Source organism: Streptomyces sp. NPDC056734 (genome assembly GCF_042790455.1).
Taxonomy (GTDB): Bacteria; Actinomycetota; Actinomycetes; order Streptomycetales; family Streptomycetaceae; genus Streptomyces.
Map to the genome: position 1 here is coordinate 13,714 of NZ_JBHTZD010000026.1, position 57,068 is coordinate 70,781.

Sequence of the window (57,068 nt, forward strand, 5' to 3'; positions counted from 1 at the left end):
CGGTGCGCTGGTGACGGGAGGTCGTCTCCGGCGGCCCGTCCGGCGGCCGTGGCCCTTTTGAGGACCCGGCGTCGGCTTCATGGCGCAGCAGTCCGGGCCCTGGCCAGTGCGGAAGGGTTCCTTCTCTGCTCGGAGGGGCTGCCTGCCCCCGATGAGCGGGCGGTGCGCTGGTGACGGGAGGTCGTCTCCGGCGGCCCGTCCGGCGGCCGTGGCCCTTCCGGGAACCCGGCGTCGGCCCCGTGGCGCAGCCGTCCGGGCCCTGGCCCGTGCCGAAGGGTCCCTTCCGTGCCCGGAGAGGCTGCCCGGGCCCGCTGGTTGGGCGGTCTGACGGTGGCGCGAAAGTGCGCTCCGGCGGTCGCCGCCCTTGCCAGGACCCGGGCGCCGGCCCCGTAGCGCGGTCGTCCGGGGCGAGCCCCACGGGGCGTCGGCCGAGGGGCTTCCCCGCCAGGGGTGGCACGGGGGGCTTACGACACGCATCGTGCGCCTCCTGTGCGCCCTATGTCGCCCGGGAACCTTCCTTCGATAGGCTGTACTGAACCCGCCCGCCGCATATGCCGCGGTGCCGCGTCGTCTCCGCGGCCCGGCGCCCAGGCCGGCCGCCCGCCCATGGCGGTCAACGGCGGCCGAAGGGTTCGTCGTACGTCATCGAATGTCATCGAGTGTCTTCGACAATCACGCAGCTCAAGGAGAGTCATCGAGCGATGGCCGGTCCCGCATTCCGCGCCGCCGCCGTACGGGTGCGCGTCCCCGCCACCAGCGCCAACCTCGGTCCCGGCTTCGACGCCTTCGGACTGGCGCTGGGGCTCTACGACGACGTTGTCGTCCGGGTCGCCGACGCCGGGCTGCACGTCGATATCGCCGGCGAGGGCAGCGAGACCCTCCCGCGCGACGAGAGCCATCTGCTCGTACGGTCCCTGCGCACCGCCTTCGACGTACTGGGCGGACAGCCGCGCGGACTGGAGATCGTCTGCGCCAACCGCATCCCGCACGGCCGGGGGCTCGGCTCCTCCTCCGCCGCCATCTGCGCGGGCATCGTCGCCGCGCGCGCCGTGACCATAGGCGGCGAGTCCCGGCTCGACGACGCCGCGCTGCTGGAGCTGGCCACCGAGATCGAGGGCCACCCCGACAACGTCGCGGCGTGTCTGCTCGGCGGCTTCACCCTGTCCTGGCTGGAGGGCGGCGCCGCCCGCGCGATCAGGATGGAGCCCTCCGATTCCATCGTTCCGGTGGTTTTCGTGCCGGGTCGGCCGGTGCTCACCGAGACCGCCCGCGGACTCCTGCCACGCACCGTCCCGCACGTCGACGCCGCCACCAACGCGGGCCGGGCCGCCCTGCTCGTCGAGGCCCTCACCCGCCGCCCCGAACTGCTGCTGCCCGCCACCGAGGACCGGCTCCACCAGGAGTACCGAGCCCCGGCCATGCCCGAGAGCGCGGCGCTGGTCGAGCGGCTGCGGGCGGACGGCGTGCCCGCCGTCATCTCCGGCGCCGGACCCACCGTGATGGCGCTGGCCGGCCATGACACCGCCGACAAGGTCGAGGCCCTCGCCGGGGCCGACTGGGCCGCCAACCGGCTCAGCCTGGACCTGCAAGGAGCCTGTGTGCTGCCGCTCGCGACGACCGGCATCCCGGCGGCCGATCATGCCGCCGACACCGATTAGGGCCGATCAGAGCCGATCAGGCACGCGATTGCCGGATGTGGAGAGGGGGAATGTTTGTTGGATCCGGTAGTGTTAACCTCAAGTCTGCACCCGACCCCACCATGGCGAGGTGCCTCGTGTCCCCGTCCGGGACAGACATCCTTCCGGGAGCCCCCCAAGCCGCACTGTGTCTCGTACTTCGTATGCGGGCAGTACGCCGTACGCCGACACTGAGCGGGCCGGGCGGCACGCTCCGGAATTGGTGCGACCACGCCACGTGACACTGGATGCCACGGCCAGGGGAAGCGCCATCACCAGAAATCTCTTCCGCCTCTTTGGCGGACCACCGCCCCGGCGCGGTCCACTCGGAACGGACCGAAGCCGGACAGCACAACCGGTCGCCGAGCCAGACAGGCCGACGTCCGCTCCAGGGAAGGACCCTTCGTGAGCGACACCACCGATCTGATGGGCGCACGTGTCGAGGAGACCGCTGCCGCGCCCGCCACGGACGCCTCCGCGCCTGCCACCGGTGCCGGCTCCCGGCGGCGCCGTGGTACCGGCCTCGACGGCATGGTGCTGGCCGAGCTGCAACAGGTCGCATCCGGCCTCGGCATCAGGGGCACCGCGCGCATGCGCAAGAGCCAGCTGATCGAGGTCATCAAGGAGGCGCAGGCGTCCGGCGGGGCGGCCCCCAAGGCCGAGGCCACCGCCGAGACCAAGCCCAAGCGCCGCACCACCTCCAGGGCCCGTACGGGCGACCCCGCCGGCGAGGCCGACAAGCCCGCGGCGAAGAAGGCGGAGGCGAAGACCGAGGCCCCGGCCGAGCAGGCCGCGACCCAGCAGCAGATCGAGATCCCCGGCCAGCCCTCCAAGGCCGGCACCGAGCAGGGCGGCGCCGAGGAGGCCCCGGCCGAGCGCCGGCGCCGTCGGGCCACCGCCGAGGCGGGCAGCCCCGAGACGGTCACCGCCGAGGCCAGGACCGAGTCGCGGTCCGACACCGCGGCGACCCCCGTGACCCCGGTGAACGGCGCGCAGCAGCCGCAGGGCGACGCCGGTGACGGCGCCGAGGGCCGCCGCCGGGACCGCCGCGAGCGCGGCCGTGACCGCGACCGGGACCGGGACCGAAGTGACCGGGACCGCCGTAACAAGGGCGACGACCAGCAGGGCCAGGGCGGCCAGCAGCAGCGTCAGCAGGGCGGCGGCCAGAGTGGTCAGGGCGGCCAGGGTGGCCAGAGCAGCCAGGGTGGTCAGGGCGGGAACCGCCAGCAGCAGCAACAGCAGGACGACGACGACTTCGAGGGCGGCCGGCGTGGCCGCCGGGGCCGTTACCGGGACCGCCGGGGCCGGCGTGGCCGCGACGAGATCGGCGCGAGCAGCAACGAGCCGCAGATCGCCGACGACGACGTCCTGATCCCCGTCGCGGGCATCCTCGACATCCTCGACAACTACGCCTTCATCCGTACGTCGGGCTACCTGCCGGGGCCCAACGACGTGTACGTCTCCCTCGCCCAGGTCCGCAAGAACGGCCTGCGCAAGGGCGACCACGTCACCGGTGCCGTGCGCCAGCCCAAGGACGGCGAGCGGCGCGAGAAGTTCAACGCGCTGGTCCGGCTGGACTCGGTCAACGGCATGGCGCCCGAACACGGCCGCGGCCGACCGGAGTTCAACAAGCTGACCCCGCTGTACCCGCAGGACCGGCTGCGCCTGGAGACCGACCCGGGCGTGCTCACCACCCGGATCATCGACATGGTCTCGCCGATCGGCAAGGGCCAGCGCGGTCTGATCGTGGCCCCGCCGAAGACCGGCAAGACCATGATCATGCAGGCGGTCGCCAACGCGATCACGCACAACAACCCCGAGTGCCACCTGATGGTCGTCCTGGTCGACGAGCGTCCGGAAGAGGTCACCGACATGCAGCGGTCGGTCAAGGGCGAGGTCATCTCCTCGACCTTCGACCGCCCGGCCGAGGACCACACCACGGTCGCCGAGCTGGCCATCGAGCGGGCCAAGCGGCTGGTGGAGCTGGGGCACGACGTGGTCGTGCTGCTCGACTCCATCACGCGTCTGGGCCGTGCGTACAACCTCGCGGCGCCCGCCTCCGGCCGCATCCTCTCCGGTGGTGTCGACTCGACCGCGCTGTACCCGCCGAAGCGGTTCTTCGGTGCCGCCCGCAACATCGAGGACGGCGGCTCGCTGACCATCCTCGCCACCGCTCTGGTCGACACCGGGTCCCGCATGGACGAGGTGATCTTCGAGGAGTTCAAGGGCACCGGCAACATGGAGCTGAAGCTCGACCGGAAGCTCGCCGACAAGCGGATCTTCCCGGCGGTGGACGTCGACGCGTCCGGCACCCGTAAGGAAGAGATCCTGCTCGGCGGCGAGGAACTGGCCGTCGTATGGAAGCTGCGTCGGGTGCTGCACGCGCTGGACCAGCAGCAGGCGATCGAGCTGCTGCTGGACAAGATGAAGCAGACGAAGTCGAACATCGAGTTCCTGATGCAGATCCAGAAGACGACGCCGACGCCGGGGAACGGCGACTAGCCGCCCCCGCCCGCACGGCCCTGTGGTGGCCGCTCCCCTTCCCGGGAGCGGCCACCTTCTTTGTTATAAGATCTCCGCCTTCGAACTTCTTATCCCTAGGGGGGACTTGAGTGGATATGTCCATGTCTGCGGGGGGTGAAAAGCGGCACAGACGGCAGATACGGTTCGGCGTGTCCGCCATCGCCGCAGCGCTCGCCGCGGTGCTCGGGGCCGCGCTGCTGACCTCGTCCGCCGATGCCGCCACTCCGCTGCCGTCGCCCGGGGTGATACCCGGACCGACCACCGTGACGAGCGCGGAGCTGACCGACCGCGTCGCGGGCGCCCAGGCGGAGGACGACCTCGCCGGGCAGGGCAACAAGACGTCACTGAGCGGCGGCGTCACCGCCGGCAGCGCGGCCGGCGGCAAGGACGCGCAGATCATCGGTGGGGTCACCACCGGGATCACCTCCGCGCCCTGGATGGCACAGCTGTGGTACTTCGACGACCGCGGCACCACCGGCACCGCCGACGACATCGGCTTCTTCTGCGGCGGCGCGGTCGTCGCCCCCACGAAGATCCTCACCGCCGCGCACTGCGTCAAGGGCTACAACTGGTACGCGAACGGCGCCGTCGTCACCGGCACCGCCCGGCTGCCCTCCGACAACGGCTCCGGCGGCACCGACCTGCACGGCGGCACGGTCACCCTGCCGCTGCGCCAGTGGCAGCACCCCTCGTACAAGGCGACGACGCTCGACAACGACATCGCCGTCATCACCCTGGACGTCCCGGTCAAGGCCACGCCGATCAAGATGACGACGGCCGGGGACAGCGCCTCGTACGCCGCCGGGACCAGTGCCAAGGTGTACGGCTGGGGCCGGACCAGTTCCACCAGCGACGCGATCTCGCAGCAGCTGAGGACGGCGACCCTGCCGCTCCAGTCCGACACCACCTGCTCGCGCACCTACGGCTCGGAATTCGTCAAGGGGCACATGGTGTGCGCGGGCAAGCCCGCCACCGGCAGCAACAGCGGCACCACCACCGCCTGCAACGGCGACTCCGGCGGCCCGCTGGTGGTGAACAACCGGATCGTCGGTGTTGTCTCCTGGGGCGTGGAGGACTGCGTGACCAAGGGCGCCTACAGCGTCTTCTCCAAGGTCACCTCGTACGTCGGGGCGGTCTATCCGCGCATCGACGACACCAACATCAGCCGGGACAACCGGGCCGACATGTGGGTGCGCAAGTCGTCCAACAAGATCGGCTACGCCAAGGCATCCAAGGGCACCACCTTCGACGCGCGCGAGGAGTGGGGCAACTGGGACGGTGTGAACACGGTCCTCCAGACCGACCTCGACCGGGACGGCTTCCAGGACCTGGTCTACCGGCGTACCAGCGACGGCGATGTCTTCTGGACCCACTTCGTGCTCTCCACCGGCCAGTGGGCCACCAAGAAGCTCGCCGACAACTGGAAGACCCGCACCCAGATGGTCCTCCCCGGCGATGTCACCGGTGACTATCTGCCCGACCTGGTCTCGGTGGACTCCGCCGGCGTGCTGTGGATCTACCCCGGCAAGGGCAACGGCACCTTCGCCGCCCGGGTCAAGGTCGGCTCCGGCTGGAACCAGTACAACGTGGTCATCGGCCACGGCGACTTCACCGGCGACGGCCGCACCGACCTGATCGCCCGTGCCAGGACCGGCAGCGCCGTCTACCTCTACCAGGGCACCGGCAAGGCCGGCAGCGGGGCGTTCTCGGCGCGGGTGAAGGTGCGCACCTGGAGCGCCTTCAACGCCTTCGACGCGGTCGGTGACATCACCGGCGACGGCAAGGCCGACCTGCTGGCCCGCACTCCCGCCGGGAAGCTCTCCCTCTACAACGGCACCGGCAAGGCGACCAGCGAGATCTTCGCCACACCCATCGAGATCGGTACGGACTTCAAGCAGTACGACCTCTTCGGCTGAACCCGCAGGTGAGGGGGGTCACCCCCGCGCTACCTGGCGACACCCTGTGCCCATCGCCCCGGCGGTGGGCACAGCGCGTTGTGCAACCCTGTGCCGAGTTTCCCCGTCTGACCGTACGGAGCACGATGGATACGGGGTGAACCCGGCGCCGTCCGGGCCGCCCCACCAGCCCTGTCCGTCACCGCTGGGGGTACACCGACCGGACGAGAAGCCGAGGAGCACATGTCTGCCGAGAGCACGCCGGGCCCCGGCATACCGGGCCCATCCGGTTCCAGCGGTCCGCGTCACCGCGCCCGGGACAGCCGCCGCAAGAAGCGCGGCAAGCGCAGCAAGGGTGCGCTCGTCGCGGCCTGGACCGCGGTCGGGATCGTCCTTCTCGGCGGCGCCGGCGCGGGCTATGTCTTCCTCAAGCTCAACGGCAACCTCCAGAGCGTCGACATCGACCAGGCCCTCGGCTCCGACCGTCCCACCAAGGTCGACAACGGCTCGGAGAACATCCTGGTCCTCGGCTCGGACTCCCGCTCCGGCGACAACCAGGACCTGGGCGGCGGCGAGGACGACGGCAGCGCCCGCTCCGACACCGCGATGATCGTCCATGTGTACGAGGGCCATAAGACGGCCAGCGTGGTCTCCATCCCGCGCGACACCCTGATCGACCGCCCGGAGTGCACCGACACCGACGGCAACGCCTACCCGGCCGCGAGCGGCGTGATGTTCAATTCGGCGTACTCCACGGGCGGCGCCGCCTGCGCCGTGAAGACCGTCGAGACGCTGACCGGGATCCGGATGGACCACTATCTGGAGGTCGACTTCAGCGGCTTCGAGACGCTGATCGACGAACTCGGCGGGGTGGAGGTCACCACCACCGAGGCCATCAGCGACCCCGACAGCCATCTCGACCTCCCGGCCGGCACCCACCAGCTCACCGGCGAGCAGGCCCTCGCCCTGGTCCGCACCCGGCACGGCGTGGGCGACGGCTCCGACCTCGGCCGTATCCAGCTCCAGCAGGCGTTCATCAAGGCCCTGGTCGAGCAGGTCAAGAGCATCGGCCTGTTCACCAACCCCACGAAGCTCTACGCCCTCGCGGACACCGCCACCAAGTCGGTCACCACGGACTCCGACCTCGGTTCGGTGAACTCGCTGGTGGCCTGGGTCAACGGCCTCAAGTCCATCGACTCCTCCGGCATGGACATGGTCACCATGCCGGTCCAGTACGACCCGGCCAACCTCAACCGCGTCCTGCTCGACGAGACCAAGGCCGACCAGGTCTGGACCGCCCTCAAGGCGGACAAGCCGATCCCGAAGTCAGCAACAGAGGGCACGGCAACGGGCCAGGCAGACGGCGTGGTGACGTCGTAGCGCCGGGGACTGCCACGCCCCTAGGGGCGCGGGGCTGTATCGATGTGCGGCTCTGCCGCGTGGGCGCGACCAGCCACAACGCACCCGCACCCGCCCACGGCGATCCCCCCCCCACCCCCTCCCGCGCCCCCTCCCCACCCCCAGGAATAGAAGACACCAACCCCCGGTTTTGGGGGATGGCCCCAGTCCTGGCAGACTGGACCGTCGGCCCCGGTTCACGCTCCGCACTCCGCGGCAGCGACCCGGCGCCCTCCCGAAACTAGGAGACACCTTGAAGCGCGACATCCACCCCCAGTACGTCGAGACGCAGGTCAGCTGCACCTGTGGCGCGTCGTTCACCACCCGCAGCACCATCGAGTCCGGCACCGTCCGGGCCGAGGTCTGCTCCGAGTGCCACCCGTTCTACACGGGCAAGCAGAAGATCCTCGACACCGGTGGCCGTGTGGCCCGCTTCGAGGCCCGCTTCGGCAAGGCCGCCGGCTCCAAGAAGTAGCGAGCCCCACTTCGCCGGTCCACGGCCACGCCCCGACGAGGGCGTGCCGGGACCGGCGTTTTTGGTCGCCCCGCCCTTCACCGTCGTACCGCACACAGGAGCCAGAAGATGTTCGAGGCCGTCGAGGAGCTGGTCGGCGAGCACGCCGACCTGGAGACCAGGCTCGCGGACCCCTCGGTCCACGCCGACCAGGCCAACGCGCGCAAGCTGAACAAGCGCTACGCCGAGCTGACCCCGATCGTCGCCACGTACCGCTCCTGGAAGGCGTCCGGTGACGACATCGACACCGCGCGTGAGCTGGGTGCCGACGACCCCGACTTCGCCGCCGAGGTCAAGGAGCTGGAGAAGCAGCGCGAGGAGCTGACCGAGAAGCTGCGGCTGCTGCTGGTCCCGCGCGACCCCAGCGACGACAAGGACGTGATCCTGGAGGTCAAGGCGGGCGCCGGAGGCGACGAGTCCGCGCTGTTCGCCGGGGACCTGCTGCGGATGTATCTGCGCTACGCCGAGCGCGTCGGCTGGAAGACCGAGATCATCGACGCCACCGAGTCCGAGCTGGGCGGCTACAAGGACGTCCAGGTCGCGGTGAAGACCCGCGGGCAGACCGAATCCGGGCACGGCGTGTGGGCGCGGCTGAAGTACGAGGGCGGGGTGCACCGGGTGCAGCGGGTGCCGGCCACCGAGTCGCAGGGCCGCATCCACACCTCCGCCGCCGGTGTGCTGGTCACGCCGGAGGCCGAGGAGGTGGACGTGGAGATCAACCCGAGCGATCTGCGGATCGACGTCTACCGCTCCTCCGGGCCCGGCGGCCAGTCCGTCAACACCACCGACTCCGCCGTACGCATCACCCACGTCCCGACCGGAGTGGTCGCCTCCTGCCAGAACGAGAAGAGCCAGCTCCAGAACAAGGAGCAGGCGATGCGTATCCTGCGCTCCAGGCTGCTCGCCGCGGCACAGGAGGAGGCGGAGAAGGAGGCCGCCGACGCCCGCCGCAGCCAGGTCCGTACCGTCGACCGCTCCGAGAAGATCCGTACGTACAACTTCCCGGAGAACCGGCTCTCGGACCACCGCGTCGGCTTCAAGGCGTACAACCTGGACCAGGTGCTCGACGGTGATCTCGACGCGGTGATCCAGGCGTGCGTCGACGCGGACTCGGCGGCGAAACTGGCAGCCGCGTAAGGCACAGGCACGGACGACCCAGTACGACACGGAGGACTTGCGTGCAGCAGTCATTTGGGGGGCGACCCCCGAGCCCCCGCAGCTTGCTGCTCGCGGAGGTGGCCCAGGCCACCCAGCGGCTGGCCGACGCCGGCGTGCCCTCGCCCCGTACCGACGCGGAGGAGCTGGCCGCGTTCGTGCACGGGGTGAAACGGGGCGCGCTGCACTCCGTCCAGGACGCGGACTTCGACGCCCGCTACTGGGAGGTCATCGCGCGCCGCGAACAGCGCGAGCCGCTCCAGCACATCACCGGCCTCGCCTACTTCCGCTATCTGGAGCTCCAGGTGGGGCCCGGGGTCTTCGTGCCCCGCCCGGAGACCGAGTCGGTGGTCGGCTGGGCCATAGACGCCGTACGGGCCATGGACGTCGTGGAGCCCTGCATCGTCGATCTGTGCACCGGCTCCGGCGCCATCGCCCTCGCCCTGGCCCAGGAGGTGCCCCGCTCCCGGGTGCACGCCGTGGAGCTGTCCGAGGACGCCCTGGTGTGGACCCGCAGGAACGTGGAGGGCTCCCGGGTCGAGCTGCGGCAGGGCAACGCCCTGGACGCCTTCCCCGACCTCGACGGACAGGTCGACCTGGTCGTCTCCAACCCGCCCTACATCCCGCTCACCGAGTGGGAGTACGTCGCCCCCGAGGCGCGCGACTACGATCCCGACCTCGCCCTGTTCTCCGGCGAGGACGGCCTCGACCTGATCCGCGGCCTGGAGCGGACCGCGTACCGGCTGCTGCGGCCCGGCGGGGTCGTGGTGATCGAGCACGCCGACACCCAGGGCGGCCAGGTGCCGTGGATCTTCACCGAGGAGCGCGGCTGGGCCGACGCCGCCGACCACCCCGACCTCAACAACCGCCCGCGCTTCGCCACCGCCCGCAAGGCGCTGCCGTGAGCATCCGCCAGACTTCATCCCAGCAGTTCGCGTACCTCGTGTACGACCGGTTCGAGGAGGCCCGCTAGACATGGCACGGCGATACGACACCAATGACGCGACCGACCGCGTGACCGGTCTGCGCGAGGCCGCGTCCGCCGTCCGCCGTGGCGAGCTGGTGGTCCTCCCCACCGACACCGTGTACGGCATCGGCGCCGACGCCTTCACCTCCGAGGCCGTCGCCGATCTGCTGGACGCCAAGGGCCGGGGCCGCAACATGCCCACCCCCGTCCTGATCGGCTCCCCGAACACCCTGCACGGCCTCGTCACCGACTTCTCCGAGCTGGCCTGGGAGCTGGTCGACGCGTTCTGGCCGGGCGCGCTCACCCTGGTCGCCAGGCACCAGCCGTCCCTCCAGTGGGACCTCGGCGACACCCGGGGCACGGTCGCGGTACGGATGCCGCTGCACCCGGTCGCCATCGAACTGCTCACCGAGGTCGGCCCGATGGCCGTCTCCTCCGCCAATCTCACCGGCCACCCGGCGCCGGAGGACTGCGACGCGGCCCAGCAGATGCTCGGCGACTCGGTCTCCGTCTACCTCGACGGCGGCCCCACCCCCGGCAACGTCCCCTCCTCCATCGTGGACGTCACCCGCCCGGTGCCGGTGCTGCTGCGCGAGGGCGCGCTCTCGCCCGAGGAGCTGCGCAAGGTCGTACCCGACCTTGAGGTGGCCAATTGACAGCCCCTGACGCGGGGCGTGGCATAGGCAACGGGGAACGTGCGGCGGAGATCACCACCACCTTCGTGGGGCTGCCGCGTGACAGCTTCCGGATCCTCCACGTCAGCACCGGCAATGTGTGCCGCTCGCCCATCACCGAGCGGCTGACCCGGCATTACGTGTCCCAGCGGCTCGGCATCCTGGGCGGTGGGCTGATCGTGGAGAGCGCGGGGACCTGGGGTCATGAAGGGGCGCCCATGGAGGCCAACGCCGAGGCGGTGCTGGCCGACTTCGGCGCGGACGCCTCCGGCTTCACCGGGCGCGAACTCCTCGACGAGCACGTCATCATGGCCGACCTGGTGCTCACCGCGACCCGCGACCACCGGGCGCAGGTGATCTCCATGGGGCACTCGGCGGGGCTGCGTACCTTCACGCTGAAGGAGTTCACCCGGCTGGTGAAGGCCATCGACCCGGCGACCCTGCCGTCCCTGGAGGACGGGCTGGTGGTGCGGGCCCGCGCCCTGGTCCGGGCCGCCGCCGCGCTGCGCGGATGGCTGCTGGCGCCCACCGCCGAGGCGGACGAGGTGTACGACCCGTACGGGGCGCCGCTGCCGTTCTTCCGGTCCATCGGGGACGAGATACATCAGGCGCTGGATCCGGCGATCACGGCGCTGACGGGGGTGGCGGCGCGGATGTAGGGCGCCCCGGGGGCGTCACGTGGGGTCCGTTTTCGCAGGCGGTCCAACCCATCAAGCGCCCCCCGCCCGCCCGGCCTACATTGGACGTACGTCCGGTGTCGACGTGCGGAGTGGATCATGATGGTCACCCACACCTCAGCGGCCGATCTGCTGCGGCGGCAGGACCCCGAGCTGGCGGATGTGCTGCTCGGGGAACTGGTGCGCCAGTCGACCACGCTTCAGCTGAACGCGGCCGAGAACTTCACCTCACCCGCCGTGCTGGCGGCGCTGGGCTCACCGCTGGCCAACAAGTACGCGGAGGGCTACCCGGGCGCCCGCCACCACGGCGGCTGCGAGATCGTCGACGTCGCGGAGCGCCTCGCGGTGGCCCGCGCGTGCGCGCTGTTCGGCGCCGAACACGCCAACGTCCAGTCCCACTCGGGCTCTTCGGCGGTGCTCGCCGCCTACGCGGCCCTGCTGCGCCCCGGCGACACCGTGCTCGCCCTCGGGCTGCCGTACGGCGGTCATCTCACCCATGGTTCACCGGCCAATTTCTCCGGGCGCTGGTTCGACTTCGTCGGCTACACCGTGGACGCGGAAAGCGGGCTCGTCGACCACGAGCATGTCCGGGCGCTGGCCCGGCTGCGGCGGCCCAAGGCGATCGTCTGCGGCTCCATCTCCTATCCCCGCCACTTCGACTACGCCCTCTTTCGGGAGATCGCCGACGAGGTGGGCGCCTATCTGATCGCCGACGCGGCCCATCCGATGGGGCTGGTCGCCGGGGGAGCGGCGCCGAATCCGGTGCCGTACGCCGATGTGGTGTGCGCGACCACGCACAAGGTGCTGCGCGGGCCGCGCGGCGGGATGATCCTGTGCGGGGCGGGGCTGGCCGAGCGGGTGGACCGGGCCGTCTTCCCGTTCACGCAGGGCGGGGCGCAGATGCACACCATCGCCGCGAAGGCGGTCGCGTTCGGCGAGGCGTCGACCCCGGCCTTCGCCGCGTACGCCCATCAGGTCGTCGCCAACGCCCGGGTGCTGGCCGCCGGGCTGGCCGCCGAGGGCCTCGCGGTCACCACGGGCGGCACGGACACGCATCTGATCACCGTCGACCCGGCCCCGCTCGGCGTCGACGGCCGGACCGCCCGGGGCCGGCTGGCCGCCGCCGGGATGGTGCTGGACTGCTGTGTCCTGCCGCACGGCAGCGCGCGCGGGCTGCGGCTTGGCACGGCGGCCCTCACCACGCAGGGGATGGGCGAGGCGGAGATGGCGCGGATCGCGGGGATGCTGGCGGGCGTGGTGCGGGGGAGTGCCGGCGGGGCACGGGTGCGGGAGGAGGTGCGGGAGCTGACCGCCGCGTTCCCGCCGTACCCGGGGTGAGCGGGGGTGGCGGGCGTGGCGGAGAGGGAACGTACCGGCTGATGGGCGCGGTGCCGGACACCTTCCCGGGGGCTCGTCCGTTACCACCGTGCACAGCGCACGCGGCAAGGTGTGTGCGGTGTGCACAGTGAAAGGCGACAACCCTGCACAGCAATACGTGCAACCATCGTCGCTACCCGGATGTCCCCACTCATATGCGTCCCTCGCTAGGGTGTGGGGCCTATATGGCCAGCGAGACCTGTGGGGAAGCCCGTGCGTGAATACCTGCTGACGCTCTGCATCACGGCCGCGGTGACGTACCTGCTGACAGGGCCGGTACGGAAGTTCGCGATCGTGGCCGGAGCGATGCCGGAGATCCGGGCCCGGGACGTGCACCGGGAACCGACCCCGCGGCTCGGCGGTATCGCCATGTTCTTCGGCCTGTGCGCGGGCCTGCTGGTCGCCGACCATCTCACCAACCTCAACGAGGTCTTCGAGAAGTCGAACGAGCCACGGGCGCTGCTGTCCGGCGCCGCGCTGATCTGGCTGATCGGTGTGCTGGACGACAAGTTCGAGATCGACGCCCTGATCAAGCTGGGCGGCCAGATGATCGCCGCCGGCGTCATGGTCATGCAGGGTCTGACGATCCTGTGGCTGCCGATCCCGGGCGTGGGCACCGTCGCGCTCACCCAGTGGCAGGGCACCCTGCTGACCGTCGCCCTGGTCGTGATCACCATCAACGCCGTCAACTTCGTGGACGGTCTTGACGGCCTGGCCGCCGGCATGGTGTGCATCGCGGCGGCGGCGTTCTTCATGTACGCCTACCGGATCTGGTACTCGTACGGCATCGAGGCCGCCGCCCCGGCCACGCTGTTCGCGGCGGTGCTGATGGGCATGTGCCTGGGCTTTCTGCCGCACAACATGCATCCGGCGCGGATCTTCATGGGGGACTCCGGGTCGATGCTGATCGGCCTGGTGCTGGCGGCCAGCGCGATCTCGGTGACCGGGCAGGTCGACCCGGACGTGATGAACCTGTTCTCCGGCTCGGAGCGCAACACCGTGCACCAGACGGTGCCGGTCTACATCCCGCTGCTGCTGCCGCTGACCATCATCGCCATCCCGGCCGCCGACCTGATCCTGGCGATCGTGCGGCGGACCTGGCGCGGTCAGTCGCCGTTCGCCGCGGACCGGGGGCATCTGCACCACCGGCTGCTGGAGATCGGCCACTCGCACAGCCGGTCCGTGCTGATCATGTACTTCTGGTCGGCGCTGATCGCCTTCGGGGCCCTCACCTACTCCGTGAACTCCGCGTCCATGTGGATTGTGCTCGCCGTCGTGGTACTGAGCGCGCTCGGTCTGCTGCTGCTCCTGCTGCCCCGGTTCACCCCGCGTGCCCCGCGCTGGGCCGAGTCCTTCGTGCCGCCGCGCTACCGGCGCCGCCGCCGCCCGGAGCCGGCGCTCCAGGAGGCCGGGGCCGGTGCGTCGTACGGCGTCGGGGCGGCGGAGGCCACCGAGGAGGAGACCGGGCAACTGGCGCCGGTGGTGGCCGGGGTGTCCGGGGCGGGCGGCTCGGCCGGCACCAGCGCCCGGGCGTCCGGGGTCAACGGGTCAACGGCGATGGGTGCCCGCGCACGGCTCCTGGACCGGCGCAAGGCAGGGTCGTCGCGCTGACGCCGGAGCTGACGCCGAAGGTAAGAATCTGACTAGAGCATTGCCAATTCATGGGGGAACCGGGCAGTGACGAAGCGGCCCAATATCAGACAAGTCACCGCCCGACCTGCACAGACGTGCACTTTCACTCTCATGTGTGACCGCGGGCACACCGGGCAGGTAAAGACCTCATCAAATAGTTTGTGATACCGTTCACGAGAACCCGGGATAGGGCCGAAGGACCGTAGTGCGACGGTCCATTGGCGGGAGTTTCCCTCTCAAACCCGGGACTACGCTCGTCCATGACGACACCCCTGCCCCACTGTGAAAAAGCGGAGTTGCCGCCATGCCGTCCAATGACGCCCGGATGCTGATCCACGCTGCCGCGCCCACGGCCGCCGTGGGTGCCGTCGCCGCCGCGGTCAGCGGAGTGATCGCCGGTGGCAAGGGAGCGGTCGGGGCCGGAGTGGCCGCACTGGTGACCATCCTCTTCATGGGCATCGGACTGCTGGTGCTCCAGCGCACCGCGAGGTCGCTTCCGCACCTGTTCCAGGCCATGGGTCTGATGCTCTACACGACACAGATCCTGCTGCTCTTCGTCTTCCTCGCCGTGTTCAAGGACACCACGCTGTTCAATCCGCGCTCGTTCGCGATCACACTCGTCGCGACCACCCTGGCGTGGATCGGCGCACAGACCTACGTACACATGAAGGCCAAGATCCTCTACGTCGAACCCGAACCCTCGACGGCCCCCAAGGCCGAGAAGACGGGCCCCTCGTCGTGAGGGGTAGGGCCGGGATAAGGACGCGTTCGACAAGCTGCTATCGTCCGGTGCCAACTGCGGCACAGCGGGCGCGGGCATCCAAGCTGACGCCTGTTCCATCGCGAGGCTGGACGCCGGACCGCCGCCCCCACCCAAGTAACACCAGTCCCGTGCCGAACCGCGGCCCTGTGCCGCGCCGACACAACGAGGTTGCCGTACCCATGCGCCACGCTGAAGGAGCCCGCGGTGAGTGCTGACCCGACGCAGGTGCTCGCCTTCGAGACCGACTGCCACATCTTCGCGGACTGTGGTTTCCCGGCTCCCGGCCTGCACTCGTTCCTGTTCGAGCCCATCTGGGGCGACGCGAACAGCAACCTGTACTTCAACAAGCCGATGCTGCTGGCACTGCTCAGCACGATCGTCGTGCTCGGGTTCTTCTGGGCCTCCTTCCGCAAGCCGAAGGTCGTCCCGGGCAAGCTCCAGATGGTCGCCGAGGCGGGCTACGACTTCATCCGCCGCGGCGTGGTCTACGAGACCATCGGCAAGAAGGAAGGAGAGAAGTACGTACCGCTCATCGTCTCCCTCTTCTTCTTCATCTGGGTGATGAACATCTGGGCCATCGTCCCGGTCGCCCAGTTCCCGGTCACCTCGATCATCGCTTACCCCGCCGCACTGGCCCTGATCGTCTATGTCCTGTGGGTCTCCCTGACCTTCAAGCGCCACGGTTTCGTCGGGGCGTTCAAGAACTTCACGGGCTACAACAAGGACCTCGGCGCGGTCCTGCCGCTGGCGATGGGCATCGAGCTCTTCTCGAACCTGCTGGTCCGCCCCTTCACCCACGCGGTTCGACTCTTCGCGAACATGTTCGCCGGTCATACCCTGCTGCTGCTGTTCACGATCGCCACCTGGTACCTGCTCAACGGTATCGGCATCGCCTACGCGGGTGTCTCTTTCATCATGGTCCTGGTGATGACGGCCTTCGAGCTGTTCGTCCAGGCCCTTCAGGCCTATGTGTTCGTCCTCCTGACCTGCACCTTCATCCAGGGCGCGCTCGCCGAGCACCACTGAGCGCGCAGCCCGGCCCACCCCTACAAAACCCCCGAGGCGTCCGGTGGCCAACCCCCACCGGTCCGTAAAGAAGAAGGAAGAACTGGCATGTCCCAGACCCTTGCCGCTGTCTCCGGCTCGCTCGGCTCGATCGGCTACGGCCTCGCCGCGATCGGCCCCGGCGTCGGCGTCGGCATCATCTTCGGTAACGGCACCCAGGCCCTCGCTCGTCAGCCCGAGGCGGCCGGTCTGATCCGCGCCAACCAGATCCTCGGCTTCGCCTTCTGTGAGGCGCTCGCCCTCATCGGTCTGGTCATGCCGTTCGTCTACGGCATCTGATCGTTCCGGCAACGACCAGTCCACTAGACGAAAGGCAATGACATGAGCCAGCTGCTCATTCTGGCGGCCGAGGGGGAGACGCAAAGCCCTCTTATCCCGCCGATCCCTGAGCTTGTCGTCGGCCTGCTCGCCTTCGTCATCGTCTTCGGCCTCCTCGCCAAGAAGCTCCTCCCGAACATCAACAAGGTTCTGGAAGAGCGCCGCGAGGCCATCGAGGGCGGTATCGAGAAGGCCGAGGCCGCCCAGACCGAGGCCCAGAGCGTCCTGGAGCAGTACAAGGCCCAGCTCGCCGAGGCCCGGCACGAGGCCGCGCGACTGCGCCAGGAGGCGCAGGAGCAGGGTGCCACGCTGATCGCCGAAATGCGTGCGGAAGGCCAGCGGCAGCGCGAGGAGATCGTCGCCGCCGGTCACACGCAGATCGAGGCCGACCGCAAGGCCGCCTCGTCCGCGCTGCGCCAGGACGTCGGCAAGCTCGCCACCGACCTGGCCGGCAAGCTCGTCGGTGAGTCCCTCGACGATCACGCCCGGCAGAGCCGCGTCATCGACCGCTTCCTCGACGAGCTTGAGGAGAAGGCCGAGGCGGCTCGATGAACGGCGCGAGCCGCGACGCCCTGGCAGCCGCACGTGAGCGACTCGACGCGCTGACGGACTCCACGTCCGTGGACGCCGGCCGGCTCGGCGACGAGCTGGCCTCCGTCACCGCGCTGCTCGACCGCGAGGTGTCGCTGCGTCGGGTCCTGACCGACCCGGCGCAGTCCGGTGAGGCCAAGGCCGAACTGGTCCAGCGCCTGCTCGGCGCCCAGGTCGGCGGCGAGACCGCAGACCTGGTGGCCGGCATGGTGCGGGCCCGCTGGTCGCGCTCGCGCGACCTGGTGGACGCGCTGGAGGAACTGGCGGACACCGCCGACCTCACCGCCGCCCAGCGGGCCGGCGCGCTCGACACCGTCGAGGACGAGCTGTTCCGGTTCGGCCGGATCGTCTCCTCCTCCACCGAGCTGCGCGCCGCGCTCACCGACCGCAAGGCCACCACCGCGGCCAAGACCGAGCTGCTGCGCGGTCTGCTCGGCGGCCGGGCGGACGCCGTGACCCGGCGGCTGGTGACGCGTCTGGTGACCGCGCCGCGGGGACGTAGCCTGGAGGCAGGGCTTGAACACCTGTCCAAGCTCGCCGCCGAGCGGCGGAACCGGATGGTCGCCGTCGTCACCTCGGCGGTGCCGCTGAGCGATCAGCAGAAGCAGCGACTGGGCCGGGCCCTGGCGGGGCTCTACGGCCGCCAGATGCACCTCAACCTCGACGTCGACCCCGAGGTCGTCGGCGGGATGCGGGTGCAGATCGGTGACGACGTCATCAACGGCTCCATCGCGGACCGTATCGAGGACGCCGCCCGCCGCCTGGCGGGCTGACCCACCGCCGCAACTGAACACGCACCACGCACCTACGGCCCATGTTGGGCCGTGCAGAGGATTCACCTCTTTCAGGGGGGAGTCCCCATCCCCCCAAGTGAAACTTCGGGCCCAACAAGGAGAGCAGGGAACCCAGATGGCGGAGCTCACGATCCGGCCGGAGGAGATCCGGGACGCACTGGAGACTTTCGTCCAGTCGTACCAGCCGGACGCGGCCTCGCGCGAGGAGGTCGGTACGGTCACCGTTGCCGGCGACGGTATCGCGAAGATCGAGGGCCTTCCCTCGGCCATGGCCAACGAACTGCTGAAGTTCGAGGACGGCACCCTCGGCCTCGCGCTCAACCTGGAAGAGCGCGAGATCGGTGCCGTCGTCCTCGGTGAGTTCAGCGGCATCGAGGAGGGCCAGCCGGTGCAGCGCACCGGTGAGGTGCTGTCCGTCGCCGTCGGCGAGGGCTACCTCGGCCGCGTTGTCGACCCGCTCGGCAACCCGATCGACGGCCTCGGCGAGATCGACACCGACGGCCGCCGCGCCCTTGAGCTGCAGGCCCCCACGGTCATGCAGCGCAAGTCGGTGCACGAGCCGATGGAGACCGGCTACAAGGCCGTCGACGCGATGACCCCGATCGGCCGCGGCCAGCGCCAGCTGATCATCGGTGACCGCCAGACCGGCAAGACCGCCCTGGCCATCGACACGATCATCAACCAGCGCGACAACTGGCGCTCGGGCGACCCCAAGAAGCAGGTCCGCTGCGTCTACGTCGCCATCGGGCAGAAGGGCTCGACCATCGCCTCCGTGCGGGGCGCCCTGGAAGACGCCGGCGCGCTGGAGTACACCACCATCGTCGCCGCCCCGGCGTCCGACCCGGCCGGCTTCAAGTACCTGGCGCCGTACACCGGCTCGGCCATCGGCCAGCACTGGATGTACCAGGGCAAGCACGTCCTGATCATCTTCGACGACCTCTCGAAGCAGGCCGACGCCTACCGCGCCGTGTCCCTGCTGCTGCGCCGCCCGCCGGGCCGTGAGGCCTACCCCGGCGACGTCTTCTACCTGCACTCCCGGCTGCTGGAGCGCTGCGCGAAGCTCTCCGACGACGAGGGCGCCGGCTCGATGACCGGTCTGCCGATCGTCGAGACCAAGGCCAACGACGTCTCGGCGTTCATCCCGACCAACGTCATCTCCATCACCGACGGACAGTGCTTCCTGGAGTCGGACCTGTTCAACGCCGGTCAGCGCCCCGCGCTGAACGTCGGTATCTCCGTCTCCCGGGTCGGTGGCTCCGCCCAGCACAAGGCGATGCGCCAGGTCTCCGGCCGGCTGCGCGTGGACCTCGCCCAGTTCCGTGAGCTGGAGGCGTTCGCCGCCTTCGGTTCCGACCTGGACGCCGCGTCGAAGTCGCAGCTGGAGCGCGGTCAGCGGCTGGTCGAGCTGCTCAAGCAGCCGCAGTACCAGCCGATGGCCACCGAGGACCAGGTCGTCTCCGTCTGGGCCGGCACCAACGGCAAGATGGACGAGGTTCCGGTCGTCGACGTGCGACGCTTCGAGAAGGAGCTGCTGGAGCACCTGCACCGCAAGGAGCAGGGCCTCATGACCTCCATCAAGGAGGGCGGCAAGATGTCGGACGACACCATCCAGGCGATCGACGAGGCGGTGGCCGAGTTCAAGAAGCAGTTCGAGACCTCGGACGGCAAGCTGCTCGGCGAGGACGCCCCGTCCGCCGCCAAGTGACGTAAGGAAGGGACCTGACTCATGGGAGCCCAGCTCCGGGTCTACAAGCGTCGCATCCGATCCGTCACCGCGACCAAGAAGATCACCAAGGCGATGGAGATGATCGCCGCCTCGCGCGTCGTCAAGGCGCAGCGCAAGGTGGCGGCCTCCACCCCGTACGCGAAGGAACTGACGCGTGCGGTCACGGCGGTCGGCACGGGGTCGAACACCAAGCACCCGCTGACCACCCAGGCCGAGACGGTCACCCGGTCCGCGGTGCTGCTGCTGACCAGCGACCGCGGTCTGGCCGGTGCCTTCAACTCCAACGCCATCAAGGCGGCGGAGCAGCTGACCGAGCGCCTGGAGCGCGAGGGCCGGCAGGTCGACACGTACATCGTCGGTCGGCGTGGTCTGGCTCACTACAACTTCCGTGAGCGCAAGGTCGCGGAGTCGTGGTCGGGCTTCACCGACGAGCCCACGTACGCGGACGCGAAGAAGGTCGCCGTTCCGCTGATCGAGGCCATCGAGCGGGACACGGAGGACGGCGGCGTGGACGAGATCCACATCGTCTACACCGAGTTCGTCTCGATGATGACGCAGTCGGCGGCCGACTCCCGTCTGCTGCCGCTCAGCCTTGAGGAGGTCGCGGAGGAGACGTCCACCAAGGGCGAGATCCTTCCGCTGTACGACTTCGAGCCGTCGGCGGAGGACGTCCTCGACGCCCTGCTGCCGCGCTACGTGGAAAGCCGTATCTACAACGCGCTGCTCCAGTCGGCCGCCTCCAAGCACGCCGCCACGCGGCGCGCGATGAAGTCGGCCACCGACAACGCGGGAGACCTCATCACGGCGCTCTCCCGACGTGCCAACGCGGCCCGACAGGCCGAAATCACCCAGGAAATCAGCGAGATCGTCGGTGGCACCGCAGCCCTGGCCGACGCGACCGCGGGGAGTGACAGGTAATGACGACGACAGTTGAGACGGCCGTTGCCACGGGCCGCGTCGCCCGGGTCATCGGCCCGGTCGTCGACGTGGAGTTCCCCGTCGACGCCATGCCGGAGATCTACAACGCCCTTCACGTCGAGGTGGCCGACCCGGCCAACGCCGGCGCGAAGAAGACGCTGACCCTGGAGGTCGCCCAGCACCTGGGTGACGGCCTGGTCCGCACCATCTCGATGCAGCCCACCGACGGTCTGGTCCGCCAGGCCCCGGTGACCGACACCGGCAAGGGCATCAGCGTCCCCGTCGGTGACTTCACCAAGGGCAAGGTGTTCAACACCCTCGGTGAGGTGCTCAACGCCGACGAGCAGTACGAGGGCGAGCGCTGGTCCATCCACCGCAAGGCCCCCGCGTTCGACCAGCTCGAGCCGAAGACCGAGATGTTCGAGACCGGTCTGAAGGTCGTCGACCTTCTCACCCCGTACGTCCGGGGCGGCAAGATCGGTCTGTTCGGTGGTGCCGGTGTCGGCAAGACCGTGCTGATCCAGGAAATGATCATGCGTGTCGCCAACCTCCACGAGGGCGTCTCCGTCTTCGCGGGCGTCGGTGAGCGCACCCGTGAGGGCAACGACCTCATCGCGGAGATGGAAGAGTCCGGCGTGCTGGACAAGACCGCCCTGGTCTTCGGCCAGATGGACGAGCCCCCGGGCACCCGTCTGCGGGTGGCACTGGCCGGTCTGACCATGGCGGAGTACTTCCGCGATGTGCAGAAGCAGGACGTGCTGTTCTTCATCGACAACATCTTCCGCTTCACCCAGGCCGGTTCCGAGGTCTCCACGCTGCTCGGCCGTATGCCGTCCGCGGTGGGTTACCAGCCGAACCTGGCCGACGAGATGGGTCAGCTCCAGGAGCGGATCACCTCGACGCGTGGTCACTCGATCACCTCGATGCAGGCGATCTACGTCCCCGCGGACGACCTGACCGACCCGGCCCCGGCCACCACCTTCGCCCACCTCGACGCGACGACGGTGCTCTCCCGTCCGATCTCCGAGAAGGGCATCTACCCGGCCGTGGACCCGCTGGACTCCACGTCCCGGATCCTGGACCCGCGCTACATCGCGCAGGAGCACTACGACGCCGCCATGCGCGTCAAGAACATCCTCCAGAAGTACAAGGACCTCCAGGACATCATCGCGATCCTCGGCATCGACGAGCTGGGCGAGGAGGACAAGCTCGTTGTCCACCGCGCCCGCCGGGTGGAGCGTTTCCTGTCCCAGAACACCCACGCCGCCAAGCAGTTCACCGGCGTCGACGGGTCGGACGTCCCGCTGGACGAGTCGATCGCGGCCTTCAACGCGATCTGCGACGGCGAGTACGACCACTTCCCGGAGCAGGCGTTCTTCATGTGCGGTGGCATCGAGGACCTGAAGAAGAACGCGAAGGACCTGGGCGTCTCCTGACGCCGGTTCACTCGTGAGCTGCGTGTGAATTACGTGTGAGTCGAGAGGGGCGGGGCGTGCCCGTACCGGGTGTGTCCGGCCCCTCTTTTCACTCCCCTTAGAATTGACCCAACACCCGGCAGGACGCCGGGTGGTGACCCGAGGAGCCTTCCATGGCTGCTGAGCTGCATGTCGCGCTGGTCGCGGCCGACCGAGAGGTCTGGTCCGGCGAGGCCAAGCTGGTCGTCGCGCGCACCACGTCCGGCGACATCGGCGTCATGCCCGGTCACCAGCCGCTGCTCGGTGTGCTGGAGTCGGGCCCGGTGACCATCCGTACGAGTGAGGGGGGAACGGTCGTCGCCGCGGTGCACGGCGGTTTCATCTCCTTCGCGGACGACAAGCTGTCGCTGCTGGCCGAGATCGCCGAACTGTCGGACGAGATCGATGTCCAGCGCGCCGAGCGGGCCCTGGAGCGCGCCAAGTCGGGGGACGACGCCTCCGCCGAACGGCGTGCCGAGGTCCGGCTGCGGGCGGCGCCCTCGCGCTGACCGGGGCACCTCCCGGGCCGACTAAGATCTGGGAGAGCGCCCGTGCCATGACGTCACTCAGCCGCGGCTGGGACCGGAGTGATCCGGTGCCGGTCGCGGCTGTGGCAGATATGGGTGTTTTTTCCGTTCCGTTACCTAGGAGACGAGGAGGTCGGTGCCGATGGTCCTCGCTCTGACTGTGTGCGGAATCGTCGTGGCCCTTGTGGTGGTGGGGCTGTTCGTCTTCGGTCTGCGCCGCAGACTCATCCAGCGGTCCGGCGGCACCTTCGACTGTTCGCTGCGCTGGGGGGTCCCCGAGCAGAGCGACACCAGCGGCAAGGGATGGGCGTACGGCATCGCCCGCTACAACGGTGACCGGATCGAGTGGTTCCGGGTCTTCTCCTACGCTCCCCGTCCGCGCCGCGTCCTGGAGCGCGCCTCGATCGAGGTGGCCGGGCGCCGGCTGCCCGAGGGCGAGGAGGAACTGGCACTGCTGTCCGACGCGGTGATCCTGACCTGTCTCCATCAGGGCACGCGCCTCGAACTCGCCATGAGCGAAGACGCGCTGACCGGATTTCTCGCGTGGCTTGAGGCAGCCCCGCCCGGTCAGCGCGTCAATGTCGCTTAGTTGCAGCCACAGCCACAGCCACAGCCTCAGCCTCAGCCTCAGCCTCAGCTACAGCTGTAGCTGGAACTACAGCTGCTGAAGCTGGATCGGTGTCACTGGAGGCCGTTGCTGATCGCGGTCACCAGTTCGCCGTTGGCGGTGTCTCCGCTGAACTCCCAGAAGAACGCGCCGCCCAGGCCCTGGCTCTTGGCCCAGGCCATCTTGCCCGCGATGGTCGCCGGGGTGTCGTAGGACCACCAGTTGTTACCGCAGTGCGCGTACGCCGTTCCGCCCACGGTGCCGGTGGCTGGGCAGGTGGTTTTCAGGACCTTGTAGTCCTGGTTGCCTGGTTCGATGCCGGTCGCCGCTCCGGTGGCCGTGCCGCCTGGCGCGGATTGGGTGACGCCGGTCCAGCCGCGGCCGTAGAAGCCGATGCCGAGGAGCAGCTTGTTGGCCGGGACGCCCTGGGCCTTCAGCTTGGCGATGGCCTCGGAGGAGGAGAAGCCCTGCTGCGGGATGCCCGGGTAGGGGGTGAGCGGGGAGTGCGGGGCGGTCGGGCCCTGCGCCGCCCAGGCGCCGAAGAAGTCGTACGTCATGACGTTGAGCCAGTCGGAGTAGACGGCTCCGCCCGCGTAGTCGGCCTTCTCGATCTTGCCGCCGGTGGAGGCGTCAGCGGTGATGGCGGCGGTGACCAGGTTGTTCGGGCCGAACCGGGCACGCATGGCCTGCTGCATGTTCTTGAAGGCCGCGGGGCCGGAGGTGTCGCAGGTCAGACCGCAGGCGTTCGGGTACTCCCAGTCCAGGTCGATGCCGTCGAAGACATCGGCCCAGCGCGGGTCCTCGACCAGGTTGTAGCAGGACTCGGCGAACGCGGTCGGGTTCTGCACGGCCTGGGTGAAGCCGCCGGACCAGGTCCAGCCGCCGAAGGACCACAGGATCTTGATGTGCGGGTACTTGGCCTTCAGCTGGCGCAGCTGGTTGAAGTTGCCGCGCAGCGGCTGGTCCCAGGTGTCGGCGACACCGGAGACGGAGTCGGCCGCGGTGTACGACTTCTCGATGGCCGCGTAGGAGTCACCCATCGTGCACTGTCCGTTCTGGACATTGCCGAAGGAGTAGTTGATGTGGGTGATCTTGGAGGCGCTGCCCGAGGTGTCCAGGTTCTTCACGTGGTAGTTGCGCCCGTAGACGCCCCACTCCGCGAAGTAGCCCAGGTTGATCTCGCCGGGCGGCGGGGGCGGGTCACCGCCGGTGGTGCGGACCGAGGCCGCGCCGCTGACCGGACCGGTCTGGTCGGCGGTGTCCCGGGCCTGGATCGTGTAGGAGTAGTCCGTACCGGCGGTCAGACCGGTGTCGGTGTAGGTGGTGCCGGTGACCGTGGCGACCACCGTGGAACCGCGCAGGATGTCGTAGTTCTTGACGCCGTTGTCGTCGGTGGCGGCACTCCAGGCGAGGTTCACCGAGGTGTTGGTGACCCCGGAGGTCGTGGGGGTGCCGGGGGCGGTCGGCGGGTTGTCGCCGGGGACCGTGGTGCCGTCACAACTGGCGCCGTTGAGCTTGCAGTTGGAGGGGGCGCCGGGGCCGGTGCCGTTGAAGCCGAAGGTGACCGAGGCGCCGGGGGCCAGGGTGCCGTTCCACGACTTGTTCTTGGCGGTCCAGTGGTTGCTGGCGCCGGTGATGTCGGCGTCCCAGCCGGTGCCGACGGTGGTGCCGGCGGGGAAGTCCCACTCGACGGTCCAGGAGCTGATGGTGGTGGTGCCCGTGTTCTTGACGGTCCACTTGCCCTCGAAGCCGCTGCCCCAGTCCTGGGGCTTGTTGAACGTGGCGGTCGCCGAGGTGGCGGCCTGGGCGGGGGAAGCGAGCCCCACCAGTCCCGCCAGCGGGAGCAGCAGGGCCGCGAGCCCTGCCGCCGCCTTGTGTCTGAAGCGCATTGCGAGCGCCTCCTTGGGAGTTGTCGGGGTGTGCCCGGAGTGTGCCCGCGCCTTGCCATGGGCATGGCGCAGTGAACGCGAGAATAGAAAGGTCTGGACCACCGGTCAATAGGTCTGGACCATTGCCCAAGGATGTTCTGTATGGCGGCTGTGCCCCCGAGGAGCGCCCGACGAGCCCCCGAGGGCTCCTCGAAAGGCTCCCCGGGAACCCGCCGGGATCAGATCCCCAACTCCTGCGCCAGCACCGCAGCTTGCACCCGGCTGCGCAGCTCCAGCTTGCCCAGCAGTCGGCTGACGTGCGTCTTCACCGTCGCCTCCGCCATGTCGAGGCGGGCCGCGATGTCCGCGTTGGACAGTCCCTCGCCGAGCGCGGACAGCACCTCGCGCTCGCGCCGGGTGAGCGCCTCCAGGACGGCCGGATCGGTGCCCGGCCGCTTCACCGGCTTCGCCGCGAACTCCGCGATCAGACGGCGCGTCACGGCCGGCGCGATCAGACCCTCGCCGCGCGCCACCGTCCGTACCGCCTCCAGCAGATCCCGTGCCTCGGTGTTCTTCAGCAGAAAGCCCGACGCTCCCGCGCGCAGCGCCCCGAAGACATACTCGTCCAGATCGAAAGTGGTCAGTACGAGGACATCCGCGACCCCCTCGCCCACCACCGTCCGGGTCGCCGACACCCCGTCCAGACGCGGCATCTGAATGTCCATCAGCACCAGATCCGGCCGCAGTTCCCGGGCCAGCGCCACCGCCCGCTCGCCGTCCGCCGCCTCGCCGACCACCTCGATGTCGGGCGCGCTGCGCAGGATCAGCACCAGCCCGGCGCGCACGGCGGACTGGTCCTCGGCGACCAGCACTCGGATCATTCGGACTCTCCTTCGGCTACGGGCAGACACGCGCGTACGGCCCAGATCTTGCCCTGCGGCGCGTCCTCGGGTCCGGCCCCGAACGTGCCGTGCAGCAGCGTCGCCCGCTCCCGCATCCCGACCAGACCGGCCCCGGACCCGGGGGCGCGCGGCCCGTCCCGGTCGCCGTAGGGACTGGTCACCGTGACGGCGAGAGACCCGTCGCGCAGGTCCAGGGTGACGGCGACCGGGCCCGGCCCGGCATGCTTGAGCGCGTTGGTCAGCGACTCCTGGACGATCCGGTACGCCGCCATCTCGACCGGCGCGGGCAGCTGCTCCCGGTGGCCGGCGGCCAGCGTGGCGTCCAGGCCGTTGGCGCGGGCCGCGCCGATCAGGGCGTCCAGACCGTCCAGGGTGGGCGCGGCGGAGGGCTCCCGGTCGGCGCCGTCGCCGCTGTCGTCGCGCAGGATGCCGATCAGCCGGCGCATCTCCGCGAGCCCCAGCACGCTGTTCTCCCGGATCACCCCGAGGGCGTCGCGGGAGGTGTCCGGGTTGTCCAGGGAGAGGGCCGCGCTGGAGTGGATGGCGATGGCCGAGAGATGGTTGGCGACCATGTCGTGCAGCTCACGGGCGACCCGGGCCCGCTCGGCGGTCACCGCCTGTGTCCGGTCCATCTCGGCCAGCAGCGCGGTCTGCTCCGCGCGAAGCCGGGCGGTGTCGGCGGCCTCGCGGTGATTGCGCACGATCAGCCCGGTCGACGCGGGCCCGAACGCGACGATGCCGGTGGCCACGCCGATCAGCAGCGCCTCCGGGACCCGCCACAGCGCGAACGGCACGATCGTCGCTAGCACCGACAGCATGCCGGTGATCCGCGGGATCCGGCGGGCGGCGCCGGGCGTGCCGTACAGGACCGCCGCGTACATCACATCCGTGAACATCACGATCGTGACCAGGCTGCCCTGGGTGAACTGGTCCGCCAGCAGCGCGAGGGTCGCGACCGGCAGCGCGACGGCCGGGGCGGTCCGCCGCAGCACCTCCGCGCCGCATATCACCACCAGCGGCACCAGCAGCGGCCACGGTCCGTCGAACAGGACGCCCATCCCGCCCTTGGGCCGCGTTCCGAGCCCCACGGCGGCCAGCGCGACCCCGCCGATCAGCCCGGCGAGGGCGATCCGCACATCGAAGCGGTGCGGGCGGGGCAGGCGGGACAGTCGGGCGGCCATGCACCCATCCAACACGGCCGGACGGCCGGACGCCTGATCCCAGGGAAGGGGCCGCGACTGCATCTTTCGATGTACGGCGACTTCCTCACCGGCGACGACGTATCGCGGCGGGGCCGACGGGAGCCTTGAAGGGTGAACGAAGGGAGCATTCCGTGATCGTCGCCCTGATCATCGCCTGCGAGGTCGCGTTCTGGGTTCTGCTGGCCCTGGGCCTCGCCGCCCGCTATCTGCTGCGGTGGCAGCGCACCAGCGTGGCGCTGCTGCTCTGCGAGCCGCTGCTGGAGGTCGTGCTGTTCGTCGTGGCGGCGATCGACCTGCGCGGCGGCGCCGAGCCGAGCTGGAAACACGGCATCGCGGCCCTGTACATCGGGTTCACCGTGGCGTACGGCCACTACACCATCAAGTGGCTGGACGGCCACGCCGCCCACCGCTTCGCCGGGGCGCCCCGCCCGCCCAAGCCGCCGGGTTACGGCATGGCCCGAGCCGTTCACGAAGGCAAGCTGTGGATCCGTACCGTCGTCGCGGTGGCGGTCGCCTGCGCCCTGCTCCAGGCCGCGATCTGGTACGTCGGGGACGGCGGCGACACCTCGTCGCTGCGCAGCTTCCAGTGGGCGGCCCTGCGGGTGGCCGGCATCCACGGCCTGATCGCCCTCACGTACGCGATCTGGCCGAAGAAGGCACCGGCGGAGCCCTCGGAGAAGGAGCATGCCCGGTACTGAGCGGCGACGGCCGGGCGGCTGCACGGCTCAGGGCCGGGCCGGCGGGACCCGGCACCCGGCCGGGCCCTACCCGGGTGTCACCGCTCCCCACCCGGCACCCACAGCACATCCCCCACGTCCTTGTTCGCCACCCGGGCCAGAATGAACAGCAGGTCGGACAGCCGGTTGAGATAGGTCGCGGTGAGCGGATTCATCGTCTCGCCGTGACTCTCCAGTGCCGTCCACGTCGACCGCTCCGCCCGCCGGACCACCGTGCACGCCTGATGCAGCAGCGCCGCGCCCGCCGTGCCGCCCGGCAGGATGAAGGAGCGCAGCTTCTGCACCCGCTCGTTGAAGCGGTCGCAGTCCGCCTCCAGCCGGTCGATGTAGAACTGCTCGACCCGCAGCGGCGGGAACTCGGGCTTCTCCACCACCGGCGTCGACAGGTCCGCGCCCACGTCGAACAGGTCGTTCTGGACCCGGGTGAGGACCGCCGCCGTCTCCTCGTCCAGCGCGCCCAGCGCGAGCGCCGTGCCGATCGCCGCGTTCGCCTCGTTGGCGTCGGCGTACGCGGCGATGCGCGGGTCGGTCTTGGGGACCCGGCTCATGTCACCGAGGTTCGTGGTGCCCTTGTCCCCGGTCCTCGTGTAGATACGCGTCAGATTGACCATGAGGCCAGCGTAATTACGCCCCGCCGCTCCGGGAGACCCGTGTGCCGACTGTCACGGCACCTCCCGCGGGTCGGGGGCCGGATGGCTCAGCGGCATGGCCCGGAACAGGGCGTCCCGCGCGGGCGAACCGCTGCCGAACTGATCGCGGCTCGCCCGCGCGCACCACGCCGTCACACCGGCCGTCGGCCGTCGGCCGTCGGCCAGGATGGGTCCTCACCCACGCGGTACGCGGCCCGGCGTGACACCCGCCCGGAGCGCTGGACGAGGTGACCGCCGCGCGGGCCCCGGGTGCCGCCGTACGGAGACCGCGCGACCGCGCGACCGGGCGTGCGGGTGGCCGGGCGTGCGGGTGGCCGGGGGCCAGGAGACGCCGTACGTGTGCGTGTGGCCGGGGGCGGCAGATCGCCGTATGTGTGTGCGGGTGGCCGGGGGCCAGGAGACGCCGTACGTGTGCGTGTGGCCGGGGGCAGCAGATCGCCGTACGCGTGTGCGCGTGGCCGGGCCGGCAGATCGCCGTACGCGTGTGCGCGTGGCCGGGCCGGCAGACCGCCGTACGCGTGTGCGCATGGCCGGGGCCGGCCCACCGCCGCGTGCCGGACGGATGCTCATACGGCACACCCCGCCCGCCCGTCAGATCAACGCCCGCCCATGAGAGGCCCGCACACGTCCCACCCCGGACCTCACGCGGCCTCGCGGGCCCCAACCCGCCCCGGCTCAGCAGCCCACACGCCCCGCCCCAAAGGCCCCCCGAACCCCCGCCCGACAGCCCCCGCCAACCCGCTCATCCGAACTCCCTACAACCGTCGATGTGATGGTCGGACCACCGTCGGTGTGATGTCCGTCATGTGAGACGTGACGCGCGTTACTAAGCGGTCACACAGCCCCTTGCGCCCGCTAAGGTCCGGCCAGGGACACAACGACAGCGTGTATCAGGGGAGTCGCACAGTGGCACGGAAGCTCGCCGTCATCGGGGCCGGCCTCATGGGTTCCGGCATCGCCCAGGTCTCCGCGCAGGCGGGCTGGGACGTCGTCCTGCGTGACATCACCGGGGACGCGCTGCGGCGGGGCACCGACGGCATCGAGGCGTCGCTGGAGAAGTTCGTCGCCAAAGGGAAGCTGGAGGCGCACGACGCCGACGCCGCGCTCGCCCGGATCACCACGACCACCGACCTGGAAGCCGCCGCCGACGCGGACGTTGTCATCGAGGCCGTGTTCGAGAAGCTCGACGTCAAGCATGACATCTTCCGCACCCTGGACCGACTGGTGAAGGACGACGCGATCCTCGCGTCCAACACCTCCGCCATCCCGATCACCAAGATCGCGGCGGTCACCGACCGCCCCGAACGGGTCGTCGGCGTCCACTTCTTCTCGCCGGTACCGATGATGAAGCTGTGCGAACTGGTGCGCGGCCACAAGACCGGTGACGAAACCCTCGCCATCGCGCGGGAGTTCGCCGAGTCCACCGGCAAGACCTGCATCGTCGTCAACCGGGACGTGGCCGGCTTCGTGACCACCCGGCTCATCTCCGCGCTGGTCGTCGAGGCCGCCAAGCTCTGCGAGTCGGGCGTCGCCACCGCCGAGGACATCGACCTGGCCTGCAAACTGGGCTTCGGCCACGCCATGGGCCCGCTCGCCACGGCCGACCTCACCGGCGTCGACATCCTGCTGCACGCCACCAGCAACATCTACACCGAGACCCAGGACGAGAAGTTCGCCCCGCCGGAGCTGATGCGCCGGATGGTGGACGCCGGTGACATCGGGCGCAAGAGCGGGCAGGGCTTCTACAGCCACTGAGCCCGCACACGCGGCCGATCAGCCGCACAAACCCCTGGGGCATCACACCTCGGGGTGAATTCGGTATCGGTTCGCTCACAGACGGCAACCAGGGAGCGCCCAGCGCAGTCAGAGGTTGCGTCGACGCACATCGCAATACATATGGCAACGCACACCGCACATCACCATCGCATCGGACATCACCACCGCGAAGCAACACGACGCATCACGGGGAGCGCATATGCACATCAGGGGCGACCACGCCGAGCTGGTCGTCGGGGGCCGCCTCGACGTCCGCAGCGCGGCGGACGCCCGAACGGCCCTGCACACAGCGGTCGACGACGGCGTCGGCGATCTCATCCTGGACCTGTCCGAACTGGACTCCTGGGACGCCACCGGACTCGGAGTGATCATGGGGGCGCACCGGCGGGCCGGACGCTGCGGCCGACGCCTGGTGCTGCGCGACGTACCGCCGCAGATGAAACGCCTGCTGGTCGCCACCCGGCTGCACCGGATCCTCGCCATCGAGGGCGGCATCGGGGTGGAGTCACTGCCCCGCGTATGACCCGGCAGGGCACGGGCGCACCGTGACGGCCTGTGGTGCAGACCGCAGGACGGGTGGGACGCACGCGCGGAAACCCGTGCGACGCACACAATTCTCACGAGACCGTGACCTGTCGGACGGCCCGGTACCCCGGGCTGTCGTAGATACTGTGCAAAGGTTTACGGTTCGAATGCCCGCCGCCCGAACACCCTGAAGCGGGCACCGGACCAGAAGCGACAGCGCAGTGTGCAGCAGGCCGGGAGGGGCCCACGCCACGACGCTTTTGGGGGGCTTGAAACCGATGGACCCGATCAACCGGGGACCCGAGGGCCACGGCCACGAAGGCGACGGCGAGCCGCCGCGCCCGCGCCCGCCCCGGGACTCCCTCGCCCAGGACTTCGGCCAGCACACACCCGCTCTGGCCCGTACGACACAGCTCGTCACCGGCGAACTGCTGCTCACCGTCAACCCCGTCGACGGCAGCGAGATCGAGATCTGCCCGCCCGGCGAACGTCCGGCCCGGCCCGGCAAGCTCGGCGCCGAGGCCCGCGCCGCGGCCGCCCGCGCCGCCGCCCCGCCCGTGCCACCCGGCCCCGCCCGGCCCGAGCTGCCGTTGCTGGGCCGCCAGGGGGAGCGCGACCGGCTCGTACGGCTGCTCGCTCGGGGCCGTTCGGTACGCCTCACCGGCCCCGGCGGCTCCGGCCGCACCCGGCTGCTCGACCTGGTCGCCGGCGACTGCGCCGACCTCGCGCCCGACGGCGTGGTCCGGCTCAGCGGCGTCGGCCGCAGCCCCGACGACCTGCTCCACGACCTCTTCTACGCCGTCCACGAAGCGCCCCGGTACCGGCCCGACGGCGACGAACTGCGCGCGCTGCTCGCCGAGGTGGGCGCGGTCGTGGCCGTCGACGACATCGAGTTCGGCGGCACCGCGCTCGATGAACTCCTCGACGCCACCCCCGAGTGCGCCTTCGTGTTCGCCGCGACCCCGGAGATCGCCGCGCCGTCCGCCGGGTCCGCCGTGGAGGAGGTCGTCCTCAGCGGCCTCGACCGGGCCGGTGGACTGGATCTGCTGGCCCGGGCCGTCGGCCGGCCGCTCACCGAGGAGGAGGCCAACTGGGCCGGCGACCTGTGGTTCGAGTCCGAGGGCCTGCCGCTGCGGTTCGTGCAGGCCGGCGCCCTGCTGCGGCAGCGCGACCGGCTGCGGGCCGGCGCTGACGCCCTCGACGAGTTCGGCGTCTTCCAGGAACTGCCCGGACTGCCCGAACTCCCCGCCCCGCCCTTCGACGCCGTACCCGGCGCCCCGGTCTTCGACGAGATCCCGCTGCCTTCGCTGGGCGAGGGTGCCGCCCCCGCCGCGCTGCTCGCCTCGCGGCTGAGCCCCGCCGCCCGCGCCACCCTGCGGTTCGCGGTCGCACTCGACGGCGAGGTGCCGCACCAGGCGCATCTGCCCGCGCTGGTCGGCGACACCCACGCGGACGCCGCTCTCGGCGAGCTGCTGAGCTGCGCCCTGGTCTCCCCGGCGGGCCCCCGCTACCGGCTGGCGGCCGGGGTCCTGACCCAGCTGGCGGCCGCCGACTACGCCGACGACATCGAGGCCCAGGCCCTCACCGCCGCCCGGCACTACGCCTGGTGGGCCGGACACCCCTCCGTGACCCCGGAACGCGTGTGCGCCGAGGCCGACGCGCTGCTCGCCGCGCTCGGCGTGCTGGTGCCGCTCACCACCGCGCCGGAGGAGGGCGCGGAGAGCGTCGTCGTGCGGCTGGCCCGTACGGCGGCACCCGCGTTCGCCGCGGGACTGCACTGGAGCGCCTGGGAACGGGCGCTGCGCGCGGGCGGCGAGGCGTCCCGGCTCTCCGGCGAGGTCGCGGACCAGGCCTACTTCCACCATGAGCTGGGCGTCCTCGCCCTGTGCGGCGGACGGCTGGACCGGGCCCGTACGGAACTGGAGACGTCCATCGGCCTGCGCGCGGCGCTCGCCGACAAGCGTGGCACGGTCTCCGGACGCCGGGCGCTGGCCCTCGTCGACGACCGCGCGGGCACCACGCCGGGCGTCGGCGTCCTGGCCCTCGGCGCCACCGTGGGGGAGGCGGTGCCCGGGGCCCGCTCCGCGGAGCCGGCGTTCCCGCCCGGCCCGGTGCCGACCGGGCTCGGCGAGTTCCCGCCGTTGCAGCGGCTGGACGACGGCACGCTGGTGACCCACCGCAGCGGCCCCGGCTCCCGCAAGGCCCGCGGCGGACTGCGCGGCTTCGCCCGGCGCAACCTGGTGGCCGCCGGAGCGGGCGCCCTGCTGGCCGCCGTGCTCGGTACGGTCGTCACCCTCGGCGCCACCTCCAGCAGCGAGGGCGATCCGCCGGCCGACCAGGTCGGCGTCAACCCGTCCGCGAGCCAGGACATCGGCGACGACAACCTGGGCGCCGACACGTCGGACGACAGCGGCACCGGCTCGGCGACCCCCCGGCACACCGACCCCGGCCCCGACGGCACACTCGGCACGACGGACGACCCGACACCGGCCGCCACGGCCGGCACCGGCGAGCCGTCGGACGAGCCGAGCGGCACACAGGGCAGCGGCGGTACGTCGCCTTCGCCTTCGCCGAGCCAGAACTCACCGCGCCCGTCGACCTCGAACTCGGACCGGCCGTCGTCCTCGCCGTCGTCCAACTCGCCGTCGACGTCGCCCACACCCACGGATTCGGAATCGGAGTCGGAATCGCCGTCAGAGTCGCCCACCGACACCCCGGAACCGCCGTCCGACACCCCGACGGGCCCCACCACGTCCGACTCGGCGAGCGGGCCCGCCCCCAGCACGACGGTGAGCGCCCCGCAGCCGACCGAAGGCTCCGGGGGGTCCGAGGCGACCGGAGAGGGAACGCCGGGCGATGCGTCGGTCTCCGGGATCTGACGTCCCGTAGATCAGAACAGCCGCAGTTTGTCGTCCTCGATGCCCCGCAGGGCGTTGTAGTCCAGGACCTGGCAGCCGATGCCGCGGTCCGTGGCGAGGACCCGGGCCTGCGGCTTGATCTCCTGCGCGGCGAAGACACCGCGGACCGGCGCGAGATGGGGGTCGCGGTTGAGGAGTTCCAGATAGCGGGTCAGCTGCTCGACGCCGTCGATCTCGCCGCGCCGCTTGATCTCCACCGCGACCGTCCGGCCGTCGGCGTCACGGCACAGGATGTCGACCGGGCCGATGGCGGTCATGTACTCACGGCGGATCAGGGTGTAGCCGTCGCCGAGGGTCTCGATCCGGTCGGCGAGGAGTTCCTGGAGGTGTGCTTCCACGCCATCCTTGATCAGGCCGGGATCGAGGCCGAGTTCGTGCGACGAGTCGTGGAGGATCTCCTCCATGGTGATGATCAGCTTCTCACCGCCCTTGTTGACGACCGTCCAGACGCCGTCCTCGTCGCCGCTGCCCTCCTTCAGCGTGCACGGCGGCGACATCCAGTTGAGCGGCTTGTAGGCGCGGTCGTCCGCATGGATCGAGACGCTGCCGTCCGCCTTCACCAGGATCAGACGGGGTGCGGTGGGCAGATGGGCGGTGAGCCGGCCGGCGTAGTCGACCGAGCAGCGGGCGATGACGAGACGCATGGTCGGCAACGCTACTCGACCCGCACGGGTCCGCGCGATTCGCCCGGGGCCCGTCCATCCCGCACGCCCCGGGCCGCCCGGGACACTGCCCGAGTTCTGTTAGATCACTCCTGTTCGTCCCTGGCCGATTGTGCGCGTAAAGCGTCCACCGGGTGTGCCTATTCGCCTGGTGCCACTCCGAACAGTTGCCTACGGTATGAACGGGAGGTCGCGAGCTGTGTACGCACCGTGTTCGGCGTCGCCCTCCCATTTCTGTCCGGCAACCCCTGCTCGTCGGGGGTGCGAGAGGAGAACCCATGTCGCTCGACGTCTCACCGGCCCTACTCGAACAGGCCGAGCGAGGCGAGGTCGACGAAGCAGCCTTCGTCGACTGCGTCCGGACCTCCCTGCCTTACGCGTGGGAGATGGTCAGCTCCCTGGTGGCCCAGCTGAAGGTGGACGGCGGTCACTTCGCCGACAACCAGACGCCCCCGCCGGACGAGCAGGCACGCGGTCAGTTGCTGCGTGCGCTCGCGAGTGACGCGATCCGCGGTGCGCTCCAGCGGCACTTCGGTGTGCGGCTGGCCTTCCAGAACTGCCACCGGGTGGCGGTGTTCCCGCTGGACGCCTCGGCGGACGACAGGCTGGCCCGCTTCACGTCGATCCGTGGTCAGCTGCTCAACCAGTCCTCGGAACTCCGGGACTGCTGAGTCGGCTCGGGCCTTTGCTTGCCGCTCCGGACGCGGGAGGTGCGATCAGTACCGGAGCGGCAGGTTACCCGGCGACGGGCGCCGCCGCGCGGCGGCGCCTCGCGGGGGAGCGCCTTGCCGGGGAGAGCCTCGCGGGGCGGTGCCCTGCGGGGCACTCCCTGTGGGGTCACACCGCGCGGGGCACTTCCTGTGGGGCATTCGCTGGGAGGGCACCTTGCGGGGCGGTGCCTTGTGGGGGTTTTGGGGCACGTCTTAGGGGGCGGTGCCTCGCGAGGAACGGAGAGCGGGTCGCGGGCGGCGGGGAGCATCTCGCGGTGAGCGATCCGTGGCGGATCCGTCCGCCGGGGCCGTGAGTCGGGCCGTACGCCGGGCCTGTACGCCGGGCCGTGTCCTGAGTCCGTACGCCGGGGCCGTGTCCCGGGCCTGTTTCCTGAGTCAGTGCGCCGGGCCCGTCTCTTGAGTCTTGTACGCCGGGTGCGTCTCCCGGTCCGCGTCCCGGCCCGTACGCCGGGCCGGTGTCCCGGGCCAGTCTCCTTGGCCCGTGCGTCGGCCCGTGCCCCGAGTCCGTACGCCGGGCCGTCTCTTTGGCCTGTACCCCGGTCCCGTACCCCGGGCCCGTGTCCTGAGCCCAAAGGCCGGACCGGTGTCCCGGGCCCGCGCGCTGGTTCGCCGCGCCAGATGCGGAGGGCGTCGAGCCCCTGGACCGAACCAGGCCCGAGCCTGGCACCGAGCCCTGCCCGAGTCCGTTGCCCAGCCCAAGCCCATGTCGCGCCCGACCCCGTCGCCCCGCCCCGGGCCCCCCGCTGCCCGGCACCCCCTGCGCGACCGCCCCCGCCCGGCAGCCCCCCCGCCCACCCATCGCCCACCCATCGCCCACCCATCGCTCACCCCAGCTGGGCCAGTACCTCGGTGCCCAGTCGTCGTACGTTCTCCTCCGTTGCCGCCAGGTCTCCCGAGCCCTCGACGAGCAGGGCGAAGCGGGAGATGCCGGTCCGCTCGCCGGTCGCCGCGAGCCGGTCGGCGCACAGCCGGGGGGTGCCCACCGGGTGCAGCCCGCACAGCAGTTCGGTGTACGCCAGCGGATCGCGCATCCGCCGCTCCCGGCCGTCGACCGTCATATGGGCGTCGAGCCCCTGCTTCAGCCAGCCCGGCATCGACTTCAGCAGCGTCTCCTGCGCGTCCGTGTGCCGGTCGGCGATCTGGCAGACGCCCGCGGAGACATGGCCCGCGCCCCGGACCTCCTCCTCACCGCGTCCGGCGGCCCGCGCGCAACCGCGCCACAGGGTCACCATCTCGGCCTTCTCCTCGTCGCCGATATGCATGCCGAGCAGCATCGGCAGCCCCCGCTCGGCGGCCATCCGCACGCTCCCCGGCGAGGTGCACGCGACCAGCAGCTCGGGACCCGGGGCGCACGGCAGCGCCTGCGACGGTCTCGGGACGACGGTCACCTCACGGAAGGCGTAGCGCTCGCCGCACGCGTCGACCGACGGCTCGCTCAGCCAGCGGGCCAGCAGATCGAGTGATTCCGGGTACCCCTTCTCGTACGCCTCCAGACCCGCGCCGAAGACCTCCAGGTCCACCCAGGGTCCGCCGCGCCCGACGCCGAGGGAGAAGCGGCCGCCGCTCGTCACATGCAGCAGCGCGGCCTGCTCGCCGAGAGAGACGGGGTGGGTGGTGGGCAGCACGCTGACCGCCGTACCGACCCGGATGCGCTGGGTGCGGCCCAGTATCAGCGCGGCCAGGGTGACGGCCGACGGGCAGACGCCGTACGGCACGAAGTGGTGCTCGGCCAGCCAGACCGAGTCGAGACCGGCCTCCTCGGCGACCTCGGCCGAGCGGACCGCGCGATGCAGCGCCTCCGCCTGGCCCTGACCCGGGAACTGGGCCGCCAACACGAATGTTCCAACGCGCATGTCTTCCTGCTTCCTCGGCTCCGACGCGGAGCTCCCCCACCCGGCATAACCGTCTGACACGTGCCGAGGTCACGGCCTGGCGAAGAGATATGCGGATAGTCGGGAGAATGCGGGGAGACCGTGGGGGACTTGCGGGTCTTCGGTGCTCCGCGTACCCCGGTCCGCGCCGCGTAGGCTTGAGCCGGACCCTGCTCCCTGTATAGCCCCGTGAGGTGTTCCGTGTCCCCGCGTCGCAACCGACCCAAGGGCCCGAAGGGTGCCGACCCCTCCGCCGACGGCGCCGGGGACGACGGCCCCGGGCGCTACGGCGGCTGGCAGTCCTCGGTGCGCTGGCAGGGCGAGGAGTGGAACGTCCGGCATGTGGCCGGGGCGAGCGCGCAGGGCAAGTCGTACCGCTGTCCGGGGTGCGATCAGCTGATCCCCGACGGTGTCCCGCATGTCGTCGTCTGGCCCGACCACTCAGGGGTGGACGACCGGCGGCACTGGCACAAGGCGTGCTGGAACGCGCGGGACCGCCGCACCACACGGGTGCAGCGGTCCAGAAACGCGCCGAAGTTCTAGCGCCTCGCCGCCTCCGACGCCCTCCCGGCCGCCGGTCCTACACGTCCCGCCGCTCCAGCAGCGCGTACGCGCCGGCGAAGGCGGCGGCGGTGACGCCGATGATGATCCACAGCGGGTCCCAGCCGGAGGGGCCGGACTCGCTGAGGGAGTTGGCGTAGAAGATGGAGAGCTGGTTCGGGATCGAGTACTCGAACAGCGCGTCGCGGATGGGCTCCAGTGACGAGGAGAACATGAACAGCGCGATCACCAGCGGCGCCAGCACGGCGGCGATCATGATGGTGATGGCGCCCGCCGAGTGCCGGATGATCGAGCCGATGATCAGCGAGAGCAGCCCGAGCAGCGCGATGTAGAGCGAGATGCCGACGGTGGCCTTGAGCCACTCCTGGGCGGTCGGCTCCCGGGCCCCCGTCAGCAGGGAACTCTGCACGATCGCGACGAATCCGACCGACACCAGGGTCACCACGAAGGCCAGCGCGAAGAACACGATCGACTTCGCCGCCAGCACCCGGCCGCGGGTGGGGCAGGCGGTCATCGTGGTACGGATCATGCCCGTGCCGTACTCGGAGGCGGTGGTCAGCACACCCAGGGTGATGATGCACATGCAGCCGAGCAGCAGCCCGAAGAAACCGAGGGCGAGCGGGCTCTCGCCGCCCAGATCGGCCTCGGTGGTGTTGCTGCTGACGATCAGCGCGGTCAGCAGGCCGATGCCGACGACCAGCACCACGAAGACACCGAGCGTCCAGATCGTGGAGCGGACCGACTTGATCTTCGTCCACTCCGAGGCGACCGCGTGCCCGAGGTGCGTACGGACCACGGGGATCGGCGAGGTGTAGCCCGGGTACGCGACTCCGGGCGCGGCCTGCGGCAGAGGGGGCTGGGGCGTGCTCATCGGGGGTCCTCGGGCTTGGTGGGGTCGGAGGGGGCCGGGGCGGCGGCGGGGGCAGCGGCAGCGGGCGCGGGTGCAGGCGTCTGCGGGGCGCCCGGCGCGGCGGGCGCGGGCGCGGGCGTCTGCGAGGTGGCCGGCGCGGCGGGAGCGGGCGCGGGCGTCTGCGAGGTGGCCGGCGCGGCGGGAGCGGGCTGCGGAACCGGCGCCGGGGCCTGCTGCGGGGCCGGGGGCTGCTGGAGGTACGGGTTGACCCCCTGCGCGGGCGCGCCCGGCGGCCGTATCGCGAACGGCTGGCCGCCCTGGTGCGGCGGCGGGGGCGCGTACCAGCCCGGCTGGCCCTGGCCCGGGACCGGGGGCGGCGGCTGGACACCCGGCGGCAGCTGCTGCTGGAGGCCGGACTTCTGGTCGGTGGTGGAGCGGTAGTCGACGGCGCCCGCCGTCATCCGCATGTACGCCTCCTCCAGCGACGCCTGGTGCGGGGACAGCTCCCACAGCCGTACGTCGCTGTCATGGGCGATGTCACTGATCCGCGGCAGCTGCAGCCCGGTCACCCGCAGCGCGCCGTCCGGCTCGGGCAGCACATGGCCGCCGGCCTCGGCGAGCGCGGACGCCAGCTTCTCGCGCAGCTGGGGATCGGTGTCGGGGGTGCGGACCCGGGCGAACCCGGCGGAGTTCGCGGCGATGAAGTCCTGCACGCTCATGTCGGCCAGCAGCTGGCCACGGCCGATCACGACGAGGTGGTCGGCGGTCAGCGCCATCTCGCTCATCAGATGCGAGGAGACGAAGACCGTACGGCCCTCGGCGGCGAGCGATTTCATCAGGTTGCGGACCCAGAGGATGCCCTCGGGATCGAGGCCGTTGACCGGCTCGTCGAAGAGCAGCACCTGGGGGTCGCCGAGCAGTGCTCCGGCGATGCCCAGGCGCTGGCCCATGCCGAGGGAGAAGCCCTTGGAACGCCGGGTGGCGACGTCCTGGAGGCCGACCACGCCGAGTACCTCGTCGACCCGGCGGGCCGGGATGCCGGAGAGCTGGGCGAGGCTCAGCAGATGGTTGCGGGCCGACCGGCCGCCGTGCACCGCCTTGGCGTCCAGCAGGGCACCGACCTGCCGGGGCGCGTTGGGCAGCTTGCGGTAGGGATGACCGCCGATGGTCACATGACCCGACGTCGGGTTGTCCAGGCCGAGGATCATCCGCATCGTGGTCGACTTGCCCGAGCCGTTGGGCCCGAGGAAGCCGGTGACCGTGCCCGGACGGACCTGGAAGGACAGGTTGTACACAGCGGTCTTGTCGCCGTAGCGCTTGGTCAGGCCGACTGCTTCGATCATGCTCCGCACCCACAAAATGGCTCAGGACAGCGGGGCACACGCCCCCCGTAAGGGTTAGGAGGATATCCGGGCTCCACCGGTTCCGGCCAAGACCGAGCAAAACGTTACGGCAGACCTGTGCCGGTCGACGTTCCCGCGCGTCCCGGTACCTACGCATCCCTCCGCTTCAGCAGCACATAACCCCCCAGCAGCGCCGCCGCCACCCAGGCCACCATGATCGCGAGCCCGCCCCAGGGGCCGTAGGGCGTGTCGTCGTTGATCGGGGTGACGACCTGCATGATCTTGCTGCCGGCCTGGTCGGGGAGGTACTGGCCGACCGTCTTGGTGGCGCTGACGGCACCCAGGATGGTGGAGATCAGGAAGAAGAACGGCATCAGGATGCCCAGGGACAGCATCGGTGAGCGCAGCATCGCGGCGACGCCCATCGAGAACATCGCGATGAGGGTCATGTAGAGGCCGCCGCCGATGACCGCGCGCAGCACGCCCGGGTCGCCGATCGACGCCTTCAGGTCGCCGAGCATGAGCTGGCCGAGGAAGAAGGTGATGAAGCTGGTCACCATCCCGACGACCAGGGCGAGCGCGGTGGCGACCGCGACCTTGCTGAAGAGCAGGGTGCCGCGCTGCGGAACAGCGGCCAGCGAGGTGCGGATCATGCCGGTCGAGTACTCGTTGGAGACCACCAGTACCCCGAACACGATCAGCGCCAGCTGCCCGAGACTCATCCCGGCGAAGCTGATGAACGTCGGATCGAAGGAGAGCCGCTCGGTCTCGGTGAGTTTGTCGTACTGGCTCTTGGTGAGCGCGGAGATGAGCATGCCGAGCCCGATGGTGACCACCACGGCGAGGGCGAGTGTCCACACCGTGGACGCCACCGACCGGATCTTGGTCCACTCGGACTGGATGACCTGTGTCGCCGCCATGATCAGGCGCCCCTCTTCCCGTCGCCGCCGTTCCACCCCTGGCCCCACTGCTGCTGCTGTGGGACGGGGGCGGTCGCCGGGGTGCCGTCATGGGCGTGGTATTCGACCGAATCCGCCGTCAGCTGCATGAACGCTTCTTCAAGTGAGGCCCGCTGCGGGCTCAGCTCATGCAGCACGATCTGGTGCTGCGCCGCCAGCTCACCGATCCGCTCCGCCTGACCGCCCTCGACCTCCAGCGTCCCGTTGCCGTTCTCCGCCACCGTGATCCCGCTGCCGTGCAGCGCGTCGAGCAGCCGCTCGCGGTGCGGGGTGCGGATCCGGACGTAACTGCGCGAGTTCTGCGCGATGAAGTCCGCCATCGACGTGTCCGCCAGCAGCCGGCCCTGGCCGATCACCACCAGATGGTCGGCGGTCAGCGCCATCTCGCTCATCAGATGCGAGGAGACGAAGACCGTACGCCCCTGGCCGGCCAGCGATTTCATCAGATTGCGGATCCAGTGGATGCCCTCGGGGTCGAGCCCGTTGACCGGCTCGTCGAACATCAGGATCCGCGGATCGCCCAGCAGCGCGCCCGCGATGCCGAGGCGCTGGCCCATGCCCAGCGAGAACCCCTTGGCCTTCTTCTTCGCCACCGCCGTCAGGCCCACCGTGTCCAGTACCTCGGTGACCCGGCTGCGCGGGATGCCATTGCTCTGCGCCAGGCACAGCAGATGGTTGAAGGCGCTGCGCCCGCCGTGCATCGCCTTGGCGTCCAGCAGCGCGCCGATCGCCTTCAGTGGATCCCTCAACCGGTCGTAGTGCTGTCCGTCGATCCGTACATCGCCCGCGGTGGGACGGTCCAGGCCGAGCATCATCCGCATCGTCGTCGACTTGCCGGCACCGTTCGGACCGAGGAACCCCGTGACGATGCCCGGCCGCACCTGGAAGGTGAGGTCATTGACCGCGATCTTGTCGCCGTACCGTTTCGTCAGCCCCTCAAGCTCGATCATGGGCCAACGCTAGACCGTGGCAAAGCCCTCTGCCACTGGTAGGACAGAGGGCTTTGCCGTGATGCGCGGGTGTTCAGCTGTTGTACGCGGATCGTTACCAAGACGTACCGGTACCCACCAGTACCAACCGGGAGTTACCCGGACTTAACGGGACTGCTGGGCCGGGACGCCACGGGAGATCGGCTCTTCGTCGGCCGGGGCGCTGGCCGCGGCCACCGCGGCGCCGGTGAGCGTCGCGAGCATCTCGCGGACGTTCGTGAGCTGCGCGTTGATGGAGTCGCGGCGGTTGGTGAGGGCGGCCAGCTCGCGCTCGGATTCCGAACGGATCCGGTCGGCCTTGGCGTTGGCGTCGGCCACGATGTCCTCGGCCTGGCGCTGCGCGGTCTCCACCGTCTGGCGGGCGCGGCGCTCGGCGTCGGTGCGCAGCTTCTCCGCCTCCAGGCGCAGCTGCTCCGCCCGGTGCTCGATCTCCGCGAGACGCTTCTCCGCCTTCTGCTGACGCGAGGCCAGGTCCCGCTCGGACTGCTCGCGCCGCTTGGCCAGGTTGGTCTCGAAGTCGGCGGCGGCCTGCGCGGCCTTGGCGCGGGTCTCCTCGAAGAGGGCGTCCGCCTCCTCCCGCTTGGACTGCGCGTCCTTCTGGGCCTCCGAGCGCAGCTGCGAGGCGTCGCTCTTGGCCTTCTCGACGATCCGGACGCCCTCGTCCTCGGACTTGGCCTTGCGCTCCGCGGCGAAGGACTCCGCGTCGTTGCGCACCTGCTGGGCGGCCGACTCGGCGAGTTCGCGGTGCTGCTCCGCCGCGCGCCGGGCCTCCTCACGCAGATCCTTCGCCTCCTCCTCGGCAAGGCGGAGGATCTTCTCGACGCGGGCGCCGAGCCCGGCGTACGACGGCTCCGCGTCGCTCACCTGGGCCTGGGCGTTCTGCGTCTCGAGGTGGAGTTCCTCGATGCGCTTCTCCAGAGCGGTGATGCGGGCGAGAGCGCTGTCTCGGTCGGAGACGAGCTTGGAGATACGTTCGTCCACCTGAGCGCGGTCGTACCCACGCCGCACAAGCTCGAAGCCGTAGGGGGAAGTGTCGCTCATGGGGTTCCTGTCGAAAGAGACCGGTGAGGTGATAGGGGGAATCCTAGGGGCCGAAGCGGTGTGTCATCGAGCGGATGCGTGTTTGATCTGGAGAATGACACCCCTTTTGGGTGGCCAACCGTCAGACAACTTGCCAGAGTCCCTGCCAGAGACATAGTCAAAGGCCCCAGCAGACACGGAAGTCGGTGCCCCGCGCAAGCGCCGGACCGGCGGACCACGCCGTGCGCGCGGGCCCGAGCGGCGCCTGTCGAAGGCACGGACACTCTCCCATGCCCCGCCGAGGCCCGGGCAACCGCCCCCGTTCACCTGCGTCGATCACCCACCGCCCGAGCCCGGTGACCGGACCCGGGCAGCGCCGCCCGGCGTCCGCTACCCGTCCGCCGACTTGCCACCCGATCGTGGGGCGCCGACCGTGGCACCGGCCTTGACGGAATCCTTGCCGGTCACCGGTGTCTCGAACGACTCCAGCGCCTCCAGCACATCCTGCACCCGGGAGATCTCGGCGTTGATGTCCTCGCGGCGGCGCACCAGCACCTCCAGCTCGCGCCGGCCCTCCTCGACCGTGCGCCGGGCCTCGCGGATCGCCTCCACCTTCAGCTCCTCGGCCTCCTTGATCAGCGAGGCCTTCTTCAGCTCGGCCTCCTTCAGCAGGCCCTCCGCCTTCTTCACGGCGGCGATCCGGACCTTGCCCGCCTCGGAGTTGGCCTCCGTGACCAGCTCCTTGGCCTTGGCCTGAGCCTTCGTCAACTGCTCCTCGGACGCCTTGATGAGCGCGTCGCAGCGGTCGCCGGTCGACTTCATGGTCTCGGACGCCTCACGCCGGGCCCGCTCGTGCAACTCCTCGATCTCCGAGGTGATCCGGTCGCGCAGCTCCTCCGCCCGCTCCCTGATGGCGGTCGCGTCCCGTCGGGTGCCGACGAGCAGTTCGTCCGCGTCCGTACGGGCCTTCTCCACCGTCTGATTGCCCTCGATGGTCGCCTCGGAGACCAGCCGCTCCGCCTCGCTGCGGGCCGCGCCGACCATGGAGTCGGCCTGCGCCTCGGCGTCGGCGGTGGTCTTCTGCGCCTGCTGCTGAGCCTCCATCAGCAGCTTGTCCGCCTCGGCCGCGGTCTCCGTGATGAGCGTGTCCACCTGCTCGGCCGCCTCCGAACGCCGCTTGTTGGCGTCCTTGCGGGCCCCGTCGAGCGTCCGGTCGGCCTCCTCGCGCGCGGCCGACGTCAGCCGCTCCGCCTCGGCGGCGGTCCGCTGCTCGAGCCGCTCCGACTCGGCGCGGACCCGCTCGGCGTGCTGCTGCGCGCTGCCCACCGTCTCGGCGGCCTCGGCCCGCAGCCGCTCGGCCTCACCGGAGGCGTCCGCGAGGAGTTTGTCGGCGGCCCGGCGGGACTCGCCGCGCACCCGGTCGCTCTCCGCGGCGGTCTCCGTGGTGAGCCGCTCGGCCTCGGCGGAGGCGTCGGCGAGGAGTTTGTCCGCGGCCTGGCGGGTCTCGCCGCGCACCCGGTCGCTCTCCGCGACCGTCTCGTTGGTGAGCCGCTCGGCCTCCTTGCGGCTCTCGGTGATCAGGGTGTCCGACTGCGCCGCCGCGTCCGAACGGATCCGGTTGGCGTCCTCCCGGGCCTCCGCCCGGGTGCGCGAGGCGTCCTGCTCGGACTGCGCGATGGTGTCCGACGCCTGTGTACGCGCCCGCTGGGCGTGCTCGGCGGCCTCCCCGCGCAGCCGCTCCGACTCGGCGATGGCGTCGCCCACCGTGCGCTCCGCGAGCGCCTTGGCGGCCTCCGACTCCTCGTTCGCCTGGCGCACCACCCGGTTCGCGTCCTGCGAGGCCCGGTCCCGCTCGGCGTAGGCGTCGGCGCGGACCCGGTCGGACTCCTCGCCGGCCTCCCTGCGGGTGCGCTCCGCGGAGTGCTCGGCGGCCGAACGCAGCCCCGCGATCTCCTCCTGCGCCTGCTCGTGCAGCCCGGCGACCGAGTCCCGTACCTGCTGGGCGTGGAGGTCGGCGGCCGACACCAGCTCGGTGGCCCGCCGGTCCGCCTCCTCGACCAGCCGCACCGCCTCGGCCTGCGCCTCCTCGACGCGCCTGCGCGCCGCGGCCAGCAGTTCCTCGCTCTGCTCGCGGGCCCGCTCGCGCTCCTGGTCCGCCTCCTGGCGTGCGGTGCCGAGATGCTCGTCGGCCTCGCGGCGGCGCCGGGTGGCCTCCTCCTGCGCGGCGGCCAGCGTCTCCGACGCCTCCGCGCCGAGGCGCTCGGCGGCGGCCTGCGCCTCACCGCGCACCCGGTCCGCGGTGTCCTGCGCCTCCGCCCTCAGCCGCTCCGCCTCGGCCGCCGCCTCCGACCGCAGCCGTACGGCGACGGACTCGCCCTCGGCCCGGGAGGCGGACGCGTCCGCCGCGGCCTCGTCGCGCAGCCGGCCTGCCTCGGCCTCGGCCTGCTGCTGGAGGGCACGGGTGCGCTCGGCGGCCTCGGCGCGCAGCCGCTCGCTCTCCTCGGCGGCCTCCCGGCGGATCCGCGACGCCTCCTCGCGGGCCTCGGCCAGGGCCTGCTCGGCGGCGGCGAGCCGCTGCTCGGCCTCCGCGTGCAGCCGGGACAGCTCCTCGGCGGCCTCCGCGCGGCGGGCCTCTATCGCGCGCTCGGTCTCCTCGTGCAGCTCGCGCGCGTCGCGCTCGGCGTCCGCCTTGATGCCGTCGGCCTGCTCGACGACCTCGGTGCGATGCCGCTCGGCCTCCTGGCGAGTGCGCTCCAGCGTCTCCTCGGCCTGCCGGCGCAGCGTGGTCGCCCGCTCGATGGCCTCGGTGCGGACCTTCTCGCTGTCCGCCGTCGCGCTGCGGCGCAGCTCGTCCGCGTCCGCCTTGGCCTTGGCCAGCAGCTCCTCGGCGGACCGGGCCGCCTCCTCGATCTGCTGGACCGCCTCGCGCCGCGCCTCCGCCCGGATCCGCTCGCCCTCGGCGACCGCGTCCGCGCGCAGCTGCTCGGCCTCGCCGCGCAGCCGCCGCGCCTCCTCCTGGAGTTCGACGGTCTTGGCGCGGTACTCCTTGGTGTCGTCCTTCGCCGCGCCCTTGAGCTGCTCGGCCAGGTCGTGCGCCTCGGCCCGCAGCCGGTCCGACTCGGCCTCCGCCTCCCGGCGGATCCGCTCGGCCTCCTCGGCGGCGGCCTTGGTGGTCCGCTTGGCTTCCTCGGACGCCTTGTCGAGCACGTCCTCGGCGGTCCTGGCCGCCTTGGACAGCTGGGTCGCGCTCTCCTCGGCGGTGATCGTACGAGCCTTCTCGGCGGCCTCCGCGACCAGCTTCTCGGCCTCCGCGCGGGCGTCGGCGACGGACTGCTCGGCCTCCGCCTTCGTCGCCTCGGCCTCCTTGGTGGCCTCGCTGACCAGCCGGGCCACCTGCTCCTTGGCCGTACGCGCCCGCTGCTCATTGGCCGCCTCGGCGCCGGAGAGGGCCTTCGCGGCGGCCTCCTTGGCCTCGCCGAGCACCTTCTCCGCCTCGGACTGCGCCTTGCGCAGCGCCTCCCCGGCCTCGGTCATCCGCTGCTCGGCGGCCCGGCCCAGCTCCTGCGCCTGGCGCCGGGCGGAGTCGGACTCGGTCGCCGTGGACGAGCGCAGCTGCTCGGCGCGGTCGGTGGCATCCTGGGCCTGGGCCGATGCCGCGTTCAGCATCCGCTCGGCGTCCGTGCGGGCCCGGCGCATCAGCTGCTCGGCCTCCGTACGGGCCGCCTCGGCGTCCTCGCGCAGCCGCTGCCGGGCCTCGCCGGTCAGCCGCTCGGCCTCGGCGCGGGCGCCGGCCATGGCCTTCTCGGCCTCGGCGCGGGACTCGTCCAGGAGCCGGCGGGCCTGCGACTCGCTGCGGGCCCGCAGCTGCTCGGCCCACGCCACGTTCTCGTTGACGTGCGACTCGACGTTCTGCCGGCGCTCGGACAGCTCCTGGTCGAGCTGCTGGCGCCGGGCCACCGCCTCCTGGTGCAGCTCCGCCTGGAGCCGGGCCGAGTGCTCGGCGTGCTCCTGGAGGATCCGCTGGGTCTGCGCCCGCGCCTGGCTCAGCTCGCGCTCGGCGTCCGCGCGCAGCTGATCGGCCTGAAGCTGCGCGTTGCGCAGCAACTGATCGGCCTGGTAGCCGAGATCGGCCCCGTCGTAGGCCGGCCGGGACATGATGGTGCGCCGCGCCTCGTGCAGCTTGGCGCGCAGCACCTCGACCTGGTAGCCGAGGTCCTCGGCGTGCTGGATCGCCTTTTCCCGCTCGGTCTTCAGCCGCTTCATCTCGGCCTCGAACCGAGAGAGGTGGTCGACGTCAGCCGCCGGCTCTCGCTCCTGGCTCTCGTAGCCCCGCACTGCGCGGTCCCATCCGTCCCCTGGTCGCAAGTCTCTCCGTACGGGCTCCGTCCGTCCTGCGGACGAGGCCCCCGGGGAATGGTGTCAGATCAACGGCGGAGCCTGGGCTGCTGCCCCGGCGCTCGACCCCCGAAACCCGGACCCCGGCACGGATCCCAACGCCACAGGCGGACGGCAGGACCCCGATCGCCCATGCCGAAGCGGCGACCGCACCCAACCCTACCGGCCCCTATGTACGTGGGTCAGTGCTCAGGGGACTCAACAGGCGCCGAAGTGACCAGTTCTGTCAGTACGCCATGACAATCCTTGGGATGCAGAAACGTGATCCGGGACCCCATGGAGCCGCGCCGGGGCTCGTCGTACAGCACCCGGACCCCCTGCTGCCGGATCGCGTCGGCGTCGGCGTCGACGTCCGCCGTGCCGAACGCGATGTGATGCACGCCCTCCCCGTTCTTCGCGAGCCACTTGCCCACGGCCGAGTCCGCGCGGGTCGGCTCCAGCAGCTGGAGGTAGGAGGCGCCGCCGTCCGAGGTCTCGTTGATCTTCAGCATGGCCTCGCGGACGCCCTGCTCCTCGTTGATCTCGGTGTGGAAGACCTCGAAGCCGTAGGTGTTCTTGTAGAACTCGACAGTCGCGTCGAGGTCATGACAAGCGATCCCGATGTGGTCGATGCGCGTCAGCATGGTTTCAGTGGAGCGCCACCGCGCCGGTTACGCAACGTGCGCGCGATCACACCGACGGCCCGATGACGTTCCCGCGTACCGCTCAGTACGCTCGAAGTAAACCCTCGTTCACAGTCCTCGGCCTGGTGCAGGCCGGTAAGGGGATCGCAGCTCATGTCTTCTGGAAATTCCGGTACGACCGGCTCGGTGATCGTCGCGGGCGCGCGCACGCCCATGGGACGGCTGCTGGGTTCGCTGAAGTCCTTCTCCGGAGCCGACCTCGGCGGCTTCGCGATCAAGGCCGCCCTGGACCGTGCGGGGATCGGTGGCGACCAGGTGCAGTACGTGATCATGGGCCAGGTGCTCACGGCCGGCGCCGGCCAGATCCCGGCCCGCCAAGCGGCCGTCAAGGCGGGCATCCCGATGAGCGTCCCGGCGCTCACCATCAACAAGGTCTGTCTGTCCGGCCTCGACGCCATCGCGCTGGCCGACCAGCTGATCCGGGCCGGCGAGTTCGACATCGTCGTCGCGGGCGGCCAGGAGTCCATGACCAACGCCCCGCACCTGCTGCCCAAGTCCCGCGAGGGCTACAAGTACGGCGCGATCGAGATGCTCGACGCCATGGCGTACGACGGGCTGACCGACCCGTGGGAGAACATCCCCATGGGCGAGTCCACGGAGAAGCACAACACGCGCCTGGGCCTCGGCCGCGCCGAGCAGGACGAGATCGCCGCCCGCAGCCACCAGCGCGCCGCCGCCGCCCAGAAGAACGGCCTGTTCGAGGCCGAGATCACGCCGGTGGAGATCCCGCAGCGCAAGGGCGACCCGGTGCTGTTCAGCAAGGACGAGGGCATCCGCGCCGATACCACGGTCGAGACGCTGGCCAAGCTGCGCCCGGCGTTCAGCAAGGACGGCACGATCACCGCGGGCACCGCCTCGCAGATCTCCGACGGTGCCGCGGCCGTCGTCGTCATGAGCAAGGCGAAGGCGCTGGAGCTGGGCCTGGACTGGATCGCCGAGATCGGCGCCCACGGCAATGTGGCGGGCCCGGACAACTCCCTCCAGTCCCAGCCGTCCAACGCCCTCGCGCACGCCCTGAAGAAGGAGGGCATCGACGCCGGGGACCTGGACCTCATCGAGATCAACGAGGCGTTCGCCGCCGTCGCCCTCCAGTCAACGAAGGACCTCGGGGTGTCCCCGGAAAAGGTGAATGTCAACGGCGGCGCCATCGCCCTGGGGCACCCGATCGGCATGTCCGGCGCCCGGCTGGTGCTCCATCTGGCGCTGGAGCTGAAGCGCCGGGGCGGCGGTATCGGCGCGGCGGCGCTGTGCGGTGGCGGGGGGCAGGGGGACGCTCTGATCGTGCGGGTGGCCAAGGGCTGACCGGTCGGTCCGGATGCCGCTGCGTCATCGCCACGTCGTCACCGGGTTCCTCCGAACGGAGCTGAGATGCAGGACGTCCCCACGCTGGTGGCCCAGGCGCGGGAAGGCCGGCCGCGTGCCGTCGCCCGGCTGATCTCCCTGGTGGAGGGGGCGTCCCCGCAGCTCCGCGAGGTCATGGCGGCGCTCGCTCCGCTCACCGGCGGGGCGTACGTCGTCGGCATCACCGGGTCGCCGGGGGTCGGGAAGTCGACCTCGACGTCGGCGCTGGTGAGCGCGTACCGGGGGCGGGGGAAGCGGGTGGGGGTGCTGGCCGTGGACCCGTCGTCGCCGTTCTCCGGCGGCGCGCTGCTCGGCGACCGGATCCGGATGGCCGACCATGCCTCCGACCCCGGCGTCTACATCCGCTCCATGGCCACCCGGGGCCATCTCGGCGGGCTCGCCCGGTCCGCCCCGCAGGCCATCCGGGTGCTGGACGCGGCGGGCTGCGAGGTGATCCTGGTCGAGACGGTCGGGGTCGGCCAGTCCGAGGTCGAGATCGCGTCCCAGGCCGACACCTCGGTGGTCATGCTGGCCCCGGGCATGGGGGACGGTGTGCAGGCCGCGAAGGCCGGGATCCTGGAGATCGGGGACGTGTACGTCGTCAACAAGGCCGACCGGGACGGGGCCGACGTGACCGCGCGCGAGCTGAACCACATGCTGGGCCTGGGCGAGGCCCGGGGGCCCGGTGACTGGCGGCCCCCGATCATCAAGACGGTCGCCTCGCGGTCGCAGGGCGTGGACGAGGTCGTCGAGGCGCTGGAGAAGCACCGGGCGTGGATGGAGGAGCGGGGGGTGCTGACCGAGCGGCGGCGGGTCCGCGCGGCTCATGAGGTGGAGGCGATTGCCGTCGCGGCGCTTCGGGAGCGGATTGCTGATCTGCGGGGGGATCGGCGGTTGGTCGCGCTCGCGGAGAGGGTTGTGGCGGGGGAGGTGGATCCTTATGGGGCGGCGGATGAGTTGGTGCGGGGGGTTGCTGGGGGGAGGCCGTAGGTCGATGGGGTGGTGCGGGGCGTTGGGCGCCTTTTCCCACCCACCCGCCCGTGCGACTCGATGACCACCTCACGGTCGCCTCGGCGCCGGCCCCACGTTTGCCGTGCCCGGCGTCTCGCGCTCTTTCCCACCCACCCACCCGCCCGTGCGGGTCGGTGACCACCTCGCGGTCGCTTCGGCGCCAGCCCCGCGTTTTGCCGTGCCCGGCATTTCGCGTTCTTTCCCACCCGCCCGCCCGTGCGGGTTGGGGGTCGGGTTGGCGTTGCCTCGGTGTCGGCCCGTGTTTTGCCGCGCCCCGCGTTCTGCGTTTTCCCGCCCGTCTGCCCGTGCGGGTTGGTGACCACCTCACCGTCGCCTCGGGGGCAGCCGCGTGCTCCTGCTGTGCCCGGCGTCCCGCGTTCTTTCCCGCGCGCCTGCCCGTGCGGGTTGGGGGTCGGGTTGGTGTTGACTTGGTGTCGGCCTGTGTTTTTGTGGTGCCTGCGTAGCCCGCTTTTCTCAGCCGCTCGCCCGTGCGGGTCCGTGATCCCCTTCGCGTGGTGGGTCTGTTTTCTGACCAGACCCGTCTTCGGTGGTTCTCTCTTGCGGGGTGGCGCTTTCAGCCTGTCCGGCGTTTGAGGACGAGGCCCTTTGGCCGATGAGGGGGGAGGGGGCGGAGCCCCCTGGGGGAGGGAATGGGTATGGGCGGCGGGGGCGAAATCTCTTGGATCGCCGCCCCCGTCGCCCCGCCGCGCATTTCCGTCAGTCGTCGTCCCCGTGGTCGTCCGAGGCGTCGTCGGAGGAGTCGTCCGCCGAGTCGTCGTCAGCCTGGTCCGAGCCATCGTCGTCAGCCCGGTCCGAGGCGTCCTCGTCCGCCCGGTCCGCCGTCACCGTTCCCGACTTCGGGTTCACGGTCCAGTCGGATTCCGTGCCCTTGGGGTCTGATACCTCTACGTCCCATGCGACCGTGCGGTCGTCGTCGTCCAGGTCGATGGATGTCACGAAGCCCTTCGCGGCGGCGGCGGTCGCGGCCTCGGCGGCGGTCACACCGGCGTCCTGCGCGGCCTTTCGCTCCTCGGCGTCATCGTCGTCGTCCACGCCGCTCCGGCTGTCCAGGATCTGTCCCGAGGACGGGTCGACGTACACCGTGTACGAGGTGTCGCCCTTGCCCAGGACGTCCACCTCCCAGTGCAGGCCGGCGGGGCCGTCGTCGTCGTCCTCGTGGTCGAGGTCGGCCGACACCGCCGTGCCCGGCCGTTCCTTCAGCGCCGCCTCGATCGCCTGCGCCGCCGTGACCTTCGCCTCCGTACCGTCGTCGTCGCGGTCGTCGTCGTCCTCCGCCGGCAGGGTGACCGACGACGCGGGCGAGGTCGTCGTCGACGGTGCCGGTGAGCTGCCGTCGCCGCTGCCCGCGAAGGCCAGCGTGGCCCCGCCGCCGATCACGGCCGTCGCGGTCAGCGCGGCGATGACGATGTTGCGCTTCATTGAGGTTCCTCCCCGTAGCTGAGCTGGGCGTCGGTTCGTTCCGACGTCCACCAAGGTGCCGGGAGCCACCTGAAGCCACGCTGAAGGCACCTGAAGATCACTTCAGCTTCGGTCTGCGAACCTGGTGCGCATGCGGCTGCTGATCGTCGAGGACGAGAAACGACTCGCGCTGTCCCTGGCCAAGGGCCTGACGGCGGAGGGCTACGCCGTGGACGTCGTCCACGACGGCCTGGAGGGCCTGCACCGGGCGACCCAGACCCCGTACGACCTGATCGTGCTGGACATCATGCTGCCCGGCATGAACGGCTACCGGGTCTGCGCCACCCTGCGGGCCGCCGGCCACGACGTGCCGATCCTGATGCTGACCGCCAAGGACGGCGAGTACGACGAGGCCGAAGGGCTGGACACCGGCGCCGACGACTACCTCACCAAGCCGTTCTCCTACGTCGTCCTGGTCGCCCGGGTCCGCGCGCTGCTGCGCCGCCGGGCGCAGGCCAAGGGTGCCTCCCCGGTGCACACCATCGGGGAGCTGACGATCGACACCGGCGCCCGGCGGGTGCTGCGCGGCACCGAGGGGGACGAGATCGCGCTGACCGCGAAGGAGTTCGCCGTGCTGGAGCAGCTGGTGCTGCGCCGGGGGCACGTCGTCTCCAAGGCCGAGATCCTCGAACACGTGTGGGACTTCGCCTACGACGGGGACCCGAACATCGTCGAGGTGTACATCAGCGCCCTGCGCCGCAAGCTCGGCGCCGGGCTGATCCGGACCGTGCGGGGCGCCGGGTACCGGCTGGAGGCGCCGAGGTGAGCCGTCCGTTCGCCTCCGTACGGGCGCGGGCGACGCTCGGCGCCACCCTGGTCGTCGCGGTCGCGCTGGTCGCCGCCGGGGCCGCCGTGCTGTTCTCGCTGTACGCGAATCTGACCGGTCAGGCCGGTGCGGACGCCGAGCGCAACGCCCGTACGGTCGCCGCCGACCTCGCCGGCGGAGTGCCGTACCGCGATCTGCAACTGGACGACCAGGACGAGCCGGTGCAGGTGCTGTCGGCCGACGGCACGCTGGTCGCGGCGACCGACGGCCTGGAGCGGATCAGCGGCACCGCCACCGGCCAGGTGCGGCCCGGCCCCGAACCGTCCCCCACGCCCACGGCCGGAGACGGCGACGACGATGACGACGACACCGAGGCCGAGGACGTCGGCGATGACGACAGCGGGAGTGGCAGCACGCTCGGGCCCGGCGAGATCGGGGACGCTGCGCCGTTGTCCAACGGCTCCGCCACCATCGACGGCCGGTCCGGGGACTACCGCTTCGCGCGTGTCGAGGTCGATGTGCCCGGCCAGGGCACCTTCACCGTGTTCGCCGGAGCGCCGCTGGCGACCGAGCAGAGCGCCGTCGACACCGCGCTGAAGGTCATGCTGGTCGGGTTCCCGCTGTTGCTGGGGATCGTCGGGGGTGTCACCTGGCTGGTGACGCGGCGGGCGCTTCGGCCCGTTGAGGGCATTCGGCGGGAGATGGCCGAGATCACCGCTTCGGAGGATCTGACCCGGCGGGTGCCGGAGCCCGACACCCACGACGAGATCGCCCGTCTCGCCCGCACCACCAACGAGACGCTGGCCGCGCTGGAGACCTCCGTGGACCGGCAGCGCCGCTTCGTCGCCGACGCCTCGCACGAACTGCGCAGCCCGATCGCCTCCCTCCGTACCCAGCTGGAGGTGGGCGCCGCCCATCCCGAGCTGCTGGACGTACCGGGCGCGGTCGCGGACACCGTACGGCTGCAGCATCTGGCCGCCGATCTGCTGCTGCTCGCCCGGCTCGACGCGGGGGAGCGTCCGCTGGACGCGCGGGTGGATCTGGCGGCGCTGGCCCAGGAGGCCGCGGCGGATCGCCCCGGGGTGCGGGTGATGGCACAGGAGCCGGTCGAGCCGGTCGAGCCGGTCGAGGTCGCCGGGTCGCGGAGCCAGCTGGAGCGGGTGCTCGGCAATCTGCTGGACAACGGGCGGCGGCACGCCCGCAGCGAGGTCACGGTCACCGTCCGCGGGGTCGGCGACCGGGCCGTGGTGGAGGTCGCCGATGACGGGGACGGGGTGCCGGAGGCGGACCGGGAGCGGATCTTCGAGCGGTTCGTCCGGCTCGACGACGCCCGCAGCCGCGACGACGGCGGCGCCGGGCTGGGCCTGGCCATCGCCCGCGATGTCGCCGTACGCCACGGCGGCACGCTCACCGTGGCGACGGCCCCGGCGGGCGGAGCCCTCTTCACACTCCGCCTGCCGCTCGCCTAGGGACGCCCAGTGGGCTGCCACTGGGAAAGCCGGTTGGCTGCCACGCCCGGGGGGTGGTCAGGGGCGAGGGGTGGTCAGGGGCGTCCGCGCTGGCCCCGTAGATGGTCCGCGATCGGTTTGAGGGACTTTTCCAGTTCGGTCAGGGACTCGGGGGGCAGCAGGTCGATGAAGTGTCTGCGGACGGAGGCCACATGATGCGGGGCGACCTTGCGCATGATCTCCATGCCGCGGTCGGTGAGGACCGCGTACAGCCCCCGGCGGTCGGACTCGCAGTTCTCCCGGCGCACCAGCTGCTGGTTCTCCATGCGGGTGATCTGGTGCGAGAGGCGGCTCTTGGACTGGAGGGTGGCGGAGGCGAGATCGCTCATCCGCATCCGCAGATCCTCGGACTCGGAGAGATTCACCAGGATCTCGTAGTCGTTCATCGTCAGGCCGAACGGGTGCAGGTCCCTTTCCAGCTGGTACGTCAACAGCTTGTTGACCTCCAGATGGGTGCGCCAGGCACACTGCTCCGTGTCGGTCAGCCAGCGCGTGGCCGTCTCGGTCTCCATGAATGAAGTCTACCTAAAAAGTTGAAAGGCGAACTAGTGGGGGTGGTGTGACGGTGCGCACGCGTTCGATGTCACACTCCGCAGACTACCGCTCACAGCCCGAAGCGACGCTGGAGGTCTCCGAGCTGTCCGGGAAGGCGCGGTGCCCCGCCTTGCGCTCCGGGCCCGCCGTGGCCGCCGGGCGCCCCGCCGCCGGGCACCCCCGCCTGGTGCGGGACCGCCCCCGTGGTCTGCTCGGCCATCAGGGCCTCGGACGACTGGAGCAGGACCGTGCCGGCCCCCACGAACTCGAACTGGTGCTCCTCCCCGGAGGCTCCGCCCAGGCCCGTCATCGCACGTAGACCGCCCATCAGACCTGTCATGTAGCCGTGGTCGTAGTGATGGCACGGCGAGGGGCAGTCGGCCCAGCCGACGAGGGCCTGCGGGTCCACCCGGATCGGGGGTTCCATGAACACCACCGGGCCGTTCGAAGCGGCCACGAACTTTCCCGATCCGATCAGGGTCAGAAAGCCCGGCACGATCGACTGCTTCAGAGCGAGAGTTGGCTGAAAAGCGAGCAGATTGCCGGAGCGAATGGTCAGATTGCCGTCTTCGAGGTCGAACGAATTCACATCGAAGGCCCGGTCGGCGAGGAGCATCTTGCCGCTGCCCTCCGCCACCACCCAGTCCGAGGCGTGCAGTGGCGAATGGAACGAGGTCCGCACCAGCCGATCCAACCGGCCGTGCCCGATCCCGTTGAACTCGATCGCGCCGTAGTACGCGATCATCTTCCCCTTCTGGAGAAACCACTGGGAGCCCTTCAGCTCCACGCAGAAGGTGTACGCGTTGACGTTGTCGTCGACCGGCAGGGTCATGGGGTCGTGCACGACGGGACCCGCACCCGGGTAGGCGGTCACAGCTTGTCCTCCGATGCCTGCACATACACCGCGCCGTTGCCGCTCAGCTCCAGCTGGAACGCCTCGCCGGAGCCACGGCCCACCATGTCCCGCCAGCCGAGGGCGGTCGAGAGCTTGTTGCGTACGTCGCCGTGGTGGGCGACGTACGCCTGCGGGTCGACATGGACCGGGCGCTGCGGGGTGATGGGGATCTCGAAGACCCCGCCGTGGGCCATGACGGCGACCGCGCCGTGGCCCTTCAGGGTGGTGGTGAACAGGCCCTGGCCGGAGACCTGGCCACGGACCATGCCCATGACGCCGCCCTGCGCGCCGAGGAACATCGTGCCCTGCTGGAGGGTGCCCTCGAAGGCGAGCAGCCGGTCCGCCTCCACGTACAGGGTGTCGCCCGCGAGGCCGATCACCTGGATGTGGTGCCCGCCGTGCCCGAACAGCACCGTGCCGTTGCCCTCGACGGTCATCAGCGGGGTGTCCTCGCCGGCCACCCGGCGCCCGATCATCGACCTGACGCCGCCCTGGCCGCCCGCCATGCTGGGCGTGAAGCTCACCTCGCCCCGGTAGGCGAGCATCGCGCCGCGCTGGCTGAACAGCCGCCCGCCCGGGGTCACGGTCGCCTCGATCATCTTGGAGTTGATCTCACGGAAGGTCATCTCACACATCCCCCGCGATCGTGTTCCGCTCGCTGGGCTGGACGTAGACCAGGCCGTCGCCCTCGAAGCGGATCTGGAAGGCTTCGCCGCCGCCCTCGCCGAGCAGGGTGCGGAAGGTCACCCCGGACTGGAAGGACTGCCGGAGATTCCCCTGGTGCGCCACATACGCGCCCGGGTCGACGGTCAGCGGGTACTGCCGACTCACCCGCAACAGCACGGCCGGGCCGTCCGAGGTGATCGCCGCCTGGCCGTGTCCCTCGACGGTCGTCGTGAACAGGCCGTTGCCCTGGGTCGCGCCGCGCAGGCCCGTGAACGACGTGCCCGTGCGCAGGCCGGCGTCGGTCGCCAGCAGGTTGCTCGACTCCACGTACAGGGTGTCGCCCTGGAGACTGACGAGATTGATCTCGGAGGCCCGGTCCGCGAACCAGCAGCTGCCCTGGCCGCGCACCTCCATCATGGTCATCTGCTCGCCGGTGAGCCGTCGGGTGACCATCCCGCGTATGCCCTCACCGCCGCCGCTGAGCTTCTTGAAGGCCATCTGGCCGTCGTAGGCCACCATCGAGCCGTTCTTCGCCTTCACGGCGTCCCCGGTCATCTCGACGGCCAGCACCTTGCTGCCTTGAAGTCGAAACATCGCCACGCAAGGGACGGTAGACCCAGCGACGGTCCGGCGAACAGGGCCCAGGGGTGGAGACCCACCCTGAACCACCCCCTAGGGAATCCGCTCGACCGACCCCGGAGTCCTGGCCCCGGGTCCTGGCCCCGGCTCACGTTCGCCGTCCGCAGCCGCGCAACTGTTCGGCCGTCGCGCCCGGTTCCGGCGTCAGGGCCATCGCGTCGCCCATGTCCACGGGCACGCCGAACGCCTTCTCCCGCAGGCGCGCGCGTGCGTCCGTGAGCCGGATCACAACGGACCGCTTGCCGTCCGCCCGCCGAGATCACCCACGGAGACCGCGTCGCCCGTCCCGCCGCCCGGCCGCGCACCGACGAGGGCGGCCCAGGGCGCGGTGCGTCG

General features: G+C 70.9%; 49 protein-coding genes. 31 read left to right on the forward strand and 18 right to left on the reverse strand.

What is annotated here, in order from left to right:
- The first annotated feature begins 701 nt into the window (after positions 1-701).
- The 21 genes from thrB to ACFRFC_RS31740 all read left to right on the forward strand — a co-directional run bounded on the left by thrB (position 702) and on the right by ACFRFC_RS31740 (position 23,233).
- Positions 702-1,658, forward strand: a complete 957-nt coding sequence (thrB, locus tag ACFRFC_RS31640) for a homoserine kinase (protein ID WP_382685742.1) — start codon at positions 702-704, stop codon at positions 1,656-1,658.
- 423 nt (positions 1,659-2,081) lie between these two features.
- Complete coding sequence (rho, locus tag ACFRFC_RS31645) at positions 2,082-4,178, forward strand: transcription termination factor Rho (protein WP_382685739.1); 2,097 nt, start codon at positions 2,082-2,084, stop codon at positions 4,176-4,178.
- 116 nt (positions 4,179-4,294) lie between these two features.
- Entirely contained in the window at positions 4,295-6,115 is a 1,821-nt protein-coding gene (locus ACFRFC_RS31650; RefSeq protein WP_382685737.1) for a trypsin-like serine protease, read from the forward strand.
- Positions 6,116-6,337: 222 nt separating this feature from the next.
- A complete protein-coding gene (locus tag ACFRFC_RS31655) occupies positions 6,338-7,474 on the forward strand; it encodes an LCP family protein (RefSeq protein WP_382685735.1) in 1,137 nt (378 codons plus the stop codon).
- A 271-nt stretch (positions 7,475-7,745) separates the two neighbouring features.
- The gene (gene rpmE / locus ACFRFC_RS31660; protein ID WP_382685732.1) at positions 7,746-7,967 is read left to right on the forward strand and encodes a 50S ribosomal protein L31; all 222 of its coding nucleotides are present in this window, start codon (positions 7,746-7,748) and stop codon (positions 7,965-7,967) included.
- A 108-nt stretch (positions 7,968-8,075) separates the two neighbouring features.
- Positions 8,076-9,143, forward strand: coding sequence for a peptide chain release factor 1 (gene prfA, locus ACFRFC_RS31665; RefSeq protein WP_382685729.1), 1,068 nt, complete (start codon positions 8,076-8,078; stop codon positions 9,141-9,143).
- Between the two features lie 83 nt (positions 9,144-9,226).
- Entirely contained in the window at positions 9,227-10,066 is an 840-nt protein-coding gene (gene prmC, locus ACFRFC_RS31670) for a peptide chain release factor N(5)-glutamine methyltransferase (protein WP_382685726.1), read from the forward strand.
- A 70-nt stretch (positions 10,067-10,136) separates the two neighbouring features.
- Positions 10,137-10,784, forward strand: coding sequence for an L-threonylcarbamoyladenylate synthase (locus ACFRFC_RS31675; protein ID WP_382685723.1), 648 nt, complete (start codon positions 10,137-10,139; stop codon positions 10,782-10,784).
- Positions 10,781-11,461 carry a protein-tyrosine-phosphatase gene (locus ACFRFC_RS31680; protein ID WP_382685721.1) on the forward strand — a complete coding sequence of 227 codons (681 nt, stop codon included), beginning with the start codon at positions 10,781-10,783 and terminating at the stop codon, positions 11,459-11,461. The genes ACFRFC_RS31675 and ACFRFC_RS31680 overlap by 4 nt, the downstream gene beginning before the upstream one ends.
- 117 nt (positions 11,462-11,578) lie before the next feature.
- A complete protein-coding gene (glyA, locus tag ACFRFC_RS31685; RefSeq protein ID WP_382685718.1) occupies positions 11,579-12,817 on the forward strand; it encodes a serine hydroxymethyltransferase in 1,239 nt (412 codons plus the stop codon).
- 252 nt (positions 12,818-13,069) lie between these two features.
- The gene (locus ACFRFC_RS31690; RefSeq protein WP_382685715.1) at positions 13,070-14,467 is read left to right on the forward strand and encodes an MraY family glycosyltransferase; all 1,398 of its coding nucleotides are present in this window, start codon (positions 13,070-13,072) and stop codon (positions 14,465-14,467) included.
- Between the two features lie 325 nt (positions 14,468-14,792).
- Positions 14,793-15,230 (forward strand): hypothetical protein, encoded by a 438-nt coding sequence (locus tag ACFRFC_RS31695; protein WP_382685712.1) that lies wholly within the window; start codon positions 14,793-14,795, stop codon positions 15,228-15,230.
- A 210-nt stretch (positions 15,231-15,440) separates the two neighbouring features.
- A complete protein-coding gene (atpB, locus tag ACFRFC_RS31700; protein WP_382685794.1) occupies positions 15,441-16,277 on the forward strand; it encodes a F0F1 ATP synthase subunit A in 837 nt (278 codons plus the stop codon).
- 87 nt (positions 16,278-16,364) lie between these two features.
- Positions 16,365-16,595 carry an ATP synthase F0 subunit C gene (gene atpE / locus ACFRFC_RS31705; protein ID WP_355740449.1) on the forward strand — a complete coding sequence of 77 codons (231 nt, stop codon included), beginning with the start codon at positions 16,365-16,367 and terminating at the stop codon, positions 16,593-16,595.
- 42 nt (positions 16,596-16,637) lie between these two features.
- Positions 16,638-17,186, forward strand: coding sequence for a F0F1 ATP synthase subunit B (locus tag ACFRFC_RS31710; protein WP_382685708.1), 549 nt, complete (start codon positions 16,638-16,640; stop codon positions 17,184-17,186).
- Positions 17,183-17,998 (forward strand): F0F1 ATP synthase subunit delta, encoded by an 816-nt coding sequence (locus ACFRFC_RS31715; RefSeq protein ID WP_382685706.1) that lies wholly within the window; start codon positions 17,183-17,185, stop codon positions 17,996-17,998. Before ACFRFC_RS31710 ends, ACFRFC_RS31715 begins: the two co-directional genes overlap by 4 nt.
- Before the next feature lie 136 nt (positions 17,999-18,134).
- The gene (atpA, locus tag ACFRFC_RS31720; protein WP_382685704.1) at positions 18,135-19,724 is read left to right on the forward strand and encodes a F0F1 ATP synthase subunit alpha; all 1,590 of its coding nucleotides are present in this window, start codon (positions 18,135-18,137) and stop codon (positions 19,722-19,724) included.
- Between the two features lie 21 nt (positions 19,725-19,745).
- On the forward strand, positions 19,746-20,663 hold the full coding sequence (locus ACFRFC_RS31725) for a F0F1 ATP synthase subunit gamma (protein WP_382685702.1): 918 nt from the start codon (positions 19,746-19,748) through the stop codon (positions 20,661-20,663).
- Entirely contained in the window at positions 20,663-22,099 is a 1,437-nt protein-coding gene (gene atpD / locus ACFRFC_RS31730) for a F0F1 ATP synthase subunit beta (protein WP_382685700.1), read from the forward strand. The genes ACFRFC_RS31725 and atpD overlap by 1 nt, the downstream gene beginning before the upstream one ends.
- A 152-nt stretch (positions 22,100-22,251) precedes the next feature.
- A complete protein-coding gene (locus tag ACFRFC_RS31735) occupies positions 22,252-22,626 on the forward strand; it encodes a F0F1 ATP synthase subunit epsilon (protein WP_382685698.1) in 375 nt (124 codons plus the stop codon).
- Between the two features lie 160 nt (positions 22,627-22,786).
- Positions 22,787-23,233, forward strand: a complete 447-nt coding sequence (locus ACFRFC_RS31740) for a DUF2550 domain-containing protein (RefSeq protein ID WP_382685695.1) — start codon at positions 22,787-22,789, stop codon at positions 23,231-23,233.
- A 92-nt stretch (positions 23,234-23,325) separates the two neighbouring features.
- Here the strand turns inward: ACFRFC_RS31740 and ACFRFC_RS31745 are convergent, their stop codons facing one another.
- The 3 genes from ACFRFC_RS31745 to ACFRFC_RS31755 form a co-directional block, all read right to left on the reverse strand.
- A complete protein-coding gene (locus ACFRFC_RS31745; RefSeq protein WP_382685692.1) occupies positions 23,326-25,140 on the reverse strand; it encodes a glycosyl hydrolase family 18 protein in 1,815 nt (604 codons plus the stop codon).
- Between the two features lie 218 nt (positions 25,141-25,358).
- Positions 25,359-26,000, reverse strand: coding sequence for a response regulator (locus tag ACFRFC_RS31750; protein ID WP_382685689.1), 642 nt, complete (start codon positions 25,998-26,000; stop codon positions 25,359-25,361).
- On the reverse strand, positions 25,997-27,202 hold the full coding sequence (locus ACFRFC_RS31755; protein ID WP_382685687.1) for a sensor histidine kinase: 1,206 nt from the start codon (positions 27,200-27,202) through the stop codon (positions 25,997-25,999). Before ACFRFC_RS31755 ends, ACFRFC_RS31750 begins: the two co-directional genes overlap by 4 nt.
- A gap of 152 nt (positions 27,203-27,354) precedes the next feature.
- On the opposite strand from ACFRFC_RS31755, the gene ACFRFC_RS31760 reads away from it, so the two are divergent.
- Entirely contained in the window at positions 27,355-27,921 is a 567-nt protein-coding gene (locus ACFRFC_RS31760; RefSeq protein WP_382685685.1) for a hypothetical protein, read from the forward strand.
- A 77-nt stretch (positions 27,922-27,998) separates the two neighbouring features.
- Here ACFRFC_RS31760 and ACFRFC_RS31765 read toward each other — a convergent pair whose 3' ends face one another.
- Positions 27,999-28,571, reverse strand: a complete 573-nt coding sequence (locus ACFRFC_RS31765) for a cob(I)yrinic acid a,c-diamide adenosyltransferase (protein WP_382685682.1) — start codon at positions 28,569-28,571, stop codon at positions 27,999-28,001.
- Between the two features lie 945 nt (positions 28,572-29,516).
- On the opposite strand from ACFRFC_RS31765, the gene ACFRFC_RS31770 reads away from it, so the two are divergent.
- The 3 genes from ACFRFC_RS31770 to ACFRFC_RS31780 all read left to right on the forward strand — a co-directional run bounded on the left by ACFRFC_RS31770 (position 29,517) and on the right by ACFRFC_RS31780 (position 33,790).
- A complete protein-coding gene (locus tag ACFRFC_RS31770) occupies positions 29,517-30,365 on the forward strand; it encodes a 3-hydroxyacyl-CoA dehydrogenase family protein (RefSeq protein WP_382685679.1) in 849 nt (282 codons plus the stop codon).
- 220 nt (positions 30,366-30,585) lie between these two features.
- Positions 30,586-30,909 carry an STAS domain-containing protein gene (locus ACFRFC_RS31775; RefSeq protein WP_382685676.1) on the forward strand — a complete coding sequence of 108 codons (324 nt, stop codon included), beginning with the start codon at positions 30,586-30,588 and terminating at the stop codon, positions 30,907-30,909.
- Between the two features lie 280 nt (positions 30,910-31,189).
- Positions 31,190-33,790 (forward strand): ATP-binding protein, encoded by a 2,601-nt coding sequence (locus ACFRFC_RS31780; RefSeq protein ID WP_382685674.1) that lies wholly within the window; start codon positions 31,190-31,192, stop codon positions 33,788-33,790.
- Positions 33,791-33,801: 11 nt separating this feature from the next.
- Here ACFRFC_RS31780 and nucS read toward each other — a convergent pair whose 3' ends face one another.
- Positions 33,802-34,473, reverse strand: a complete 672-nt coding sequence (nucS, locus tag ACFRFC_RS31785; RefSeq protein ID WP_382685671.1) for an endonuclease NucS — start codon at positions 34,471-34,473, stop codon at positions 33,802-33,804.
- Positions 34,474-34,769: 296 nt separating this feature from the next.
- On the opposite strand from nucS, the gene ACFRFC_RS31790 reads away from it, so the two are divergent.
- Positions 34,770-35,162 (forward strand): SCO5389 family protein, encoded by a 393-nt coding sequence (locus tag ACFRFC_RS31790; protein WP_382685668.1) that lies wholly within the window; start codon positions 34,770-34,772, stop codon positions 35,160-35,162.
- A gap of 884 nt (positions 35,163-36,046) precedes the next feature.
- On the opposite strand, the gene ACFRFC_RS31795 is transcribed toward ACFRFC_RS31790, so the two are convergent.
- The gene (locus ACFRFC_RS31795) at positions 36,047-37,075 is read right to left on the reverse strand and encodes an LLM class flavin-dependent oxidoreductase (RefSeq protein WP_382685665.1); all 1,029 of its coding nucleotides are present in this window, start codon (positions 37,073-37,075) and stop codon (positions 36,047-36,049) included.
- Between the two features lie 219 nt (positions 37,076-37,294).
- On the opposite strand from ACFRFC_RS31795, the gene ACFRFC_RS31800 reads away from it, so the two are divergent.
- Positions 37,295-37,636, forward strand: coding sequence for an ATP/GTP-binding protein (locus ACFRFC_RS31800; RefSeq protein ID WP_382685663.1), 342 nt, complete (start codon positions 37,295-37,297; stop codon positions 37,634-37,636).
- Positions 37,637-37,673: 37 nt separating this feature from the next.
- On the opposite strand, the gene ACFRFC_RS31805 is transcribed toward ACFRFC_RS31800, so the two are convergent.
- The 7 genes from ACFRFC_RS31805 to mce all read right to left on the reverse strand — a co-directional run bounded on the left by ACFRFC_RS31805 (position 37,674) and on the right by mce (position 47,833).
- On the reverse strand, positions 37,674-38,525 hold the full coding sequence (locus tag ACFRFC_RS31805; protein WP_382685660.1) for an ABC transporter permease: 852 nt from the start codon (positions 38,523-38,525) through the stop codon (positions 37,674-37,676).
- Positions 38,522-39,847 (reverse strand): ABC transporter ATP-binding protein, encoded by a 1,326-nt coding sequence (locus tag ACFRFC_RS31810; protein ID WP_382685657.1) that lies wholly within the window; start codon positions 39,845-39,847, stop codon positions 38,522-38,524. The genes ACFRFC_RS31805 and ACFRFC_RS31810 overlap by 4 nt, the downstream gene beginning before the upstream one ends.
- Before the next feature lie 149 nt (positions 39,848-39,996).
- Positions 39,997-40,767: an ABC transporter permease subunit gene (locus ACFRFC_RS31815; protein ID WP_382685656.1), complete on the reverse strand. Its 771-nt coding sequence runs from the start codon at positions 40,765-40,767 to the stop codon at positions 39,997-39,999.
- Between the two features lie 2 nt (positions 40,768-40,769).
- Positions 40,770-41,756, reverse strand: coding sequence for an ABC transporter ATP-binding protein (locus ACFRFC_RS31820; protein ID WP_382685654.1), 987 nt, complete (start codon positions 41,754-41,756; stop codon positions 40,770-40,772).
- 144 nt (positions 41,757-41,900) lie between these two features.
- Positions 41,901-42,836 carry a cellulose-binding protein gene (locus ACFRFC_RS31825; protein ID WP_382685652.1) on the reverse strand — a complete coding sequence of 312 codons (936 nt, stop codon included), beginning with the start codon at positions 42,834-42,836 and terminating at the stop codon, positions 41,901-41,903.
- 369 nt (positions 42,837-43,205) lie between these two features.
- Positions 43,206-47,150 carry a polarized growth protein Scy gene (gene scy, locus ACFRFC_RS31830; RefSeq protein ID WP_382685650.1) on the reverse strand — a complete coding sequence of 1,315 codons (3,945 nt, stop codon included), beginning with the start codon at positions 47,148-47,150 and terminating at the stop codon, positions 43,206-43,208.
- 242 nt (positions 47,151-47,392) lie between these two features.
- On the reverse strand, positions 47,393-47,833 hold the full coding sequence (gene mce / locus ACFRFC_RS31835; protein WP_382685648.1) for a methylmalonyl-CoA epimerase: 441 nt from the start codon (positions 47,831-47,833) through the stop codon (positions 47,393-47,395).
- A 153-nt stretch (positions 47,834-47,986) separates the two neighbouring features.
- Here mce and ACFRFC_RS31840 point away from each other — a divergent pair, with 153 nt between their 5' ends.
- On the forward strand, positions 47,987-49,195 hold the full coding sequence (locus tag ACFRFC_RS31840) for an acetyl-CoA C-acetyltransferase (protein WP_382685645.1): 1,209 nt from the start codon (positions 47,987-47,989) through the stop codon (positions 49,193-49,195).
- 66 nt (positions 49,196-49,261) lie between these two features.
- A complete protein-coding gene (gene meaB, locus ACFRFC_RS31845) occupies positions 49,262-50,224 on the forward strand; it encodes a methylmalonyl Co-A mutase-associated GTPase MeaB (protein WP_382685643.1) in 963 nt (320 codons plus the stop codon).
- Between the two features lie 738 nt (positions 50,225-50,962).
- On the opposite strand, the gene ACFRFC_RS31850 is transcribed toward meaB, so the two are convergent.
- Positions 50,963-51,685, reverse strand: coding sequence for a PepSY domain-containing protein (locus tag ACFRFC_RS31850; protein WP_382685641.1), 723 nt, complete (start codon positions 51,683-51,685; stop codon positions 50,963-50,965).
- Positions 51,686-51,815: 130 nt separating this feature from the next.
- Between ACFRFC_RS31850 and ACFRFC_RS31855 the strand changes: the two genes are divergently transcribed.
- A complete protein-coding gene (locus ACFRFC_RS31855; RefSeq protein ID WP_382685638.1) occupies positions 51,816-52,490 on the forward strand; it encodes a response regulator transcription factor in 675 nt (224 codons plus the stop codon).
- The gene (locus ACFRFC_RS31860; protein WP_382685636.1) at positions 52,487-53,959 is read left to right on the forward strand and encodes a sensor histidine kinase; all 1,473 of its coding nucleotides are present in this window, start codon (positions 52,487-52,489) and stop codon (positions 53,957-53,959) included. The genes ACFRFC_RS31855 and ACFRFC_RS31860 overlap by 4 nt, the downstream gene beginning before the upstream one ends.
- Before the next feature lie 74 nt (positions 53,960-54,033).
- Here ACFRFC_RS31860 and ACFRFC_RS31865 read toward each other — a convergent pair whose 3' ends face one another.
- The 4 genes from ACFRFC_RS31865 to ACFRFC_RS31880 all read right to left on the reverse strand — a co-directional run bounded on the left by ACFRFC_RS31865 (position 54,034) and on the right by ACFRFC_RS31880 (position 56,687).
- Positions 54,034-54,510: a MarR family winged helix-turn-helix transcriptional regulator gene (locus ACFRFC_RS31865; protein WP_382685634.1), complete on the reverse strand. Its 477-nt coding sequence runs from the start codon at positions 54,508-54,510 to the stop codon at positions 54,034-54,036.
- Between the two features lie 92 nt (positions 54,511-54,602).
- Positions 54,603-55,406 (reverse strand): AIM24 family protein, encoded by an 804-nt coding sequence (locus ACFRFC_RS31870; RefSeq protein WP_382685631.1) that lies wholly within the window; start codon positions 55,404-55,406, stop codon positions 54,603-54,605.
- A complete protein-coding gene (locus ACFRFC_RS31875) occupies positions 55,403-56,053 on the reverse strand; it encodes an AIM24 family protein (RefSeq protein WP_382685628.1) in 651 nt (216 codons plus the stop codon). The genes ACFRFC_RS31870 and ACFRFC_RS31875 overlap by 4 nt, the downstream gene beginning before the upstream one ends.
- A gap of 1 nt (position 56,054) precedes the next feature.
- The gene (locus ACFRFC_RS31880; protein WP_382685791.1) at positions 56,055-56,687 is read right to left on the reverse strand and encodes an AIM24 family protein; all 633 of its coding nucleotides are present in this window, start codon (positions 56,685-56,687) and stop codon (positions 56,055-56,057) included.
- Positions 56,688-57,068: the final 381 nt, after the last annotated feature.

Bases quoted from the DNA above. Each gene is read 5' to 3' on its own strand.
- ACFRFC_RS31715 (WP_382685706.1), top strand. From the start codon at position 17,183: ATGAACGGCGCGAGCCGCGACGCCCTGGCAGCCGCACGTGAGCGACTC.
- atpD (WP_382685700.1), top strand. From the start codon at position 20,663: ATGACGACGACAGTTGAGACGGCCGTTGCCACGGGCCGCGTCGCCCGG.
- atpA (WP_382685704.1), top strand. From the start codon at position 18,135: ATGGCGGAGCTCACGATCCGGCCGGAGGAGATCCGGGACGCACTGGAG.
- ACFRFC_RS31780 (WP_382685674.1), top strand. From the start codon at position 31,190: ATGGACCCGATCAACCGGGGACCCGAGGGCCACGGCCACGAAGGCGAC.
- atpE (WP_355740449.1), top strand. From the start codon at position 16,365: ATGTCCCAGACCCTTGCCGCTGTCTCCGGCTCGCTCGGCTCGATCGGC.
- thrB (WP_382685742.1), top strand. From the start codon at position 702: ATGGCCGGTCCCGCATTCCGCGCCGCCGCCGTACGGGTGCGCGTCCCC.
- ACFRFC_RS31750 (WP_382685689.1), bottom strand. From the start codon at position 26,000: ATGATCCGAGTGCTGGTCGCCGAGGACCAGTCCGCCGTGCGCGCCGGG.
- ACFRFC_RS31820 (WP_382685654.1), bottom strand. From the start codon at position 41,756: ATGATCGAGCTTGAGGGGCTGACGAAACGGTACGGCGACAAGATCGCG.
- ACFRFC_RS31695 (WP_382685712.1), top strand. From the start codon at position 14,793: ATGCCGTCCAATGACGCCCGGATGCTGATCCACGCTGCCGCGCCCACG.
- glyA (WP_382685718.1), top strand. From the start codon at position 11,579: ATGATGGTCACCCACACCTCAGCGGCCGATCTGCTGCGGCGGCAGGAC.
- ACFRFC_RS31875 (WP_382685628.1), bottom strand. From the start codon at position 56,053: ATGACCTTCCGTGAGATCAACTCCAAGATGATCGAGGCGACCGTGACC.
- ACFRFC_RS31790 (WP_382685668.1), top strand. From the start codon at position 34,770: ATGTCGCTCGACGTCTCACCGGCCCTACTCGAACAGGCCGAGCGAGGC.
- prfA (WP_382685729.1), top strand. From the start codon at position 8,076: ATGTTCGAGGCCGTCGAGGAGCTGGTCGGCGAGCACGCCGACCTGGAG.
- ACFRFC_RS31755 (WP_382685687.1), bottom strand. From the start codon at position 27,202: ATGGCCGCCCGACTGTCCCGCCTGCCCCGCCCGCACCGCTTCGATGTG.
- meaB (WP_382685643.1), top strand. From the start codon at position 49,262: ATGCAGGACGTCCCCACGCTGGTGGCCCAGGCGCGGGAAGGCCGGCCG.
- ACFRFC_RS31815 (WP_382685656.1), bottom strand. From the start codon at position 40,767: ATGGCGGCGACACAGGTCATCCAGTCCGAGTGGACCAAGATCCGGTCG.
- ACFRFC_RS31775 (WP_382685676.1), top strand. From the start codon at position 30,586: ATGCACATCAGGGGCGACCACGCCGAGCTGGTCGTCGGGGGCCGCCTC.
- ACFRFC_RS31795 (WP_382685665.1), bottom strand. From the start codon at position 37,075: ATGCGCGTTGGAACATTCGTGTTGGCGGCCCAGTTCCCGGGTCAGGGC.
- ACFRFC_RS31725 (WP_382685702.1), top strand. From the start codon at position 19,746: ATGGGAGCCCAGCTCCGGGTCTACAAGCGTCGCATCCGATCCGTCACC.
- ACFRFC_RS31865 (WP_382685634.1), bottom strand. From the start codon at position 54,510: ATGGAGACCGAGACGGCCACGCGCTGGCTGACCGACACGGAGCAGTGT.
- ACFRFC_RS31880 (WP_382685791.1), bottom strand. From the start codon at position 56,687: ATGTTTCGACTTCAAGGCAGCAAGGTGCTGGCCGTCGAGATGACCGGG.
- ACFRFC_RS31735 (WP_382685698.1), top strand. From the start codon at position 22,252: ATGGCTGCTGAGCTGCATGTCGCGCTGGTCGCGGCCGACCGAGAGGTC.
- ACFRFC_RS31745 (WP_382685692.1), bottom strand. From the start codon at position 25,140: ATGCGCTTCAGACACAAGGCGGCGGCAGGGCTCGCGGCCCTGCTGCTC.
- ACFRFC_RS31655 (WP_382685735.1), top strand. From the start codon at position 6,338: ATGTCTGCCGAGAGCACGCCGGGCCCCGGCATACCGGGCCCATCCGGT.
- mce (WP_382685648.1), bottom strand. From the start codon at position 47,833: ATGCTGACGCGCATCGACCACATCGGGATCGCTTGTCATGACCTCGAC.
- ACFRFC_RS31710 (WP_382685708.1), top strand. From the start codon at position 16,638: ATGAGCCAGCTGCTCATTCTGGCGGCCGAGGGGGAGACGCAAAGCCCT.
- ACFRFC_RS31740 (WP_382685695.1), top strand. From the start codon at position 22,787: ATGGTCCTCGCTCTGACTGTGTGCGGAATCGTCGTGGCCCTTGTGGTG.
- ACFRFC_RS31765 (WP_382685682.1), bottom strand. From the start codon at position 28,571: ATGGTCAATCTGACGCGTATCTACACGAGGACCGGGGACAAGGGCACC.
- ACFRFC_RS31805 (WP_382685660.1), bottom strand. From the start codon at position 38,525: ATGAGCACGCCCCAGCCCCCTCTGCCGCAGGCCGCGCCCGGAGTCGCG.
- ACFRFC_RS31810 (WP_382685657.1), bottom strand. From the start codon at position 39,847: ATGATCGAAGCAGTCGGCCTGACCAAGCGCTACGGCGACAAGACCGCT.
- ACFRFC_RS31850 (WP_382685641.1), bottom strand. From the start codon at position 51,685: ATGAAGCGCAACATCGTCATCGCCGCGCTGACCGCGACGGCCGTGATC.
- nucS (WP_382685671.1), bottom strand. From the start codon at position 34,473: ATGCGTCTCGTCATCGCCCGCTGCTCGGTCGACTACGCCGGCCGGCTC.
- ACFRFC_RS31855 (WP_382685638.1), top strand. From the start codon at position 51,816: ATGCGGCTGCTGATCGTCGAGGACGAGAAACGACTCGCGCTGTCCCTG.
- ACFRFC_RS31825 (WP_382685652.1), bottom strand. From the start codon at position 42,836: ATGAGCGACACTTCCCCCTACGGCTTCGAGCTTGTGCGGCGTGGGTAC.
- ACFRFC_RS31650 (WP_382685737.1), top strand. From the start codon at position 4,295: ATGTCCATGTCTGCGGGGGGTGAAAAGCGGCACAGACGGCAGATACGG.
- ACFRFC_RS31675 (WP_382685723.1), top strand. From the start codon at position 10,137: ATGGCACGGCGATACGACACCAATGACGCGACCGACCGCGTGACCGGT.
- ACFRFC_RS31840 (WP_382685645.1), top strand. From the start codon at position 47,987: ATGTCTTCTGGAAATTCCGGTACGACCGGCTCGGTGATCGTCGCGGGC.